At 70.5% G+C, this 57,671-nt stretch carries 49 protein-coding genes and 1 riboswitch (1 of these 50 running past the window's edge); of the genes, 33 read left to right on the top strand and 16 right to left on the bottom strand.

Annotation, left to right across the window (positions count from 1 at the left end; translation table 11 throughout):
* The 5 genes from ACWGDB_RS37615 to ACWGDB_RS37595 form a co-directional block, all read right to left on the bottom strand.
* A protein-coding gene (locus tag ACWGDB_RS37615) for a response regulator (protein ID WP_383604728.1) crosses the window boundary here: on the bottom strand, positions 1-560 show its 5' portion. It extends 121 nt beyond the left edge of the window; only the first 560 of its 681 coding nucleotides appear in the window; its start codon is at positions 558-560; the stop codon falls past the left edge of the window.
* The gene (locus tag ACWGDB_RS37610) at positions 557-2,233 is read right to left on the bottom strand and encodes an ATP-binding protein (protein WP_453826568.1); all 1,677 of its coding nucleotides are present in this window, start codon (positions 2,231-2,233) and stop codon (positions 557-559) included. Before ACWGDB_RS37610 ends, ACWGDB_RS37615 begins: the two co-directional genes overlap by 4 nt.
* Before the next feature lie 107 nt (positions 2,234-2,340).
* Positions 2,341-3,282 carry a sucrase ferredoxin gene (locus ACWGDB_RS37605; protein WP_453826567.1) on the bottom strand — a complete coding sequence of 314 codons (942 nt, stop codon included), beginning with the start codon at positions 3,280-3,282 and terminating at the stop codon, positions 2,341-2,343.
* Positions 3,283-3,502: 220 nt separating this feature from the next.
* Complete coding sequence (locus tag ACWGDB_RS37600; RefSeq protein ID WP_128430880.1) at positions 3,503-3,739, bottom strand: hypothetical protein; 237 nt, start codon at positions 3,737-3,739, stop codon at positions 3,503-3,505.
* 122 nt (positions 3,740-3,861) lie between these two features.
* Entirely contained in the window at positions 3,862-4,413 is a 552-nt protein-coding gene (locus ACWGDB_RS37595; RefSeq protein WP_453826566.1) for a DUF6082 family protein, read from the bottom strand.
* 323 nt (positions 4,414-4,736) lie between these two features.
* On the opposite strand from ACWGDB_RS37595, the gene ACWGDB_RS37590 reads away from it, so the two are divergent.
* Positions 4,737-5,810, top strand: a complete 1,074-nt coding sequence (locus ACWGDB_RS37590) for a CobW family GTP-binding protein (protein WP_453826565.1) — start codon at positions 4,737-4,739, stop codon at positions 5,808-5,810.
* Here ACWGDB_RS37590 and ACWGDB_RS37585 read toward each other — a convergent pair.
* Positions 5,807-8,263 carry a DNA gyrase/topoisomerase IV subunit A gene (locus ACWGDB_RS37585; protein ID WP_453826564.1) on the bottom strand — a complete coding sequence of 819 codons (2,457 nt, stop codon included), beginning with the start codon at positions 8,261-8,263 and terminating at the stop codon, positions 5,807-5,809. The two genes, ACWGDB_RS37590 and ACWGDB_RS37585, sit on opposite strands and share 4 nt — an antisense overlap.
* Before the next feature lie 546 nt (positions 8,264-8,809).
* Here ACWGDB_RS37585 and ACWGDB_RS37580 point away from each other — a divergent pair.
* The 4 genes from ACWGDB_RS37580 (at position 8,810) to ACWGDB_RS37565 (ending at position 13,639) form a co-directional block, all read left to right on the top strand.
* Complete coding sequence (locus ACWGDB_RS37580) at positions 8,810-10,189, top strand: M16 family metallopeptidase (protein WP_383604710.1); 1,380 nt, start codon at positions 8,810-8,812, stop codon at positions 10,187-10,189.
* Positions 10,186-11,574 carry a M16 family metallopeptidase gene (locus ACWGDB_RS37575; RefSeq protein ID WP_453826563.1) on the top strand — a complete coding sequence of 463 codons (1,389 nt, stop codon included), beginning with the start codon at positions 10,186-10,188 and terminating at the stop codon, positions 11,572-11,574. The genes ACWGDB_RS37580 and ACWGDB_RS37575 overlap by 4 nt, the downstream gene beginning before the upstream one ends.
* A 213-nt stretch (positions 11,575-11,787) precedes the next feature.
* A riboswitch (cyclic di-AMP (ydaO/yuaA leader) is annotated at positions 11,788-11,950 on the top strand.
* Between the two features lie 13 nt (positions 11,951-11,963).
* Complete coding sequence (locus ACWGDB_RS37570; RefSeq protein WP_453826562.1) at positions 11,964-12,746, top strand: M23 family metallopeptidase; 783 nt, start codon at positions 11,964-11,966, stop codon at positions 12,744-12,746.
* A 197-nt stretch (positions 12,747-12,943) separates the two neighbouring features.
* The gene (locus ACWGDB_RS37565; protein ID WP_453826561.1) at positions 12,944-13,639 is read left to right on the top strand and encodes a GntR family transcriptional regulator; all 696 of its coding nucleotides are present in this window, start codon (positions 12,944-12,946) and stop codon (positions 13,637-13,639) included.
* A gap of 232 nt (positions 13,640-13,871) precedes the next feature.
* Here the strand turns inward: ACWGDB_RS37565 and ACWGDB_RS37560 are convergent, their stop codons facing one another.
* Positions 13,872-14,153, bottom strand: coding sequence for an HPr family phosphocarrier protein (locus tag ACWGDB_RS37560; RefSeq protein ID WP_351186778.1), 282 nt, complete (start codon positions 14,151-14,153; stop codon positions 13,872-13,874).
* A 190-nt stretch (positions 14,154-14,343) separates the two neighbouring features.
* Between ACWGDB_RS37560 and ACWGDB_RS37555 the strand changes: the two genes are divergently transcribed.
* The 4 genes from ACWGDB_RS37555 to ACWGDB_RS37540 are packed head-to-tail and all read left to right on the top strand — an operon-like array spanning position 14,344 to position 19,722.
* Entirely contained in the window at positions 14,344-17,190 is a 2,847-nt protein-coding gene (locus ACWGDB_RS37555; RefSeq protein WP_453826560.1) for a bifunctional acetate--CoA ligase family protein/GNAT family N-acetyltransferase, read from the top strand.
* Positions 17,191-17,242: 52 nt separating this feature from the next.
* Positions 17,243-17,830: a DUF5998 family protein gene (locus tag ACWGDB_RS37550; RefSeq protein ID WP_383631317.1), complete on the top strand. Its 588-nt coding sequence runs from the start codon at positions 17,243-17,245 to the stop codon at positions 17,828-17,830.
* A 1-nt stretch (position 17,831) separates the two neighbouring features.
* Positions 17,832-19,025 (top strand): alkaline phosphatase family protein, encoded by a 1,194-nt coding sequence (locus tag ACWGDB_RS37545; protein ID WP_453826559.1) that lies wholly within the window; start codon positions 17,832-17,834, stop codon positions 19,023-19,025.
* Positions 19,026-19,080: 55 nt separating this feature from the next.
* Positions 19,081-19,722, top strand: coding sequence for a thymidine kinase (locus ACWGDB_RS37540; RefSeq protein WP_427839557.1), 642 nt, complete (start codon positions 19,081-19,083; stop codon positions 19,720-19,722).
* Between the two features lie 43 nt (positions 19,723-19,765).
* Here ACWGDB_RS37540 and ACWGDB_RS37535 read toward each other — a convergent pair whose 3' ends face one another.
* On the bottom strand, positions 19,766-20,569 hold the full coding sequence (locus ACWGDB_RS37535) for a VOC family protein (protein WP_453826558.1): 804 nt from the start codon (positions 20,567-20,569) through the stop codon (positions 19,766-19,768).
* Between the two features lie 295 nt (positions 20,570-20,864).
* Here ACWGDB_RS37535 and ACWGDB_RS37530 point away from each other — a divergent pair, with 295 nt between their 5' ends.
* Complete coding sequence (locus ACWGDB_RS37530) at positions 20,865-21,716, top strand: sulfurtransferase (protein WP_453826557.1); 852 nt, start codon at positions 20,865-20,867, stop codon at positions 21,714-21,716.
* Between the two features lie 130 nt (positions 21,717-21,846).
* On the opposite strand, the gene sepH is transcribed toward ACWGDB_RS37530, so the two are convergent.
* From sepH to ACWGDB_RS37515, 3 genes are all read right to left on the bottom strand, one after another.
* On the bottom strand, positions 21,847-22,887 hold the full coding sequence (gene sepH / locus ACWGDB_RS37525; RefSeq protein ID WP_453826556.1) for a septation protein SepH: 1,041 nt from the start codon (positions 22,885-22,887) through the stop codon (positions 21,847-21,849).
* 463 nt (positions 22,888-23,350) lie between these two features.
* Positions 23,351-24,670: a D-arabinono-1,4-lactone oxidase gene (locus ACWGDB_RS37520; protein WP_453826555.1), complete on the bottom strand. Its 1,320-nt coding sequence runs from the start codon at positions 24,668-24,670 to the stop codon at positions 23,351-23,353.
* Positions 24,630-25,868 (bottom strand): MFS transporter, encoded by a 1,239-nt coding sequence (locus ACWGDB_RS37515; protein ID WP_453826554.1) that lies wholly within the window; start codon positions 25,866-25,868, stop codon positions 24,630-24,632. Before ACWGDB_RS37515 ends, ACWGDB_RS37520 begins: the two co-directional genes overlap by 41 nt.
* A 223-nt stretch (positions 25,869-26,091) precedes the next feature.
* Between ACWGDB_RS37515 and ACWGDB_RS37510 the strand changes: the two genes are divergently transcribed.
* Both ACWGDB_RS37510 and ACWGDB_RS37505 read left to right on the top strand, forming a co-directional pair.
* A complete protein-coding gene (locus tag ACWGDB_RS37510; RefSeq protein ID WP_453826553.1) occupies positions 26,092-27,219 on the top strand; it encodes a ferrochelatase in 1,128 nt (375 codons plus the stop codon).
* Positions 27,220-27,227: 8 nt separating this feature from the next.
* On the top strand, positions 27,228-28,043 hold the full coding sequence (locus ACWGDB_RS37505; RefSeq protein ID WP_427839551.1) for an inositol monophosphatase family protein: 816 nt from the start codon (positions 27,228-27,230) through the stop codon (positions 28,041-28,043).
* 73 nt (positions 28,044-28,116) lie between these two features.
* Here ACWGDB_RS37505 and ACWGDB_RS37500 read toward each other — a convergent pair whose 3' ends face one another.
* Positions 28,117-28,290, bottom strand: coding sequence for a hypothetical protein (locus ACWGDB_RS37500; RefSeq protein WP_328878653.1), 174 nt, complete (start codon positions 28,288-28,290; stop codon positions 28,117-28,119).
* A gap of 421 nt (positions 28,291-28,711) precedes the next feature.
* On the opposite strand from ACWGDB_RS37500, the gene ACWGDB_RS37495 reads away from it, so the two are divergent.
* The 4 genes from ACWGDB_RS37495 to ACWGDB_RS37480 all read left to right on the top strand — a co-directional run bounded on the left by ACWGDB_RS37495 (position 28,712) and on the right by ACWGDB_RS37480 (position 32,267).
* Positions 28,712-29,365: a response regulator transcription factor gene (locus tag ACWGDB_RS37495; protein WP_007385219.1), complete on the top strand. Its 654-nt coding sequence runs from the start codon at positions 28,712-28,714 to the stop codon at positions 29,363-29,365.
* A gap of 6 nt (positions 29,366-29,371) precedes the next feature.
* The gene (locus ACWGDB_RS37490; protein WP_453826552.1) at positions 29,372-30,628 is read left to right on the top strand and encodes a sensor histidine kinase; all 1,257 of its coding nucleotides are present in this window, start codon (positions 29,372-29,374) and stop codon (positions 30,626-30,628) included.
* 405 nt (positions 30,629-31,033) lie between these two features.
* Positions 31,034-31,330, top strand: coding sequence for a DUF4193 domain-containing protein (locus tag ACWGDB_RS37485; protein WP_005481602.1), 297 nt, complete (start codon positions 31,034-31,036; stop codon positions 31,328-31,330).
* 13 nt (positions 31,331-31,343) lie between these two features.
* Positions 31,344-32,267 (top strand): hypothetical protein, encoded by a 924-nt coding sequence (locus ACWGDB_RS37480; RefSeq protein ID WP_453826551.1) that lies wholly within the window; start codon positions 31,344-31,346, stop codon positions 32,265-32,267.
* A gap of 110 nt (positions 32,268-32,377) precedes the next feature.
* Here the strand turns inward: ACWGDB_RS37480 and ACWGDB_RS37475 are convergent, their stop codons facing one another.
* Positions 32,378-32,839: a DUF3093 domain-containing protein gene (locus ACWGDB_RS37475; RefSeq protein WP_427839549.1), complete on the bottom strand. Its 462-nt coding sequence runs from the start codon at positions 32,837-32,839 to the stop codon at positions 32,378-32,380.
* Positions 32,840-32,897: 58 nt separating this feature from the next.
* Here ACWGDB_RS37475 and ACWGDB_RS37470 point away from each other — a divergent pair, with 58 nt between their 5' ends.
* From ACWGDB_RS37470 to ACWGDB_RS37435, 8 genes are all read left to right on the top strand, one after another.
* Entirely contained in the window at positions 32,898-33,482 is a 585-nt protein-coding gene (locus tag ACWGDB_RS37470) for a PaaI family thioesterase (RefSeq protein ID WP_453826550.1), read from the top strand.
* Positions 33,479-34,030, top strand: a complete 552-nt coding sequence (dut, locus tag ACWGDB_RS37465; protein WP_383604654.1) for a dUTP diphosphatase — start codon at positions 33,479-33,481, stop codon at positions 34,028-34,030. The genes ACWGDB_RS37470 and dut overlap by 4 nt, the downstream gene beginning before the upstream one ends.
* Before the next feature lies 1 nt (position 34,031).
* Positions 34,032-34,790, top strand: a complete 759-nt coding sequence (locus ACWGDB_RS37460; RefSeq protein WP_328422478.1) for a DUF3710 domain-containing protein — start codon at positions 34,032-34,034, stop codon at positions 34,788-34,790.
* Positions 34,791-34,949: 159 nt separating this feature from the next.
* On the top strand, positions 34,950-36,116 hold the full coding sequence (locus ACWGDB_RS37455) for an alginate lyase family protein (RefSeq protein WP_453826549.1): 1,167 nt from the start codon (positions 34,950-34,952) through the stop codon (positions 36,114-36,116).
* Between the two features lie 139 nt (positions 36,117-36,255).
* A complete protein-coding gene (locus ACWGDB_RS37450; RefSeq protein ID WP_453826548.1) occupies positions 36,256-38,832 on the top strand; it encodes a DUF4118 domain-containing protein in 2,577 nt (858 codons plus the stop codon).
* The gene (locus ACWGDB_RS37445) at positions 38,826-39,545 is read left to right on the top strand and encodes a response regulator (RefSeq protein ID WP_453826547.1); all 720 of its coding nucleotides are present in this window, start codon (positions 38,826-38,828) and stop codon (positions 39,543-39,545) included. Before ACWGDB_RS37450 ends, ACWGDB_RS37445 begins: the two co-directional genes overlap by 7 nt.
* An 85-nt stretch (positions 39,546-39,630) precedes the next feature.
* Positions 39,631-40,029, top strand: coding sequence for an OB-fold nucleic acid binding domain-containing protein (locus ACWGDB_RS37440; RefSeq protein ID WP_217211415.1), 399 nt, complete (start codon positions 39,631-39,633; stop codon positions 40,027-40,029).
* 3 nt (positions 40,030-40,032) lie between these two features.
* On the top strand, positions 40,033-40,767 hold the full coding sequence (locus ACWGDB_RS37435; RefSeq protein ID WP_453826546.1) for a DUF3159 domain-containing protein: 735 nt from the start codon (positions 40,033-40,035) through the stop codon (positions 40,765-40,767).
* Between the two features lie 175 nt (positions 40,768-40,942).
* On the opposite strand, the gene ACWGDB_RS37430 is transcribed toward ACWGDB_RS37435, so the two are convergent.
* On the bottom strand, positions 40,943-41,620 hold the full coding sequence (locus tag ACWGDB_RS37430; RefSeq protein WP_062670424.1) for a potassium channel family protein: 678 nt from the start codon (positions 41,618-41,620) through the stop codon (positions 40,943-40,945).
* Positions 41,620-42,291 carry a potassium channel family protein gene (locus tag ACWGDB_RS37425; RefSeq protein WP_328422468.1) on the bottom strand — a complete coding sequence of 224 codons (672 nt, stop codon included), beginning with the start codon at positions 42,289-42,291 and terminating at the stop codon, positions 41,620-41,622. The genes ACWGDB_RS37430 and ACWGDB_RS37425 overlap by 1 nt, the downstream gene beginning before the upstream one ends.
* A gap of 530 nt (positions 42,292-42,821) precedes the next feature.
* On the opposite strand from ACWGDB_RS37425, the gene ACWGDB_RS37420 reads away from it, so the two are divergent.
* The gene (locus ACWGDB_RS37420; protein WP_453826545.1) at positions 42,822-44,879 is read left to right on the top strand and encodes an APC family permease; all 2,058 of its coding nucleotides are present in this window, start codon (positions 42,822-42,824) and stop codon (positions 44,877-44,879) included.
* Between the two features lie 142 nt (positions 44,880-45,021).
* Positions 45,022-46,350, top strand: coding sequence for a class I SAM-dependent RNA methyltransferase (locus tag ACWGDB_RS37415; protein WP_453826544.1), 1,329 nt, complete (start codon positions 45,022-45,024; stop codon positions 46,348-46,350).
* 1,170 nt (positions 46,351-47,520) lie between these two features.
* On the opposite strand, the gene ACWGDB_RS37410 is transcribed toward ACWGDB_RS37415, so the two are convergent.
* Positions 47,521-49,128: a helix-turn-helix domain-containing protein gene (locus ACWGDB_RS37410; RefSeq protein WP_453826543.1), complete on the bottom strand. Its 1,608-nt coding sequence runs from the start codon at positions 49,126-49,128 to the stop codon at positions 47,521-47,523.
* 126 nt (positions 49,129-49,254) lie between these two features.
* Between ACWGDB_RS37410 and ACWGDB_RS37405 the strand changes: the two genes are divergently transcribed.
* The 7 genes from ACWGDB_RS37405 to ACWGDB_RS37375 form a co-directional block, all read left to right on the top strand.
* Entirely contained in the window at positions 49,255-51,120 is a 1,866-nt protein-coding gene (locus ACWGDB_RS37405; RefSeq protein ID WP_453826542.1) for an SIP domain-containing protein, read from the top strand.
* 44 nt (positions 51,121-51,164) lie between these two features.
* Positions 51,165-52,175 (top strand): ABC transporter substrate-binding protein, encoded by a 1,011-nt coding sequence (locus ACWGDB_RS37400; protein ID WP_453826541.1) that lies wholly within the window; start codon positions 51,165-51,167, stop codon positions 52,173-52,175.
* On the top strand, positions 52,172-53,215 hold the full coding sequence (locus ACWGDB_RS37395; protein ID WP_453826540.1) for a FecCD family ABC transporter permease: 1,044 nt from the start codon (positions 52,172-52,174) through the stop codon (positions 53,213-53,215). The genes ACWGDB_RS37400 and ACWGDB_RS37395 overlap by 4 nt, the downstream gene beginning before the upstream one ends.
* Entirely contained in the window at positions 53,212-54,270 is a 1,059-nt protein-coding gene (locus ACWGDB_RS37390; protein WP_453826539.1) for a FecCD family ABC transporter permease, read from the top strand. Before ACWGDB_RS37395 ends, ACWGDB_RS37390 begins: the two co-directional genes overlap by 4 nt.
* Positions 54,267-55,121, top strand: a complete 855-nt coding sequence (locus ACWGDB_RS37385) for an ABC transporter ATP-binding protein (protein WP_453826538.1) — start codon at positions 54,267-54,269, stop codon at positions 55,119-55,121. Before ACWGDB_RS37390 ends, ACWGDB_RS37385 begins: the two co-directional genes overlap by 4 nt.
* Positions 55,114-56,310 (top strand): alpha/beta hydrolase, encoded by a 1,197-nt coding sequence (locus ACWGDB_RS37380; RefSeq protein ID WP_453826537.1) that lies wholly within the window; start codon positions 55,114-55,116, stop codon positions 56,308-56,310. The genes ACWGDB_RS37385 and ACWGDB_RS37380 overlap by 8 nt, the downstream gene beginning before the upstream one ends.
* Positions 56,307-57,671: ABC transporter transmembrane domain-containing protein (locus ACWGDB_RS37375; RefSeq protein WP_453826536.1), on the top strand; the 1,365-nt coding region annotated here is incomplete at its 3' end. The genes ACWGDB_RS37380 and ACWGDB_RS37375, both read left to right, overlap by 4 nt.

Here is a 57,671-nt window from a genome sequence, read left to right as displayed (position 1 = left end):
CTCACTCCGGTCCGCTCGGCGATCTCCTGGGCCGACAGCGGGCCTTCGGCGTTCATCAGGGCGCGGCGTACGAGTTCCGCGGTGGTGGGGGAGTGGCCCTTGGGCAGGTCGGGCTCCGAAGACGCCGACAGGGCGCCGAAGATGCGGTCCACCTCGGCCTGCTCCGCCTCGCCGCCGCCGTCCAGGGTGCGGCGCAGTTCGCCGTACGCCTCCAGCTTGGCGCGCAGGCCCGCGAAAGCGAACGGCTTGACCAGATACTGCAGCGCCCCCTGCCGCATCGCCGCCTGCACGGTCGACACGTCCCGCGCCGCCGTCACCATGATCACGTCAGCCTGGTGGCCGCGCCGGCGCATCTCCTGGACGACCGCGAGGCCCGTCTCGTCGGGGAGATAGTGATCCATGAGGACCAGGTCCACGCGGGGCAGCTCCTCCACCTGACGAAGCGCCTCGGCCGCGCTGTGCGCCTCGCCGGCGACGTGGAATCCCGGCACCTTCTCGACGTAGGCGGCATTGACGCGCGCCACGCGCGTGTCGTCGTCCACGACCAGGACCTCGATCATCGCGACTCCTCCTCGGCGACGGTCTGCGCATCTGACGGCACTGCGAGGGCAGGCTGCAGATCCGGCTCCGCCAGTGCCTCGGGCAGGACGACGGTGAACTCCGCGCCGCCGCCGGCCGCCTCGCCTACCGTCGCGCTGCCACCCTGCCGTTCGGCGAACCTGCGCACCAGGGAGAGCCCGATACCGCGCTCACGGTGAGCCGGGGGCTTCTTGGTGGACCATCCCTCGGTGAAGATCAACTCGCGGTGCTCCTCGGGGATTCCCGGCCCCGTGTCGCGCACCCGGAGGGTCGCGGCCCGCCCCTCGGCACGCAATTCGACCTCCACGAGCGCGTGCGCGGTGCCCGCGGCGGCGTCCAGAGCATTGTCCACGAGGTTGCCGACGATCGTGACGAGCCCCCTGGGGTCGATCAGCCGGTCCGGGAGCCCGGTGCGGTCCGACAGACTCAGCGCGACGCCCCGCTCGGCCGCCACGGTCGCCTTGCCGACCAACAGTGCGGCGAGCAGCGGGTCCTGGATCTTCTCGGCGACCTGCTCGGCGGTGTCCCGGTGATCGCCGACCACCTCTCCGACGAACTCCACGGCGTCGTCGTACATCTCCAGTTCGAGCAGCCCGAGGAGCGTGTGCATCCGGTTGGCGTGCTCGTGGTCCTGGGCGCGCAGCGCGTCGATCAGACCGCGCGTGGAGTCCAGCTCCCGGCCTAGCTGCTCCAGCTCGGTGCGGTCGCGCAGGGTGGCGACGGCACCGCCGTCGTCGGTGGGCATGCGGTTGGCGACCAGGACGCGCTGACCACGGACCGTGAGCAGATCGGTGCCCGTCACCCGGCCGGCCAGCACGTCGGTCGTACGACCCTCCCCCAGCGCCTCGTCGAGGGAGCGGCCGACGGCCTCGTCACCGATGCCGAGCAGACGCCGTGCCTCGTCGTTGAGGAGCCGGATGCGGCCGGTGCGGTCCAGGGCGACGACGCCCTCCCGGATGCCGTGCAGCATCGCCTCGCGCTCCGCGAGCAGCGCCGAGATGTCGGAGAAGGCCAGGTCCCGGGTCTGCCGCTGGACCCGGCGGGAGATGAGCCAGGCGGCCAGCGCGCCGACCGCCAGGGCGCCGCCCGCGTATGCGAGCAGCCCCGGGATCGCGTGCAGCAGCCGCGCGCGCACGCTGTCGTAGGCGATCCCGACCGAGACCGCCCCGATGATCCTGCCCTCGTCGTCGCGCAGCGGTACCTTGCCGCGGGCGGTGCGGCCCAGGGTGCCGTCGTCGATCTGCATGACCTCGTGACCGGCGAGGGCCTGGCCCGGGTCCGTCGAGACGATCCTGCCGACCTCGCCCGGGGTGGGGTGGGACCAGCGCACCCCGCGCCGGTCCATCACGACGACGTACTCGGCCTTGGTGGCCTCGCGGATCCGCTCCGCCTCCTGCTGGACCGGGCCGCCGGTCGTCGCGGGGGTGCTCGCCAGATCCTCGGCGATGCGCGGTTGCGCCGCGGTGGTCTGCGCGATCGACAGGGCGCGGCGCATCGCCTGGTCGTCCAGCTGGTCGCTGAGCGGGGCGAGGAACAGGCCGGTCGCGAGCACCGCGACTCCCGCGGCGATCGCCACCTGCATCAGCAGCACCTGCGCGAACATCCGCCGGGGCAGAGCGAGGCGCAGGCGACGTGCGGGGGGAGTGCGGCTCATACCCATGACGGTACGTGGGCCTGTCGGCGCTCCTGGAGGGGTGTGGCGTGGATCTCTTGATCAATGTCGGGCAGCCGGTCCACCTGACGGTGAGGCGACGCAGCTGATCAGCCGGCGAGTGCCGTTGTCACCCTGAGCTCACGCACCGCCACGACGTCCATCCGCGCGGGTGTGCCGAGCACCGAACCGCAGCTCTCGGGGCGCGGCGGCACGGAGGCCCCCTGCGCGACGACGACCCGCCAGTGGCGCCCGTCCATGTGAGCGACGGTCACCTCCCACCGCGGGGCCGCGCCGTCCGTCCGTACGACACTCAGGGCTTCGGCGGCGTACTCGCCCGCAGCCGAGCGCACGGCCAGCTCGGCCGCCTGGCCCGGTCGCTCCCAGGCCGAGTTCCCGCGGCACCCCTCGACGACGATCCGGCCCTCCTGGACGCTGTGCAGGACATCCTTGACGGCGTGGGCCTGCGCCCGGCCGTAGGCGTAGCCGTACGGCAGCACGAGCAGCGTCGGTGAGAACCGGTGTCCGCCCAGATGGGTGACCTCCCAGACGCCGACCACGCCGGAGGCGGCGAGCTCGGCCGCGAGCGGGCGGCCGAGGAGTGCGCAGCAGCGGTCCCGCTTGCCGTTGGTGCAGACGAGCGCGAGCGGGTCGCCGGTGTGGGGCCGCCCCTGGAGCACCGAGCCGAAGGACCGGTGGTCACCCTTGCCGAGCGCGGCGAAGTCCAGGTCGAGCAGCTGCCGGGGGTCGCGGGTGGTGGCGGAGTGCAGCCATACGTTGCCGGGGGTGGTGTGAGCCACGTAGACCCGGCGCTCGGCCGGAATCCCGCAGTCGGCGTGCCGGCCGGGGCGGCGGATCAGCGCGACGCGCACGCCCGTGCCCTGCGCGGCCGCCTCCAGGGCGCGGCCCAGGGCGGGATCCAGGTGGCTCTGCGTGAGCGCCTTGGCACCCCACGGGCCGGGCTGCTCGAGCAACAGCCAGGTCGTCGCGGTCGCCGCGGTCCCCGCGATGGGCTCGTCGAGGTCCTGCGAGACGGTTGAGCACGTACTCACAGAGGTGAGCCTAACCTGACTTGTGTGGCGGTGGCGGCTCGAGGGGCTGACACACGTGTGGCCTGGAGCCGTTCTGGCACCAGGCCTCATCGGTGGAGATCGAGCAGTGACGGGGTGCCGGCTGCTCGCCGGGTGGGTGGCCCGGCCCGCTCAACGGTTGCGTGCGGCCGGGGAGCGTGACGGTACGGGTCTGGGGTGGACGCGTGCTCGTGCGGTGGGCTCAGGCGTCGGGGATGTCTGCCTTGGCGCGGATGAGAGTCTCCCGGCTGACGATGACGATGCGCTCGTAGTCGGCGCGGGCGGCATCGGCGGGCAGTTCCGGGTCAAGCGCCTCGGTGGCCTCGGTGCCGATGACGGCGAAATTCCCGTCGCTGAGTTCGAACACGTCCGGGCAGGTAGCTCCTGAACTACTGCCACGGGCGCTTGGAGGCACACCGATGCGGCGCACGATCTTCAAAGGTTCCGGTCCTTACGAACAAAAGGGCTGGGCATGCTGAGTCGGGCATGCCGACTTGGGCATGCCGAGTGGGGAGCAGGCTATGTCGTTTCAGAGCCCCCTGTGGCAGGACCGCAAGAAAATCAGTCGGTCGGCGGATCACCGACCACCCACCATGCGTCCGTGTCGGATTCGTCGAGGTCCCTGACGAGGCCGTCCACCATGTGCCCCAGCTGGGCTTCCACCGATGAATCGTCCAGGCTGGCGCGCATGTGACGCGATGCCTCCCAGTACTCGCGGAAGACCGGACTCTGGAAGAACTCCCGCAGACGGGTGTACAGCTCCTCCCGATCCAGCAGTTCCGCCTGGTACAGGTAGTACAGGTGGACATACCAGGCATTGGCGTAGAAGAACTGACGACGCCTCTCCGCCGGGATGCTCTGGTCGTAGGTGTCGATCACCGCGGCGAGGGACGGATCATCGATCGCCCTTGCCAGCAACTCCCAATGCATGAGCTGCTCATGGGCCAGAGCCGATCGCCGGATCGCCAGCTCCTCGAGTTCCAGTTGCCGCTCGTGCTGACGTGCCTTCTCCGACCGCCACTGACGCGCTGCCAGCGTGACGGTTGCGGTGGCGGCCAGTACGGCGAGCGTGGTGGAACCCAGCCTCCCTGCAGAACATTTCAGTGTGGCCATGTCAATTACCCCCGATCAAACGGCCGTCCGCCGGTCGTCGGGGTGCGGGTCGACTGGAGGGGACCGGCGAGCCGTGGGCGGCGCTTGCCGTCTCCCAGAGTGCCGAGCGGCTCTGATCGGCGGGGAGGCGGAGAGGCGGCGCACGGAGGGAAGCGAGGGTCGCACGCTCCAGCGCCATGCCCAACGTCTGCCCGGCAAGTGCTGCTAACAATCGTTCACTTCGCAGTGATTCTTCCGGCTCGTATCCTGGGTCGGCATTCAATCTTCGTACGCGCGCCGCCTCCGCGAGCCGGTGCACCCGTCGGCGTGAGAAAGGTCGCACGTTGAGTCAGCCGAGCCCCGGTCCGCAGCAGATTCCGGTCGTCGTTCTCGCCGGATTCCTCGGTTCCGGCAAGACGACTCTGCTCAACCACCTCCTCCACCGCAGCGGCGGCACCCGCATCGGCGCCATCGTCAACGACTTCGGGGCCATCGAGATCGACGCCATGGCCGTCGCCGGCGCGCTAGGCGACTCCACCGTCTCCCTTGGGAACGGCTGCCTGTGCTGTGCCGTCGACTCCAGCGAGCTGGACGTCTACCTGGAGCGGCTCGCCCGGCCCTCCACCGGCATCGACGTCATCGTCATCGAGGCCAGCGGGCTCGCCGAACCCCAGGAACTCGTGCGCATGGTGCTCGCCAGCGAGCATCCGGGTATCGTGTACGGCGGACTCGTCGAGGTCGTCGACGCCGCCGAGTTCGAGGACACGCGCGCCAAGCACCCCGAGATCGACCGGCATCTCGCCCTCGCCGACCTCGTTGTCGTCACCAAGCTGGACCGTGCGCAGGACGGGGAGCGCGTGCTCGGGCTGGTCCACGAGCTCACCGACGGCGCCGCCGTGGTCCCCGCCACCTATGCTCGTATCGACCCCGAGTTCCTCTTCGACTGCCGGCCCGGCGAGGAGCGCATCGGGCAGCTGTCCTTCGACGACCTGCACCAGCACGACGGCCTGCATGAGCACGGCGAGGATCACCCCGGTCACCTGCACACCGGCTACGACAGCCTGCCCTTCACCTCCGAAGTCCCCCTCGACCCACGTCGGTTGATGGACTTCCTGGACAGCAGGCCGGAGGGGCTCTACCGCATCAAGGGGTACGTCGACTTCGGCCCGTACGACGTCCGCAACCGCTACGCCGTCCACGTAGTCGGCCGCTTCCTCCGCTTCTACCCGGAGCCCTGGCCGGCCGCCGACGCCCGCCTCACCCAGCTCGTGCTCATCGGCTCCGGCATCGATTCCGCTGCCCTGGCCAAGGACCTGGAGGCGTGCAAGAGCGACGCCCCACACGCCGACGAGCATGGCATGTGGGGCGTTCTGCGCTATGTGCAGGACCCGGAGGACGGGGCCTTCGAGGAGGCCTAGACGGGGCCGGCCACCACCGACACAGTCTTCGGCAGCGACACCCCCGAGCCGTCGCGGCGCGGGTCCATCTCCGGGAGGTCGGCCGGGGTGCCGTTCTTCTGCGCGGCCCGTGCCGGGACGGCGCCCGCCCAGGCCAGGGCCAGGCAGTCCTCGCCCTTCAGGAACCGCTGGCAGCGCACGCCACCGGTGGCGCGGCCCTTGCGAGGGTACTGGTCGAACGGGGTCAGCTTGGCCGTCGTCTGGACCGAGTCGTCCAGCGTGCCGCGCGAGCCGGCGACCGTGAACACCACCGCGTCGACCGCAGGGTCCACGGCCGTGAAGGAGATCACCTTCGCGCCCTCGGTGAGCTTGATGCCCGCCATACCGCCGGCGGCGCGGCCCTGCGGGCGGACCTGCGAGGCCTGGTAACGCAGCAGCTGTGCGTCGTCCGTGATGAAGACCAGGTCCTCCTCACCCGTGCGCAGCTCGATCGCACCGACGATCCGGTCGCCTTCCTTCAGAGTGATGACCTCCAACTCGTCCTTGTTGGTCGGGTAGTCGGGCACCACGCGCTTGACGACACCCTGTTCCGTGCCGATCGCCAGGCCGGGTGAGGACTCGTCGAGCGTGGTCAGGCAGACCAGGGTCTCGGCGCCCTCCAGGGAGACGAACTCCGACAGAGGGGCGCCGCCCGAGAGGTTCGGCCGCGCCGCGGTCTCCGGCAGCTGCGGCAGATCGACGACGTTGATCCGCAGCAGACGGCCCGTGGACGTCACCGCGCCCACCTCGCCGCGAGCCGTGGCCGGCACCGCCGAGAGGATCACGTCGTGCTTGGAGCGCTTCGCCTCGCCGTCCTCCCCGAACGGATCGCCGTTCGCCGTACGTGCCAGCAGACCCGTCGAGGACAGCAGCACCCGGCACGGGTCGTCCGCAACCTGGAGCGACACGGTGGCCACCGGCGCGCCCGCCGACTCCAGCAGGACCGTACGGCGCTCGGTGCCGAACTTCTTGGCCACCGTGGCCAGTTCGGCGGAGACCAGCTTGCGCAGCTCCGCGTCCGAGTCGAGGATCCGCGTCAGCTCGGCGATCTCCTCGTTCAGCCGCTCCTTCTCCGCCTCCAGCTCGATGCGGTCGTACTTGGTGAGACGGCGCAGCGGCGTGTCGAGGATGTACTGGGTCTGGATCTCGCTCAGCGAGAAGTGCTCCATCAGGCGTTCCTTCGCCTGCGCGGAGTTCTCGCTGGAGCGGATCAGGCGGATGACCTCGTCGATGTCCAGCAGCGCCGTGAGCAGGCCTTCGACCAGGTGCAGGCGGTCGCGCCGCTTGCTGCGGCGGAACTCGCTGCGGCGCCGGACGACCTCGAAGCGGTGGTCGAGGTAGACCTCCAGCAGCTCCTTGAGGCCCAGGGTGAGGGGCTGGCCGTCGACCAGCGCGACGTTGTTGATGCCGAAGGACTCCTCCATCGGCGTCAGCTTGTACAGCTGCTCCAGGACCGCCTCCGGCACGAAGCCGTTCTTGATCTCGATGACCAGGCGCAGTCCGTGCTCACGGTCGGTGAGGTCCTTGACGTCGGCGATGCCCTGCAGCTTCTTTGAGCCGACCAGGTCCTTGATCTTGGCGATCACCTTCTCCGGGCCGACCGTGAAGGGCAGTTCGGTGACGACGAGACCCTTACGGCGGGCGGTCACGGTCTCGATCTCGACCGTGGCGCGGATCTTGAAGGTGCCGCGGCCCGTCTCGTACGCGTCCCGGATTCCGGCCAGGCCGACGATCCGGCCGCCGGTGGGCAGGTCGGGGCCCGGGACGTGCTTCATCAGCGTTTCCAGATCCGCGTTCGGGTGGCGGATCAGGTGGCGGGCGGCCGCGATGACCTCGGAGAGGTTGTGCGGCGGCATGTTCGTGGCCATGCCGACGGCGATGCCGGACGCGCCGTTGACGAGGAGGTTCGGGAAGGCGGCGGGCAGCGCCACCGGCTCCCGCTCCTGGCCGTCGTAGTTGGGCGTGAAGTTGACCGTGTCCTCGTCGATCGACTCGGTCATCAGGCTGGTCGCAGCGGCCTGCCGGCACTCGGTGTACCGCATGGCGGCCGGCGGGTCGTCGTTGCCCAGCGATCCGAAGTTGCCGTGGCCGTCGACCAGCGGGACGCGCATCGAGAAGGGCTGTGCCATGCGCACCAGGGCGTCGTAGATCGACGCGTCGCCGTGCGGGTGCAACTTACCCATGACCTCGCCGATGACGCGGGCGCACTTCACATAGCCGCGGTCGGGGCGCAGGCCCATCTCGTTCATCTGGTAGACGATGCGACGGTGCACCGGCTTGAGACCGTCGCGGGCGTCCGGCAGGGCGCGGGAGTAGATGACCGAGTACGCGTACTCGAGGAAGGAGCCCTGCATCTCGTCGACGACGTCGATGTCGAGGATCTTCTCCTCGTACGAGTCCTCGGGCGGCGGGTTCTTCGTGCTGCGGCGGGCCATCGCTGCCGGCTCCTCTGTTTCTGGTCGCTCGAGCGTTTGCGGATCTGACGCGGACCATTGTGGACCGCGGCACTGACAACCACCGACCAGGACCCGATGTTGGGCTCCGACCCGGCATCGCAGAAGTGTCGCCGACGCCGGGCCTCCCCCGCGACGGAGGGGAGGGGTGGGACACGAACATCATTGTCCGGGAGCGCGCTTGCGGCCGGCGGAGTCCAAGGCAAGCGCGCGCCGCGCGACCGTTCACTCGCCGGAGTGATCGGCGGGCGCCGTGCCAGGTCGCGGGGTGTACGAGCCCGCTCACGGCGTGTGGGAACGGCCGGCGTGTGCCGGGCCGGCCCCGTTCGACACGGTCGCGGGAGGGGACGGCGAGCCGTGCCTGAGGGCCGTCCCGCGCGTCGACGCGGGCCCGCGCTCACCCGCGTACCGGCACGGCGTTCTGACCGGGAACTTCGCCGACCCTTCGGACGCTGCATACAGTGGCAGGAACTGAGCACGAACCGCTCGACACAACGCAGTGCACGCGACCGGAAGGACACCTTGCCCATGGGTCACACGGCCACACCGGAGGCACAATCCGGCGGCCTCACCGCCACGGAGCACCGCCTGGCCAACGGCCTGCGCGTGGTGCTCTCCGAGGATCACCTCACGCCGGTCGCCGCGGTCTGCCTCTGGTACGACGTCGGCTCCCGCCACGAGGTCAAGGGCCGTACCGGACTCGCCCACCTCTTCGAGCACCTGATGTTCCAGGGCTCGAGCAGCGTGAAGGGCACGGGCCACTTCGAGCTCGTCCAGGGCGCGGGCGGCTCGCCGAACGGCACCACGAGCTTCGAGCGCACCAATTACTTCGAGACCATGCCCGCCCACCAGCTGGAGCTCGCGCTGTGGCTGGAGGCCGACCGCATGGGCAGCCTCCTGGTCGCGCTCGACGAGGAGGGCCTGGAAAACCAGCGCGACGTCGTCAAGAACGAGCGCCGCCAGCGCTACGACAACGTCCCGTACGGCACGGCGTTCGAGAAGCTGACCGCCCTGTCGTACCCCGACGGGCACCCCTACCACCACACGCCGATCGGTTCGATGGCCGACCTGGACGCGGCCGGCCTGGAGGACGCCCGCGCGTTCTTCCGCACCTACTACGCGCCCAACAATGCCGTGCTGTCGATCGTCGGCGACATCGACCCGGCGCAGACGCTCGCCTGGGTGGAGAAGTACTTCGGCTCCATCAAGTCCCACGACGGCAAGCCCGCGCCCCGCGACGGCTCGCTGCCCGACACCATCGGTGAGCAGCTGCGCGAGGTCGTCGAGGAGAACGTCCCCGCGCGCGCCATGATGGCCGCCTACCGGCTCCCGACGGACGGCACGCGCGAGTGCGACGCGGCCGACCTGGCGCTGACCGTCCTCGGCGGCGGCGAGTCCTCCCGCCTCTACAACCGGCTGGTACGCCGCGACCGTACGGCCGTGGCGGCCGGATTCGGACTGCTGCGCCTGGCCGGGGCGCCCTCCCTGGGCTGGCTGGACGTGAAGACGTCCGGTGACGTCGAGGTGCCCGTCATCGAGGCGGCCGTCGACGAGGAGCTCGCCCGATTCGCGCAGGAAGGCCCCACCGCCGAGGAGATGGAGCGCGCGCAGGCCCAGCTGGAGCGCGAGTGGCTGGACCGGCTCGGTACGGTCGCGGGCCGCGCCGACGAACTGTGCCGGTACGCCGTCCTGTTCGGCGACCCGCAGCTCGCCTTCACCGCCGTGCAGCGCGTCCTCGACGTCACCGCCGAGGAGGTCCAGGCGGTCGCCCAGGCCCGTCTGCGCCCCGACAACCGCGCGGTGCTGGTGTACGAGCCGGTCGCCGACGAGGCCGAGGACCTGGAAGCCGCCGCCGACGGGGCCGCACCCGCCGGGACCACCGACGAGAACGAGGAGTCGGCGCAGTGACCGAGCTCGCCAGCATGGAGTTCCATCCGCAGCCCCAGGCCGGCCAGGCCCGGCCCTGGGCGTTCCCGGCACCGGAGCGCGGCAAGCTGGACAACGGCCTGACGGTCCTGCGCTGCCACCGCCCCGGACAGAAGGTCGTCGCCGTCGAGGTCCTCCTGGACACGCCCCTGGAGGCCGAGCCGAAGGGCCTGGACGGCATCGCCACGATCATGGCGCGTGCCTTCTCGGAGGGCACCGACAAGCACACCGCGGAGGAGTTCGCCGCCGAGCTGGAGCGCTGTGGCGCCACGCTCGACGCGTACGCCGACCACCCCGGCGTGCGCGTCAGCCTCGAGGTGCCCGTCTCCCGTCTCCCGAAGGCCCTCGGCCTGCTCGCCGACGCGCTCAGGGCGCCCGGGTTCGAGGACGCCGAGGTCGAGCGCCTGGTGCGCAACCGCCTCGACGAGATCCCGCACGAGCTGGCCAACCCCTCGCGCCGCGCCGCGAAGGAGCTGTCCCGGCAGCTGTTCCCGGCGACCTCGCGCATGTCCCGCCCGCGCCAGGGCACCGAGGACACGGTCGCCGGCATCGACTCCGCCGGCGTCCGTGCCTTCTACGAGCGGCATGTGCGCCCGGCGACGTCCACCGTCGTGGTCGTCGGCGACCTCACCGGCGTCGACCTCGACGCCCTCCTCGGCGACACCCTGGGCGCCTGGACCGGTTCCCCGGCCCAGCCCCGGCCGGTCCCGCCGGTGACCGCGGACGACACCGGGCGCGTCGTCATCGTGGACCGCCCCGGCGCCGTCCAGACGCAGCTGCTGATCGGCCGTGTGGGCCCCGACCGGCACGACCGTGTCTGGCCCGCGCAGGTGCTCGGCACGTACTGCCTCGGCGGCACCCTCACCTCCCGCCTGGACAAGGTCCTGCGCGAGGAGAAGGGCTACACCTACGGTGTCCGCGCGTTCGGGCAGGTCCTGCGCTCCGCCCCGGACGGCTCGGGTGCGGCGATGCTCGCCATCAGCGGCTCCGTGGACACCCCGAACACCGGTCCCGCCCTGGACGACCTCTGGAAGGTCCTGCGCGGTGTCGCCGACGGGGGACTCACCGACGCCGAGCGGGACTTCGCCGTGCAGAACCTGGTCGGGGTGGCGCCGCTGAAGTACGAGACGGCCGCGGCCGTGGCGAGCACTCTGGCCGACCAGGTCGAGCAGCACCTGCCCGACGACTTCCAGGCGACGCTGTACCAGCAGCTCGCCGCGACCGGCACCGTCGAGGCCACCGCGGCGGCCGTGAGCGCCTTCCCGGTCGACCGTCTGGTGACGATCCTCGTCGGCGACGCGGCCGAGATCCGGGAGCCCGTCGAGGCCCTCGGCATCGGCGAAGTCAGCGTCGTGGCGGCCGAGTAGGGGACAGACGCGGCGCCGGAGTCGGCACGCGTGCGTAGGGGCCCTGGTGACGGAAGAGTCACCAGGGCCCCTTTATGCCCGAATTGAGGGAGAGGTTGCCTGTCTGACCTGTGGGATGCACTACAAAAGGCAGGATCCGTTTGGGGATTGAAAGATGCCCCGTTTAGCGTCTTCCGGGCTGTCCGTCAGGCACTGCGCCGCGCCCGCGGCACCGGACAGCCATCGCCGAGTCCCCGTAAGGCGCGAGCCAGGGGAGCCGGGGACCCATCGAAGTCCCTGGGGTGAATCGGACGCCCGCGCAGCCGCGAGGGGGTCCGTAGGAGACCTTCCTGCTCCGAACCCGTCAGCTAACCCGGTAGGCGAGAAGGAAGGAAAGGACCAGCCACTTCATGGCGTTCACCTGCGCCACCGGGAAGCGTCCCGCGGGGAAGCACCGTCGCCCCAGCCGCTTCGAGCGCACCACCGCCCGCGCCGCGGGCGTCGCCGCACTCACCGCCACCGGCGTCATCGGCACCCTGGCCGCCCCGGCGCTCGCCGCGGAACCGGCCGTCGAGCAGACCGGCCTGATCCCCGTCGTCGCCGTCGAGAACTCGATCGCCGACCAGATCGACGCCCAGGCCGCCGCCCAGGAGCAGGCCGCCAAGGAGGCCGCGGCCCGCAAGAAGGCCGCCGAGGAGGCCGCACGCAAGAAGGCGGCCGCGAAGGCGAAGAAGGAGCGCGAAGCCAAGGAGCGCGCCGCCCGCGAGGCCGAGCGCAAGCGCCTGCTGTCCTACGTCGCCCCGATCTCCGGCTCGTACGTCTCCACCGGCTACAAGGCCGGCGGCGCCGTCTGGTCCTCCGGCAGCCACACCGGCGTCGACTTCCACGCCGCGAGCGGCACCTCGGTCCACTCGGTGGCCTCCGGCACCGTCGTGGAGGCCGGCTGGGGCGGGTCGTACGGCAATCAGGTCGTGATCAAGATGAACGACGGTACGTACACCCAGTACGGCCACATGTCGTCCATATCCGTCTCGGTGGGACAGACGGTCACCCCCGGTCAGCAGATCGGCCTGTCCGGCGCCACCGGCAACGTCACCGGGGCGCACCTGCACTTCGAGGCCCGCACGACGCAGGAGTACGGCTCGGACATCGACCCCGTCGCCTACCTGCGCTCGCACGGTGTGAACATCTGACGCCCCACCGCTGACGCCCCGCGTCTTCCGAAAGCCCCGGCTCCCCGAGCCGGGGCTTTCGGCGTTTCGAACGACCCACTGTCCAAAAAATATCCATGGATTCCGGCCTCCCGTCGGAAATTCCCGCCGGTTGCAATAGAGTCACTCAACACACGTCATTCGTCGACGTTTCACGGGGATTAAGGCGGAGGTCGGTCATGCGTATTCCGGCGCACTCGGTATGCACCGCGATCCGGGACGACATCGTCGCCGGGGTCCACGCGCGCGGCGGCAGGCTCACCGAGGAACTCCTCGCCCGTCGCTACGGCGTCTCCCGCGTCCCCGTGCGCGAGGCCCTGCGCACCCTGGAGGCGGAGGGCTTCGTGGTGACCCGGCGGCACGCGGGCGCATGCGTCGCCGAACCGAGCGAACAGGAGGCCTCCGACCTGCTGGAGATGCGTGCCCTCCTGGAGCCGCTCGGCGCCTCCCGGGCCGCCCAGCGGCGCACCGAGGCCCATCTGAAGGTCCTGCGCGGTCTGGTCAGGCTGGGTCAGGAGCGGGCCAGGCGGGGAAACAGCGAGGATCTGCGCTCGCTGGGCGGCTGGTTCCACGAGACGCTGGCCCAGGCCTCCGGCAGTCCCGCCCTGACCTCGATGCTGACCCAGCTGCGCCACAAGATCGCCTGGATGTACGCAGTCGAGGCGCCGGTCGACCCCGTGGAGTCCTGGACCGAGCACGGCGCGATCGTGGACGCGGTGGCGCGCGGCGACGGCGAGCGCGCCCGCGCGATCACGGCGCTGCACGCCGAGCGCTCGATCTCCGCGCATCGGCTGCGCTTCGGCTCCCGCGGTGATCGCACGGAGCGTGTGAGGAATTCGCAACATCCCGTAAACATGCCGAGCCTGCGGCATTAACACGGGCGCCGTATACAAAGAGGGCATATTTGGAGGCGCGTAATTTCCGCTGCCCTTTTTCAGGCGTGCGGTAATTCTCGGGACGTCGGCCTCGAATAGCGGAACCGCTGCCCTCGAATCAGGACGCCGCCTGTCTGAAATCAGGACGCCGTCCGCCGAAAACAGCGAAGCCGCGCCCGCCGGAAAGGCGGACGCGGCTTCACCGCTTGGTGTGGAGTCCCGCTCAGGTCCTTCAGACCGTCTCGGGCAGCTCCTCGAGGCCCTCGGAGACCAGCTTCGCCAGACGGTCGAGGGCGGCGTCCGCACCCTCGGCGTCGGAGGCGAGGACGATCTCCTCGCCGCCCTGGGCGCCCAGGCCCAGAACGGCCAGCATGGAGGCCGCGTTGACGGGGTTGCCGTCGGCCTTGGCGATCGTCATCGGGACGCCTGTGGCCGTGGCGGCTCGGACGAAGATGGAGGCGGGGCGGGCGTGGAGACCCTCGGCCCAGCCGACGTTGACGCGGCGCTCAGCCATGTGATGCTGCCCTTCGGTGTTCAGGGTTGTCTAGACCAGTTTCCCACACCCGTGAAGCACGACGAAACTGGACGAACGTCTGACGAACGTCCCCTCCTGAGGTGACCGTCGGGTCGCGGCCTCGACCCCACGTACGTCCTGAACAGACTGCCTCGCGCCGTTGTCGTACGCGAGCCGTACTCTGGGCCCCATGCAGAGCGCCTCGGACAGGCACGCGTACCCCGCCCACTGGGAAGCCGACGTGGTGCTGCGCGACGGCGGCACCGCGCGCATCCGCCCCATCACCGTTGATGACGCCGAGCGCCTGGTCAGCTTCTACGAGCAGGTGTCGGACGAGTCGAAGTACTACCGCTTCTTCGCGCCCTACCCGCGACTGTCCGCAAAGGACGTCCACCGCTTCACGCACCACGACTTTGTGGACCGGGTGGGACTCGCGGCCACGGTGGGCGGCGAGTTCATCGCCACCGTACGCTACGACCGGATCGGCGCCGACGGAATGCCCGCGTCCGCGCCCGCCGACGAGGCCGAGGTCGCCTTCCTCGTCCAGGACGCCCACCAGGGCCGTGGCGTCGCCTCCGCCCTGCTCGAACACATCGGCGCCGTCGCCCGCGAGCGCGACATCCGCCGCTTCGCCGCCGAGGTGCTGCCGGCCAACAACAAGATGATCAAGGTGTTCACGGACGCCGGGTACACCCAGAAGCGCAGCTTCGAGGACGGCGTCGTCCGCCTGGAGTTCGACCTGGAGCCGACGGACCGCTCGCTCGCCGTGCAGTACGCGCGCGAGCAGCGCGCCGAGGGCCGGTCCGTGCAGCGGCTCCTGGTGCCCGGCTCCGTCGCCGTCATCGGCACGGGCCGCACCCCCGGCGGGGTGGGCCGAAGCGTCCTGGGCAACATCAGGGACGCCGGGTTTACGGGACGCCTGTACGCGGTGAACAGGGCGTTCCCGGAGGACCTCAAGGAACTCGACGGCGTGCCCGCGCACCGCTCCATGCGGGACATCGAGGAACAGGTCGACCTCGCGGTGGTCGCCGTGCCGGCCGCCTACGTCCCCGACGTGGTCGCCGAATGCGGAGAGCACGGCGTGCAGGGGCTGGTCGTGCTCTCCGCCGGGTACGCCGAGAGCGGGCCCGACGGCCGCGAGCGGCAGCGCGAACTCGTACGGCAGGCACGCGCGTACGGCATGCGCATCATCGGGCCGAACGCCTTCGGGATCATCAACACCTCCGCCGACGTACGGCTGAACGCCTCCCTGGCCCCGGAGATGCCCCGCCCGGGCCGGATCGGGCTGTTCGCGCAGTCCGGCGCGATCGGCATCGCACTGCTGTCCCGGCTCCACCGGCGAGGTGGCGGTGTGACCGGCGTCACCGGTGTGTCGACCTTCGTCTCGTCCGGCAACCGCGCCGACGTGTCCGGCAACGACGTCCTTCAGTACTGGTACGACGACCCGGACACCGACGTCGCCCTGATGTATCTGGAGTCCATCGGCAACCCGCGCAAGTTCAACCGCCTCGCCCGGCGTACGGCGGCGGCCAAGCCGCTGGTCGTGGTGCAGGGCGCGCGACACGGCGGCGCGGCGCCGCAGGGCCACGCGGTGCGCGCCACACGGTTGCCGCACGCCACGGTGTCCGCGCTGCTGCGGCAGGCCGGCGTGATCCGGGTCGACACCATCACCGAGCTGGTGGACGCGGGCCTGCTGCTCGCGCGCCAGCCGCTGCCGACCGGGCCGCGGGTGGCGATCCTCGGCAACTCCGAGTCGCTGGGGCTGCTGACGTACGACGCGTGTCTGTCCCAGGGGCTGCGGCCGCTGCCGCCGCTGGACCTGACGACGGGGGCGTCCGCGGCGGACTTCCACGAGGCGCTCTCGCACGCGCTCGCCGACGAGACGTGCGACGCGGTCGTCGTCACCGCCATCCCGGCGATCGGCGACGCGTCGACCGGTGACGCCGAGCTGGCACAGGCCCTGCGGTCGGCGGCCGAGCGGGTGCCGGGGAAGCCGGTGCTGGTGGTGCACGTCGAGCTCGGCGGCCTCGCCGAAGCCCTGTCCGCCGCGGCGAGCACCGCACCGCAGGCGGACCGGAGGGCGCCCGGCGCCATGATCCGTCCCCATCCGTTCCGCCCCCTGGACTTCCAGGCCGGGAACCCGGCCGGGCAGTCGGACACCACGCAGAGCCCGACGACCCTCATCCCCGCCTACCCAGCCGCCGAGCGCGCCGTCCGCGCCCTCGCCGAAGCCGTCAACTACGCGCAGTGGCGGCGCGACGCGGCCGACCCCGGCAAGGTCCCCGAGTACGAGGACATCGACGAGAAGGGCGCCGCCCAGCTGATCGGCGGACTGCTCGCGCGCGGGCAGGGCCTCACGCTCGGCACGGACGAGACGTGTGACCTGCTCGGGAAGTACGGCATCGACGTGCACCGCGCCCTGCACGCGCCCACCCCCGACGCCGCCGCCGACGCCGCCCGCACCCTCGGCTACCCCGTCGCCCTCAAGGCCACCGCCCCGCACCTGCGGCACCGCGCCGACCTCGGCGGCGTACGGCTCGACCTCGCCGACGAGGAGCAACTACGGCGGGCGTACGCCGAGTTGACCGAACTGTTCGGCAGGCCGGAGGAGCTGCGGCCGGTCGTGCAGAGCATGGCACCGCGCGGCGTCGACACCGTCGTACGGGCCGTGATCGACCCGGCGGCCGGCGCCGTGCTGTCCTTCGGGCTCGCCGGAGCCGCCTCCCAGCTGCTCGGGGACATGGCGCACCGGCTGATCCCGGTCACCGACCGCGAGGCGACCTCGATCGTCCGCTCCATCCGGACGGCGCCTCTCCTCTTCGGCTGGCGCGGTTCCGCTCCCGTCGACACCCCTGCGCTGGAGGAGCTGCTGCTGCGGGTGTCGCGGCTGGTCGACGACCACCCGGAGGTCGTCGCGGTCACCCTGGAACCGGTCGTCGTCGCCACCCACGGCCTGAGCGTGCTCGGCGCCTCGGTACGCCTCGCGCCGCCGCCCGCCCGGGACGACCTCGGGCCGAGGACCCTGCCGACGTACTGAGAGCGCCCTCAGCGGTGCCTCGCAGTCAGTGCGCCCCCGTAGGATGGGCGTCATGGCCAAGACCAGTACGACGACCCAGGGGCTGCGTGCGGCGATCGAGCGCAGCGGCTACTACCCGGCCCTCGTGGCCGAGGCGGTGGAGGCCGCTGTGGGCGGCGAGCCCATCCGGTCGTACCTGGTCCACCAGGAGACGACGTTCGACCAGAACGAGGTGCGGCGGCACGTGACCGTGCTCGTCCTCACCCACAACCGCTTCATCGTCAGCCACACCGACGAGCAGGCCGCCGACAGCACCTCTCCGACGCCCTACGCCACGACGTCCACCGAGTCCGTGAAGCTCGGCCGGATCTCCTCGGTCGTCGTCAGCCGCGTCGTCGCCAACCCGGAGTCGTACACGCCGGGCACGCTGCCCCGCGAGATCGTGCTCACCATCGGGTGGGGCGCGGTCTCCCGGCTCGACCTGGAGCCCGCCGCCTGCGGTGACCCCAACTGCGAGGCCGACCACGGCTACACGGGCAGCTCCACGGCGGACGACCTCAGCCTGCGTGTCAGCGAGGCGGGCGACGGACCGGAGACCGTGCGCCAGGCGCTCACCTTCGCGCAGTCGCTCTCCGAGGCGACCGCGGACATCGCCCGCTGAGATGATCCAGCCCACCGCCTGGGACTCCCACCCGGAACCCCTCGCCGTCGACTCCGCGCCCGCCCCCGAGTACGGCAGCGGCTCGCTCGCCGATCTGCTGCCCACGCTGGCCGCCGGCATGGCCGTACCGGAGATGACCGCCGCGATCCCCGAGCTGACCGCCGCCGACCGCGCCTGCGTCTTCCTGATCGACGGCCTCGGCTGGGAGCAGCTCAAGGCGCACCCCGAGGAAGCGCCGTTCATGACGTCGCTCCTGAGCAGCTCGCGCGGCGGCACCGGGCGCCCGATCACCGCCGGCTACCCCGCGACCACCGCGACCTCCCTCGCCTCCGTCGGCACCGGCCTGCCGCCGGGCGCGCACGGCCTGCCCGGGTACACCGTGCGCAACCCGGAGACCGGCGAGCTGATGAACCAGCTGCGCTGGCAGCCGTGGACGTCGCCGCGCGTCTGGCAGCCGTACCCCACGGTCTTCCAGCTGGCACAGCAGGCCGGCGTGCACGCGGCGCAGGTGTCGTCGCCGACCTTCCAGAACACCCCGCTGACCAAGGTCGCACTCAGTGGCGGAACGTTCCTGGGGCGGCTGACCGGCGAGGACCGTATGGACCTCGCGGCCGAGCAACTGGCCGCGGGCGACCGCTCCCTGGTCTACACGTACTACGCCGAACTCGACGGCGCCGGCCACCGCTACGGCGTCGACTCGGACACCTGGCGCGGCCAGCTCATGTACGTCGACCGGCTCGTCCAGCGCCTCGCCGAGCAACTGCCCCCGCGCACCGCGCTCTACGTCACCGCCGACCACGGCATGATCGACGTGCCCTTCGACGAGCAGCACCGCATCGACTTCGACGAGGACTGGGAGCTGCGCGCCGGCGTCGCCCTGCTCGGCGGCGAGGGCCGCGCGCGGCACGTGTACGCGGTGCCCGGCGCCGCGAACGACGTCCTGACGTGCTGGCGCGAGGTGCTCGGCGAACAGTTCTGGGTGGCTTCCCGGGACGAGGCGATCGCGGCGGGCTGGTTCGGCCCACGGATCGACGAGCGGGTGCACGGACGGATCGGCGACGTGATCGCGGCCGCACGGGACGACGTCCTGATCATCGCCTCCGAGCGGGAGCCGAAGGAGTCGGCGATGGTCGGCAACCACGGTTCGATGACCCCCGCCGAGCAGTTGATCCCCCTGCTCGAAGTACGCTCCTGAAACTCCCGTAGCCCGCCGTGGCCGACGCTCTCCGCCGAAAGGTGCTCAACTCAACATGCCCGAGCTGGTGTTCTTCTCCGGAACGATGGACTGCGGGAAGTCGACGCTGGCTCTCCAGATAGAGCACAACCGTTCGGCGCGTGGGCTCGCGGGCATGATCTTCACGCGTGACGACCGCGCGGGCGAGGGCAAGCTGTCCTCGCGGCTCGGCCTGGTCACGGACGCGGTGGAGGTCGAGGACGGCGTCGACCTGTACGCGTACGTCGTCGACCACCTCTCCAGGGGCGGCCGCGCGGACTACGTCATCGCCGACGAGGCGCAGTTCCTCGCGCCCGACCAGATCGACCAACTCGCCCGTGTGGTCGACGACCTGGGCCTGGACGTCTACGCCTTCGGCATCACGACCGACTTCCGCAGCAAGCTGTTCCCCGGCTCGCAGCGCCTGGTGGAACTGGCCGACCGGGTCGAGGTGCTCCAGGTGGAGGCCCTGTGCTGGTGCGGCGCCCGCGCCACGCACAACGCCCGCACGATAGGCGGCGAGATGGTCGTCGAGGGAGCCCAGGTGGTCGTCGGCGACGTCAACCAGGCGGACGCCGTCGGCTACGAGGTCCTGTGCCGCCGCCACCACCGACGCCGTATGACGGCGGCGAGCGCACGGGCGGCGGCGCTGTCCCCGGACGTCCTGCCGGTGCAGTAGGTCCGAGCCGAGATTCCGTTCGGCGGCACTGCTCCCGAACCCGTCAGCGCGGGTCCTGGATCAGGGCGAACCGGGCGCCCTCGGGGTCCGCCACCGTAGCGACACGGCCGTGGGCGCTGTCGTGGGCCGGCCTGAGGGTATGGCCGCCGAGCTCGACGACTCGGGCCAGCGTCTCGTCCGTGTCGGCGACCTCGAAGTACGTCACCCAGTGCGGGCCCCGGTCGCGCGGCAGGGAGGTGCCGACGCCGTGGATTCCGGCGACCGAGCGGCCGTCGATGAGCAGGGTGACGTAGTCGAAGTCGGCGGAGACCACCGGCTCCTCCTCGTAGGCGAACACGGTCTCGTAGAACTTGGCCACGTTCACGGACTCGAAGGTCAGCAGCTCGTTCCAGGCCGGGGTGCCGGGCACGCCCGAGATGGCCGTGCCGCGGTGTTCGGCCCCCTGCCAGATGCCGAAGACGGCGCCGGACGGGTCGGAGCAGATCGCCAGCCGGCCGGCCTCGGCGGCGTCCAGCGGGCCCACGCCGACCGTGCCGCCGCACAGTCGTACCGTGTCGGCGGTCAGGTCGACGTTGTTCGAGGCGAGGTAGGGCGTCCAGGCGATGGGGAGGTGGCGGTCGGGCGGCAGCTGGCCGATGCCGGCGACCTCACGGCCGTTCAGCAGGGCCCGCACATAGGGGCCGAGTTGCTGGGGGCCGGGCTGGAACTCCCAGCCGAACAACGCTCCGTAGAAGTCCTGGGTCGCGGCCAGTCCGTGCACCATCAGACTCACCCAGCAGGGCGTGCCGGGCGCGTGCCGAGCGTGCGTCTCGCCGTTCGGGCCGGCCGACCCCCGTGCCTCGGTCATCGTCACTCTCTCCTCGGCCCCTCGCGGTGGCCGTGTCGCTTCCGCTCTCCGGACCCCCGTGCCGATGCTCGCACCACCCGTGGTCACGTGCGCTGCGGGCGCGCCGCGCATGGCGGCCGGTGCCCGGAGGATGCCCGGTGTGCGATTTACCGCCCGTTTCCGTGCGATTGCCGCTGGATGTCGATCGGCTGTACAGCATGTGCCTGATCCCGTACGCTTCGTGATCGGGCCTGTCCGGCGGGCAGAGTAACCGGACCGCGACGATGGGGCCACCCCGTGCGCAAGGATGGTGGCCATGAACGCCATCATCTCCGCATCAGAACTCGCCGGCGAACTGACGGGCGACGATCGCCCGGTGCTGCTCGACGTCCGCTGGCAGTTGTCCCTGGCCAAGGCGTCCGGCGAGCCGCCGTTCGACGGCCGGGCCGAGTACGGGGCCGGGCACATCCCCGGCGCGGTCTATGTCGATCTGGACCGGGAACTGGCCTCCGCGCCCGGCTCGCGCGGGCGTCATCCGCTGCCGGACTTGGCCGAATTCGGTAGGGCGATGCGGCGGGCGGGCGTGACGTCCGGGACGCCGGTGGTCGTGTACGACGGCGGGCAGGGCTGGGCGGCGGCCCGGGCGTGGTGGCTGCTGCGCTGGACGGGGCACCCCGACGTGCGCGTCCTCGACGGCGGGTTGCCCACCTGGGAGGGACCGCTGGAGACGTCCGTGCCGACTCCGGCCGAGGGCGACTTCGAGCCGGTTCCGGGGGCGACGGGACTGCTCGACGCCGACGCTGCCGCGGCGCTCGCCCGGTCCGGGGTGCTGCTGGACGCGCGGGCGGGGGAGCGGTACCGCGGCGAGGTCGAGCCGATCGACCCGGTCGGCGGTCATGTCCCGGGCGCCGTGTCCGCCCCCACGAACGAGAACGTGACCGCGGACGGCCGTTTCCGCCCCGCCGAGGAACTCACGGCACGCTTCAAGGCCCTGGGGGCGGCCGAGGGCACGGAGGTCGGTGTCTACTGCGGCTCGGGAGTCTCCGCCGCGCACCAGGTACTGGCGCTGGAGGTCGCCGGCATTCCGGCGGCGCTGTACGTCGGTTCGTGGTCGGAGTGGTCGTCGGACCCGTCGCGGCCGGTGGCCGTGGGGGCGGATCCGCAGTAGGGCGTGACGGGCGGGGGAGCGGGACGGCACGACTGCGGCAGCCCCGCGCCACCCCGCACAGCACGAGGGCCGCGCTGCTGCCGGCGCGGCCCTCGTCCTCGTACGACCGCACCCGCAGCCGTACGACCGACTACTCCTGCTTCTTCCTCCGCGTCCCGAACACGATCTCGTCCCAGCTCGGTACGGCGGCGCGGCGGCCCGGGCGGACGCCGTCCGCTTCGGCCTGGCGGTCCGTGGCGCCGATGAGACGGTCGCGGTGGCTGCCGACGGAACGTGGCATCAGGACGTCCGCGTAGGCGGAACCTGCCGAGGCGGCGGGAGCGGGAGGCTCCTCCGCGGCCGGCTCGGTGGGGGGTTCCTCCACCTCGGGCTCCGGCGGGCGCTCCGGCACCACCATGTCGCCGCGGAAGCTGGGCACCGCCTCCAGCAGGCTGGTGAGCGAGTCCCGTTCCTCCGTCGTCTCCTCGACCGGCTCGGAGGCCTGAGCCGGCAGGCTCGGGCGCTCGGTGCGTTCGAGGGCACGGTCCATCGAACGCTCGCGCGGAAGCCGGGCGATACGCGGCACGAACGGGAAACTGGGCTCCGGCGCGGCGAGGTCGTCGGACTCGCCGATCAGCGAGCGCGCCTCCTCGTCGACGGCCTGGACGAGCCGCCGCGGCGGGTCGTACGTCCAGCTCGCCGAGTGCGGTTCGCCCGCCACCATGTAGACCAGCAGCACTTCCCAGGTGCCGTCGTCGCGGCGCCACGAGTCCCACTGCACGGTGTCCTTGTCGGCACCGCGCAGCAGCAGTCGCTCCTGGACTGCCTCGCCGAGCTGCGGACCGGCGGCGTTCTCGCCGGGCCGACGGACGGGAGTCTTGCGGGCCCGTTCGGCCATGAAGGCACGCTCGGCGAGGACGGGGCCCTCGAAGCGCCGTACGCGGTCGACGGGGATGCCCGCGAGCTGGGCGACCTCTTCCGCGGTGGCACCAGCGCGTATACGCGCCTGGATGTCGCGGGGGCGGAGATGGCTTTCGACCTCGATCTCGATCTGGCCGAGACGGGGACGGTCGCCGCGCACGGCGGCGCGCAGGCGTTCGTCGATCGGAAGGGTGTACTCCGTAGAGTCGGCAGCCTTCAGCACCAGCCGTGTGCCGTCATTGGAGACGGCCACGACACGCAGTTCGGGCATGGGGACCTCCCGGGTGGTGCCTGCCGACGTCACGTGCGTCGCTGCTTCCGCTAGTCGAGTGTGGCCTGCCCGGGTGCAGCCTGCCACAACCTTGCCGAGTTGCCCGGCGTGTCGGGCACGGGCCCTGGATCACCGTTATGGCACGGTTACCTATTCGCAACGCTAAGTGACCAACTCCGTCACCCTGTGCAACTAGCCCCCTCCCGGCGGTCCTTGAAGGCCACGGACGCCCAGGCGGGAGACCGGACCCAGGGCTCGCAACAGTACTCCATTTGGGCCACGTGCGTGGATTGGCACGCCGCCCAACTTCTGACAAGAAGTGTGACTCGGCCGTCCGTTGGGCGGTTTGCGGATCTTGAAAGTGGCGTACTTCACGCAAACATCGGAAGCGGAACTATTGCTTTCGTCCGTACGCCGCCCAGCAGCGACGTCGGTTGACCGTGCGGGGCGAGCCGGTCGGACGCTAGGCCCCCAACACCCGCCGCAGGTAGTCGTTCTGGAACCGGCGGTCGGGGTCCAGCCGGTCCCGCAGGGCCGTGAACTCGCCGAAGCGCGGGTATACCCGAGCGAAGTAATCGGCGTCCCGCGTGTGCACCTTGCCCCAGTGCGGGCGACCGTCGTGCGCGGTGAAGATCTGCTCCGCGGCGGTGAAGTACCGCTGGTACGGCGTGCCCTTGACCATGTGGACGGCGATGTACGCACTGTCACGGCCCGAGGCGGTGGACAGGGTGATGTCGTCGGCCGGCGCGGTGCGCACCTCGACCGGGAAGCTCACCCTGAGACCGGAGCGCTCGACCATGGCCTTCAGTTCGCGCAGCGTCTCGACGACGGCCTCGCGCGGGACGGCGTACTCCATCTCCACGAAACGCACCCGGCGCGGCGATGTGAAGACCTTGTAGGGGATGTCGGTGTAGGTCCGCGAGGACAGCGCCTTGCTGGAGACCCGGGCGATCGTGGGGATGCTGGCGGGCGCCGCGCGGCCGACCCACTGGGCCACCTGGAAGACGCCGTTGGAGAGGATCTCGTCCTCGAGCAGGCCCCGCAGCTGGGGTACCGGCTTCTCCGGGCCCGCACTGCGGTTGTTGCGCTTGGTGTTGGTGCTGCCGGTGTGCGGGAACCAGTAGAACTCGAAGTGCTCGTTCTCGGCCCACAGTTCGTCGAAGTCCGACAGGACCTTGTCGAGCGGCATCGGCTCCTCGCGCGCGGAGAGCAGGAAGATGGGCTCGACGGCGAAGGTGATCGCGGTGACCACGCCCAGGGCGCCGAGGCCGATCCGGGCGGCCGCGAAGACGTCGGGGTTCTCCTTCTCGGAGCAGGTGAGCACCGAACCGTCCGCCGTGACCAGTTCCAGGGCCTTGATCTGGGCGGCGATCGAACCCGACTCGCGGCCCGTGCCGTGGGTGCCGGTGCTGGTGGCGCCGGAGACCGTCTGCTCCATGATGTCGCCCATGTTGGTGAGCGAGAGCCCCTCGCGCGCGAGTGCCGCGTTGAGCCTCCTGAGCGGGGTGCCCGCCTCGACCGTGACCGTCATGGCCTCCCGGTCGATGTCGCGGATGCCGGTCAACAGCTGAGGGTGGATCAGCACGCCGTCGGTGGCGGCAATGGACGTGAAGGAGTGTCCGCTGCCGACCGCCTTCACCTTCAGGCCGTCCTCGCCGGCCCGGCGTATCGCCGCCGCCAACTCCTCGACGGAGGCGGGGGACACCTCCCGCGCGGGGCGGGCGGCAACCGTGCCGCCCCAGTTACGCCACGTGCCGTTCCTGCCGCTCGCTGTGCTGCTCAACGGTGCCTCCCCGACGCGGAGCCGGCTTGCTGAGCCGGCGGTACCCCAGGAAACCGACCACGACCGCGACAGCCCCGGACACCGCCGGAACCCCGTACCCGGCGCCCGCACCGGCGGCGTCGATCACCCAGCCGGCCGCGGAGGAGCCGAGCGCGACCCCGACCGCGAGCCCGGTGCTCACCCAGGTCATGCCCTCGGTCAGTTGCGCGCGTGGTACGTGCTCTTCGATCAGGGACATGGTCGTGATCATCGTGGGAGCGACGGCCATGCCCGAGACGAACAGCGCCACGGCCAGAAACGGCAAGTTTCCGACCAGTAGGAGGGGGATCATACTCACGGCCATCGCGCATATGCCCAGCAGCCAACGACGTTCGGGCGCCCCCTTGAAGTGCAGCAGCCCGAACACGGCGCCCGCCGCGCAGGAGCCGGCCGCGTACAGGGCGAGGACGATGCTGGCGGCGCCCTTGTGCCCCTGCTCCTCGGCGAAGGCCACGGTGACCACGTCGACGGCACCGAAGATCGCTCCGGTCGCCACGAAGGTGGCCACCAGGACCTGGAGACCGAGCGAGCGCAGCGCCGAGCCGTCGTCGTGGTGCTCGCGCGGGTGCGGCGCGGGCTCGGTGGCCCGCTGCGCGGTCAGCCAGAAGACGCCGACCGCCAGGAAGCAGCCCGCGAGCAGCGGCCCGGCCTCCGGGAACCATGCCGTGGACAGGCCGATGGAGATGATCGGCCCGAAGATGAAGCAGACCTCGTCGATCACGGACTCGAAGGAGTACGCCGTGTGCAGCTGAGGCGTCCCGCGGTACAGGGCGGCCCAACGGGCACGGGTCATCGCCCCGATGCTCGGCACACAGCCGATGCCGACGCACGCCACGAACAGCACCCAGTCCGGCCACTCGTAGTGGGCGGCGAACAGCAGCAGGGCCGCCGCCACTAGCGCGATCAGAGTCGCGGGACGCAGCACCCGCCGCTGCCCGTACCGGTCGACCAGCCGAGAGACCTGCGGACCCGCCACCGCTGCGGCGAGCGCGATGGTGGCGGACAGCGCGCCGGCGAGTCCGTAGCGCCCGGTCAGCTGGGACACCATGGTCACGACGCCGATGCCCATCATGGACAGCGGCATCCGGCCGAGGAACCCCGCGGCGGAGAAGCCCTTGGAGCCGGGGGCGGCGAACAGGGCGCGGTAGGGGCTCGGCACGGGGGTCTCCGTCAGGCAGGAGCAGCGGGGCTGCGGTGGCTCGGGGTGGTGCAGGCAGGCGTGCGGGCGCCCGGCTGGGCGTGAAGGCGCCCCGTAAGGCGTGTGGATGGCCGATACGGCTTACGAGTTAGGTGACCCTAACGCACCCGCTCGGACGCAGGGGGAACCCGGGTGGTCACCCCGCCGTTTCCAGGCTGTCAGTACCGGATGACAGGATCGATCCATGCCAGACGTGCGCGATGCCACCCCCTACGACGCCCTGCTCCTGCTCTCGTTCGGCGGCCCCGAGGGCCCGGACGACGTGATCCCGTTCCTGGAGAACGTCACCCGCGGGCGGGGCATCCCCACCGAACGTCTCAAGGAAGTCGGCGAGCACTACTTCCAGTTCGGCGGCGTCAGCCCCATCAACGATCAGAACCGCGCCCTGCTGGACGCCCTGCGCAAGGACTTCGCCGAGCACGGTCTGGATCTGCCGATTCACTGGGGCAACCGCAACTGGGCGCCGTACCTGACGGACACGCTGCGCGAGATGGTCGCTGACGGCCGCCGTCGCATCCTCGTCCTCGCCACCAGCGCCTACGCGTCCTACTCGGGCTGCCGGCAGTACCGCGAGAACCTCGCGGACTCGCTCGCCGCCCTTGAGGCCGAGGGCCTGGAGCTGCCGAGGATCGACAAGCTGCGGCACTACTTCAACCACCCCGGCTTCCTGGAGCCGATGATCGACGGCGTGCTCGACTCCCTCGCCGACCTCCCCGAGGACGTCCGGGACGGGGCCCACATCGCGTTCTCCACCCACTCCATCCCGACCGCGGCCGCCGACAGCTCCGGCCCCGTCGAGGACCACGGCGAGGGCGGGGCGTACGTCGAGCAGCACCTGGACGTCGCGCAGCTGATCGTCGACGCGGTACGTGAGCGCACCGGCGTCGACCATCCCTGGCGGCTCGTCTACCAGTCCCGCTCCGGCGCCCCGCACATCCCGTGGCTGGAGCCCGACATCTGCGACCACCTCGAGGAGCGGCACGCGTCCGGCGCCCCGGCGGTCGTGATCGCCCCCATCGGCTTCGTCTCCGACCACATGGAGGTCCTCTACGACCTCGACACGGAGGCCAGGGCCAAGGCCGAGGAGCTCGGCCTGCCGATGCGCCGCTCGGCCACCGTCGGCGACGACCCGCGGTTCGCCGCCGCGATCCGCGACCTCGTCCTGGAGCGTGCCGCCGTGGAGCGCGCGCAGGAGGTCACGCCCTGCGCCCTCGGGGCACTCGGGGCCAGCCACAACCTCTGCCCGGTGGGCTGCTGCCCGTCCCGCGCACCCAGGCCCGCCGCGGCGGGCGCCGACAGCCCCTACGCATGAGGAGCCCCGTGACCGACGCCCTGCACACGGAACTGCTCGGCCTCGCCCAGGAGGCCGCCCGCCGCGCGGGAGAACTGCTGCGCGACGGCCGGCCGGCCGACCTCGCGGTCGCGGCGACCAAGTCGAGCCCGATCGACGTGGTCACCGAGATGGACATCGCGGCCGAGAAGCTGATCACGGGCCTGATCTCCGAGCACCGCCCGGACGACGGTTTCCTCGGCGAGGAGGGTGCCTCCACCGAGGGCACGAGCGGCGTCCGCTGGGTGATCGATCCCCTGGACGGCACCGTCAACTACCTCTACGGACTGCCGACTTGGTCGGTCTCCATCGCCGCCGAGCAGGACGGGGAGACGGTCGCCGGTGTCGTGGCTGCCCCGATGCGGGGCGAGACCTTCCACGCGGTCCGCGGCGGCGGCGCGTGGGCCACGGGCGCCTGGGACGGTGAGCGCAGGCTCGCCTGCCGTCCCACGGCCCCGCTCGCCCAGTCCCTGGTCTCGACAGGCTTCAACTACGTCACCGAGGTGCGCACCCACCAGGCCGACGTCGCCCAGCGGCTGATCCCCCTCCTGCGCGACATCCGCCGCGGTGGCTCGGCCGCGATCGACCTGTGCGACCTCGCCGCCGGCCGGCTGGACGGCTACTACGAGCGGGGCCTCAACGCCTGGGACCTCGCGGCCGGGGACCTCATCGCCCGTGAGGCGGGCGCCCTGACGGGTGGGCGCCCCGGAGAGCGTCCGTCACGCGACCTGGCGGTGGCTGCGACGCCGGGGGTCTTCGAGCCCCTGCAGCAGCTCCTGGAGGACCTGGGCGCCTGGCACGACTGACGGCACCGCACCGGCGAAGAGGAGAGCCCCCGGCGCTGGATTCGCCGGGGGCCCTCTGGTGCTCAGTAGCCAGTCAGACGCTCGTCGCGCCGACTTCCACGCCATGCTCGGCGGCGAGGCGGCGCAGGTCGTCGAGCTCGCCCTGCTCCACCTCGACGAGGAAGTCGTCGCCCTCGTCGAGAGCCCGCGTCAGGTCGGACTCGGTCGCCCTTATGCGCTGCAGAAGTCCTGCGGTGAATGCGTCCATGCTGCGCCCCCTCGTCCTGGGTCGGGTGGGTCGGTGGCACGGGGGTGTGCCGGTTCGGAAGGGACGATCACGTCTCCGGTGGATGCCCAGCGCTGCCCTTGCCGGGCGGCGACGGTGCCGGACACCCACATCCACTCTGCGGAAAGCGGATCCCCTCGTACCGCATGGTGGTGCGGTACAAGCAGAGCGTGATCGCGGGGTGTAAAGCCGTCCTCCCCCCGCTCTCTTCCGCGGAAACCTCAACCGGAAGAGAAAATCTCGCGTTCCCGGGCTTCACACCCGTCCTTCAAGGCCCACTCACCCGTCTTACCGCCGACTTATGGCCGAAAAGGGCAGGATGGAGGCCAAGACACCCGACAAAGACCCCTGCCCGCGCGCGATCACACGCGCTACGCGGGTGGACACAGGAAGGACAAGCGACGTGCGCGTACTCGTCGTCGAGGACGAGCAACTGCTCGCCGATGCGGTGGCCACCGGACTGCGCCGGGAGGCCATGGCCGTCGACGTCGTGTACGACGGTGCGGCCGCCCTGGAGCGCATCGGCGTCAACGACTACGACGTGGTCGTCCTCGACCGCGACCTCCCCCTAGTGCACGGCGACGACGTCTGCCGCAAGATCGTCGAACTCGGCATGCCCACGCGCGTGCTGATGCTCACGGCGTCGGGCGACGTCAGCGACCGTGTCGAGGGGCTGGAGATCGGCGCCGACGACTATCTGCCCAAGCCCTTCGCGTTCAGCGAGCTGACGGCACGCGTGCGTGCCCTCGGCCGCCGCACGAGCGTGCCGCTGCCGCCCGTCCTGGAGCGCGCCGGCATAAAGCTCGACCCCAACCGCCGCGAGGTCTTCCGCGACGGCAAGGAGGTGCAGCTGGCGCCGAAGGAATTCGCCGTCCTGGAGGTGCTGATGCGCAGCGAGGGCGCGGTCGTCTCGGCCGAGCAGCTGCTGGAGAAGGCCTGGGACGAGAACACCGACCCGTTCACCAACGTGGTCCGGGTGACCGTCATGACGCTGCGCCGCAAATTGGGGGAGCCGCCGGTGATCGTCACCGTCCCCGGTTCCGGCTACCGGATCTGATTCACCATGGCCACGACACCCGCGCCGCCTCCGCAGGCGCCCCCGAAACCCACCTGGGCCCCCCGCAGGGCGGAAACCGCCTTCCCGTGGCTGCGCCCCACCATCCGCATACGGCTCACGCTGCTGTACGGCGGCATGTTCCTGATCGCCGGCATCCTGCTGCTGTCGATCATCTATCTGCTGGCCGCGCAGGCCATCAGCACGGGCAACCAGCCGCCGTTCAAGATCGTGAGCGCCAGTAACGAGATCAGGGTCGCGAGCGCCGACTGCCCCGCGGTCAACAACGCCAACGGCCTGAGGCTCGACGAGTTCAACTCCGCGATCAGCGAATGCATCGACCAAAAGCGCCGGGTCGCTCTGGACGATCTCCTCAGCCGCTCCCTGCTGGCCCTCCTCGGCCTCGCGATCATCGCCTTCGCGTTCGGCTACGCCATGGCCGGCCGTGTCCTGTCGCCGCTGGGCCGGATCACCCGGACCGCGCGCGCGGTGGCGGGCTCGGACCTGTCCCGCCGTATCGAACTGGACGGCCCGGACGACGAGCTGAAGGAGCTGGCCGACACCTTCGACGAGATGCTGGAGCGATTGCAGCGGGCCTTCACCGCCCAGCAGCGCTTCGTCGGCAATGCCTCGCACGAGCTGCGCACCCCGCTCGCGATCAACCGCACGCTCCTCGAGGTGCACCTGTCGGACCCGGGCGCACCGGTGGAGCTCCAGCAGCTCGGCAAGACGCTGCTGGCCACCAACGAGCGCAGCGAGCAACTGGTCGAGGGCCTGCTGCTGCTCGCCCGCAGCGACAACCAGATCGTCGAGCGCAAACCGGTGGACCTCGCGGAGGTGGCCGAGCAGGCCGTCGACCAGGTGCACGCGGAGGCGCAGGCCAAGGGCGTGATGATCCGCGGCGAACAGAAGCCCGCGGTCGTCCAGGGAAACGGCGTGCTGCTGGAGCGGATCGCGCTGAATTTGGTGCAGAACGCCGTCCGGTACAACATCGCGGAGGGCGGCTGGGTCGAGGTCACCACCGAGATCCAGCACGGGCAGGCCGTCCTGGTCGTCTCCAACACCGGACCGGTGGTGCCGGCGTACGAGATCGACAACCTCTTCGAGCCGTTCCGGCGGCTGCGTACGGAGCGCACCGGCAGTGACAAGGGAGTGGGCCTGGGACTGTCCATCGTGCGGTCCGTGGCGCGGGCGCACGGCGGAAACATCTCGGCGCAGCCACGTGAGGGCGGAGGTCTCGTGATGCGAGTCACCCTTCCGGTCTGAGACCATGTGCGCCGACACCCGGCGGGTATTCGGGGATGTTCGCTTTGCGCGGAATTTTCTGGGCACCCGGTCGGCTGTTCCATGTGTGATCGATCACAAGGGCGGTTTTCCGGCCATCTACTCTCCGTGATCATGTGCCCAGTCGGAAAGCCGGGAAAATCCGGGTTTTCGGGGGTCTTGATCACGGGAAGTACACGGTGAGACGCCTTTGAACTGCGGCATTGGGACCGTGTACGGTCCCGTTCGCCATCCAAGCCGATCACTCTTGAGGAGTCCGGTTGGGTGTCGATTGAGTAACAGACCTTGATGTGAGGCAAAATCTCCGCCTCGGGTCGGGCACAAGTCCGGCCTCTCACGCGTTACGTGCGCTGGAGACACCGCAGACACCCAGAGGGGGAGAGCGACATGGCAACGGATTACGACACCCCACGCAAGACCGACGACGACGTCGACTCGGACAGCCTTGAAGAGCTGAAGGCCAGGCGGAACGACAAGTCGACGTCCGCAGTGGACGTCGACGAGTTCGAGGCTGCCGAAGGCCTGGAGCTGCCCGGCGCGGACCTCTCGAATGAGGAGCTGGCCGTCCGGGTGCTGCCCAAGCAGCAGGACGAGTTCACCTGCATGAGCTGCTTCCTGGTGCACCACCGCAGCCAGCTGGCCCGGGAGAAGAACGGCCAGCCGATCTGCCGCGACTGCGACTGAGGTCGGGTCGGGCATGACTGGCTCGACCCCTCCTTGGAAGCGCCGCTTCCCCGCGCGGGGAGCGGACCAGGGGCCGTCCGACGGCTCGTACGGCGCGCGTGAAGGCGAGCGGGGCTCATCCGGTAAGGGAGCCTCGCTCGAACCGATGTCCGGGGCTGACCTCCCGGCATCGGTGGAGGTTCCCGCGCCCGTCGCGAAGCGGCGGGTCGCGGTGATCCGGGAAAAGGCCAGGGAAGGGGTCCGTAAGGGCGGCAGCCGCGCCAGGACGGGCCTGGCGTACCTGGCCGACCGGATCATCGAGAACGCCCCGCGGATCCCCGTACGGGACCTCGCGACCCTGCGTCGGCACTTCCCGGGCCTCGGGCCCGAGCAACTCGCGGACAAACTCGTGGCGGGCGCCGCGAACGCGAGCTCCACGGTCGGTGCGGGAGTGGGTGCGGCGGCGATGCTGCCGGTGCCGCCCGCGATGCCGACGGAACTGGCCGCCGAGATCACCGGTGTGGCCGCCATCGAGCTGAAGATGATCGCCGAGCTGCACGAGGTGTACGGCGTACGCCCGCCCGGCAATCTCAGAGAACGCAGCACCGCGTATCTGTCCTCGTGGTCCGAGGAGCGCGGCATCGACCCGATGAAGCCTGCGACGATCAACGCCGCCCTCGGCGGGCAGATGAAGCGCGAGCTGCGTCAGCAGATCATGAAGCGCATGGTCCGGAACCTGCCGAACCTGATGCCCTTCATGGTGGGCGCCGCCGTCGGCGCGGTCATGAACCGCCGGGACACCAAGAAACTCGCGGCACGCATTCGGGCGGACCTCCGGAAGGTCCAGGTCCCGTGGGACGAGCTGCCGGAACTGCCGGCTCTGGAACGCCCGGCGCACCCGCTCGAGATGGGCGACATCATGCGTGAAGCCCGGCACAAGAAGCGCGGCGACGGCTGAGAACCGGCAGTCGGGACGCCCGAGAGGAGCCGTTCGGAGTGCCGCGGCGAAACCTTTACGACGTGCAGAGCAAGCCTTGACCAGGGCCGGTGACGGCCCGCTCTGGTGTGCTAGGCCGAGACCTTCGCCGCCTTGATCGCCTCCGCCAGCCGCTCCGGCTCACGGGTCGACAGATAGAGGTACGGGGTCGGGTCGTCGGGGTCGGTGACCTCGACCCGCAGGGCCGTGGGGATGTACGCGCGCAGCAGCAGGAAGGCCCGTGTGTCGGCCTTGTGGGTGCGCCAGGCGCGGGCCTCCTCGGGGTCCAGCACGTGTGCCTCGCCCAGCGCCCGCACCGGAACCTTCGCCTCACCGGCGATCAGCGCGTCGCCCACCACGCGGATGCGGACCGAGCCGTACGAGCTGGCCATGACGGCCGCCACGGCGGTGCCGCCGGCCAGGCCGGCGAGCATGGGCAGCGTGCCGAAGGGCAGCAGGATCAGGGCCAGGGAGAGTCCGACCAGGAACGAGACCAGCCACCAGGAGCGGGGGGCGGTGAGGCGTTCTTCGTACGGGGCGGCGGAGAGCTGCATGGAGCCAAGCTTGGCACGGTGTCCGGATACAGCCGACGCGCGGGTAAGGTCTGCGGCTGTGAGTGGCAATTCCCCGTCTCTTGAGCCTCCGGCCGACGCCGTGAAACCGGTGCGGCATCCCGCGGCCCCCGCGCCCGGTGAGCTTCTCGGCGCGCACTACGGCGAGTGTTTCGGCTGCGGCGGCGAGCAGCCCCACGGACTGCACCTGGAGGCACGGGCGGGTGACGGCGTCGGCATCACGGCCGAGTTCACCGTGCAGCCCGCCCATCAGGGCGCGCCCGGGCTGGCGCACGGCGGTGTCCTCGCGACCGCCCTCGACGAGACCCTCGGCTCGCTGAACTGGCTGCTGCGGACGATCGCCGTGACCGGACGGCTGGAGACCGACTTCGTACGGCCGGTTCCGGTGGGCACGGTCCTGTACCTGGAGGCCGAGGTGACGGCCGTGGCGGGCCGCAAGATCTACTCCACCGCCACCGGCCGGATCGGAGGCCCCGACGGACCCGTCGCCGTCCGTGCCGACGCCCTCTTCATCGAGGTGAAGGTCGACCACTTCATCGACAACGGCCGCCCGGAGGAGATCCGGGCCGCCATGAACGACCCGGACCAGGTCCGGCGTGCCCGTGCCTTCGAGGTGAACCCGTGAGCCGTGAACCCCTGAACGTGCTGATCCGCCGGGTCGACCCGGACGTACCGCTTCCGACGTACGCGCTTCCCGGCGACGCGGGAGCCGATCTGCGCACCACCGAGAGCCGCGAACTCAAGCCGGGGGAACGGGCCGTGCTGCCCACCGGGGTGTCTGTCGCCCTCCCGGAGGGGTACGCGGCCTTCGTGCACCCGCGCTCCGGTCTCGCCGCCCGCTGCGGTGTCGCCCTCGTGAATGCCCCGGGGACGGTTGATGCCGGGTACCGTGGGGAGATCAAGGTGATCGTGGTGAATCTCGACCCGCACGAGCCCGTGCGGTTCGAGCGCTTCGACCGGATTGCCCAACTGGTTGTCCAGCAGGTCGAGAGGGTTCGCTTCCAGGAGGTCGCGGAGCTTCCCGATTCGGCACGGGCCGAGGGGGGCTTCGGGTCCACCGGCGGGCATGCCGCGGTGGGCGAAACAAGCGATACAAGCGGTCAGGCCGCCGATGGCGGCACTACGGGTGGGAATCGATACGCTTCGGTCGTATCCGACCGGGAAGGACAGTGACGTGTTCGGACGTCGCAACAAGAAGGGTGCCGCCGAGGACGCGGCGGGCGAGCCCGAGCAGGTCGTCGACATCGACACTGAGGCGGACGACGACGGTACGCGCGAGCGCGTACGGCTGGAGCCGGAACCGCGGCCCGACGGGCCCTGGGACAGCTCCGAGGTCCGCGAGCCCGGCGAGGGCCGGGTGGACCTGGGCGGCCTGTTGGTGCCGGGCGTCGACGGCATGGAACTGCGCGTGGAGGTCGCGGGTGACGCGATCGTCGCGGCCACGGTCGTGCTGCGCGACAGCGCCATTCAGCTGCAGGCCTTCGCCGCGCCCAAGCGCGAGGGCATCTGGGGCGAGGTGCGCGAGGAGATCGGCTCGGGCATCACTCAGCAGGGTGGCATCATCGACGAGGTCGAGGGGCCGCTCGGCTGGGAACTGCGGGCCCAGGTACCGGTTCAGCTGCCGGACGGCACGGGCGGTTTCCAGGTCGTGCGGTTCGTCGGCGTGGACGGCCCCCGCTGGTTCCTGCGCGGTGTGATCTCGGGTCAGGGTGCCGTGCAGCCGCAGGCGGCCGGTCTGCTCGAGCAGATCTTCCGGGACACGGTCGTGGTCCGCGGCGAAGGCCCGATGGCCCCCCGTGACCCGATCGTCCTGCAGCTTCCGACCGACGCCCAGATGGTCCCCGAGGGCGTCCAGCAGGAGGAGGCCGGTTCGCGCTTCTCCGGCGGCATGGGTCAGCTCCAGCGCGGGCCGGAGATCACCGAGGTTCGCTGAATCTCGTAGCGACATCAGGGCCGTACCCCTCAGGGGTACGGCCCTTTCTCGTGCGTGAACTCTTGACGGTGCATTGGTCTGTACCTACCGTCTCGGCCCAACGCGCCTGTTCATAAAGGCGCTTCACGTTCACATACGAGAACGGAAGGCCCCCCACGCATGCGCAGAACCGCACTCCTCACGGCCGCGGCCGCCCTCGTCGCCGGTGTTCTCGCCTGGCCCGCCGGCGCCGCTCCCACCACCTTCGTCCACCCCGGAGTCACCGTCTCCAAGAGCCAGTTGGACTTCACCCGCTCCAAGGTCAACGCAGGCGCCCAGCCCTGGAAGGGCGCCTTCGACCGGATGATGGCGAGCAAGTACGCCGATCTGAACCGCACCCCCAAGCCCCGCGCGGTCGTCGAATGCGGGTCGTACTCGAACCCCAACTACGGCTGCACGGACGAGCGTGAGGACGCGATAGCCGCCTACACCCAGGCTCTGGCCTGGTACATCACCCGCGACGAGCGGCACGCGAAGAAGGCCATCGAGCTGATGGACGCCTGGTCGGCCACCATCAGGGACCACACCAACAGCAACGCGCCCCTGCAGACGGGCTGGGCCGGCTCGTCCTGGCCCAAGGCCGCCGAGATCATCAAGCACACGTACACCGGGAACTGGGCGAACTCCGGCCGGTTCGCCACCATGCTCCGCACCGTCTACCTGCCCGAGATCATCAACGGCTCGAACTCCAACGGCAACTGGGAGCTGTCGATGATGGAGGCCGCCGTCGGCATCTCCGTCTTCCTCGAGGACAAGGCGTCGTACGACAAGGCCATGGGGAAGTTCCGTACCCGTACCGCCGCCTATGTGTACCTGTCCTCGGACGGCGATCTGCCGAAGACCGTGCCGAGCCAGAACCTCAACACCCGCGAGAAGATCGTCAACTACTGGCAGGGGCAGTCCACCTTCGTCACCGGCCTCACCCAGGAGACCTGCCGCGACTTCACGCACACCGGCTACGGCATCTCCGCGATCTCGCATGTCGCGGAGACCAGCCGGATCCAGGGGCAGGACCTGTACGGCACCGACGTCGGTGAGCGGCTGCGGCACGCGCTCGGGTTCCAGGCCAAGTACGAGCTCGGTGAGGGCGTGCCCAGCTGGCTGTGCCGCGGCTCGCTGAAGCTCGGGCTCGGACCGGTCACCGAGGTCGGGCACAACGCCCTGGCCAACCGGCTCGGCCATGCCATGACCAACACCGAGACGCTGAACACACGCAATCGCCCGTCCGGCAGCAACAACCTCTTCGTGGCCTGGGAGACCCTCACACACGCCGACAACCCCAGCTGAGTTCCCGCGACGTACCTGGCGGGAGCGTCAGAGTTGCGTCAAAGACGCTCCCGCCGCCGCACCCGGCCCCATTTGTCGCGAATATTGGCCGTAAGGTCGACGCTGCGTAGGCAGCAGTGGCCGGAACACAATGAGGAACATGGGACGCGGCAAGCTTCGGATCTACCTCGGTGCGGCACCGGGCGTCGGCAAGACGTACGCCATGCTGTCCGAGGCGCACCGGCGGGTGGAGCGGGGCACCGACTGCGTGGTCGCGTTCGTGGAGCACCACGGCCGGCCGCGCACCGAGGTGATGCTGCACGGGCTGGAGCAGATACGGCGCAAGGACCTGATCTACCGGGAGAGCGCCTTCACCGAGATGGACGTCGACGCCGTCCTGGCCCGGCATCCGCAGGTCGCGCTCGTCGACGAACTCGCCCACACCAACATCCCCGGCTCACGCAACGCCAAGCGCTGGCAGGACGTGGAGGAACTCCTCGCCGCCGGCATCGACGTGATATCGACCGTCAACATCCAGCACCTGGAGTCGCTGGGGGACGTCGTCGAGTCGATCACGGGCGTACGGCAGCAGGAGACCGTGCCGGACGAGGTGGTGCGCCGGGCCGACCAGATCGAGCTCGTCGACATGTCGCCCCAGGCGCTGCGGCGGCGGATGGCGCACGGCAACGTCTACCAGCCGGACAAGGTCGACGCGGCCCTGTCGAACTACTTCCGCCCCGGGAACCTGACCGCCCTTCGCGAGCTGGCGCTGCTCTGGGTGGCCGACCGGGTCGACGAGTATCTGAAGCAGTACCGCAGTGATCACCGGGTGTCGAAGATCTGGGGTTCACGGGAGCGGATCGTCGTGGGTCTGACCGGCGGCCCGGAAGGCCGGACGCTGATCCGCCGGGCCGCCCGGCTGGCGGAGAAGGGCGCGGGCGGCGAGGTGCTGGCCGTCTACATCGCCCGCAGCGACGGCCTGACCTCCGCCTCGCCCAAGGAGCTGGCCGTCCAGCGCACCCTCGTCGAGGACCTCGGCGGCACCTTCCACCATGTCGTCGGGGACGACATCCCGGCGGCCCTGCTGGCCTTCGCGCGCGGTGTGAACGCCACCCAGATCGTCCTCGGCTCCTCGCGCCGCAGGAGCTGGCAGTACGTGTTCGGACCGGGGGTGGGCGTGACGGTGGCCCGGGAGTCGGGCCCCGACCTCGACGTGCACATCGTCACGCACGAGGAGGTCGCCAAGGGGCGCGGACTTCCCGTGGCCCGGGGAGCGCGCCTCGGCCGGGCACGGATCATCTGGGGCTGGTTCACCGGCGTCGTCGGCCCCGTGCTGCTCACGCTGCTGCTGACCCATGTCGACGCCGACCTCGGTCTCGCCAACGACATGCTGCTGTTCCTGACCCTGACAGTGGGCGCCGCCCTGCTCGGCGGGCTCTTCCCGGCACTCGCCTCGGCGGCGGTCGGCTCGCTGCTGCTGAACTGGTTCTTCACGCCGCCCGCCCACACGCTGACCATCGCCGACCCGAAGAACCTGCTCGCGCTCGTGATCTTCGTTTTCGTGGCGGTGTCGGTCGCCTCCGTGGTCGACCTCGCCGCCCGCCGCACACACCAGGCGGCACGCCTGCGCGCCGAGTCGGAGATCCTCTCCTTCCTCGCGGGCAACGTGCTGCGCGGCGAGACCGGCCTGGAGGAGCTGCTGGAGCGCGTCCGCGAGACCTTCGGCATGGAGTCCGCGGCCCTGCTGGAGCGCGCCAGTGACGTCGACCCGTGGACGTGCGCGGGCCGGGTGGGCCTGGAACGGGCACCGCAGCGGCCCGAGGACGCGGACGTCGACGTACCGGTCGGCGACCACATGGCGCTCGCGCTGACCGGCCGGGTGCTGCCCGCCGAGGACCGCCGGGTGCTCGCCGCCTTCGCGGCACAGGCCGCGGTCGTCCTGGACCGCCGCAGGCTCCAGGAGGAGGCCGACCAGGCCAAGGAGCTGGCCGAGGGCAACCGGATCCGTACGGCGCTGCTCGCGGCCGTCAGCCATGACCTCCGTACGCCGCTCGCCGGCATCAAGGCGGCGGTCTCGTCGCTGCGGTCCGACGACGTGGCGTGGTCGGAGGAGGACGAGGCCGAACTGCTGGAGGGCATCGAGGAGGGCGCCGACCGGCTCGACCACCTCGTGGGGAACCTCCTGGACATGTCCCGGCTGCAGACCGGCACGGTGACGCCGCTCATCCGCGAGATCGACCTCGACGAAGTGGTGCCGATGGCGCTCGGCGGGGTGCCGGAGGACAGCGTGGAGCTGGACATCCCGGAGACGCTGCCCATGGTCGCCGTGGACCCCGGGCTGCTGGAGCGGTCGGTGGCCAACCTGGTCGAGAACGCCGTCAAATACAGCCCGGAGGGCAGCAAGGTCCTCGTCGCCGCCAGCGCCATCGCCGAACGGGTCGAGGTCCGGGTGGTCGACCGTGGCCCCGGCGTGCCCGACGAGGCGAAGGAACGCATCTTCGCGCCCTTCCAGCGCTACGGCGACGCCCCGCGCGGAGCCGGAGTGGGGCTCGGGCTCGCGGTCGCGCGCGGCTTCGCCGAGGCGATGGGCGGCACACTCAACGCCGAGGACACGCCGGGCGGCGGCCTCACCATGGTGCTCACGCTGCGGGCGGCGGGAACGCGCGCGGCGCTTCACGAAGAGGGGGGCGTACCACTGGAACCCCCCGTGGAACCCGAAAGGCAGGCCACATGCTGAGCCCGACCGGGGGGACCCCCCAGGCCCCCACGAGGGTGCTGGTGATCGACGACGAGCCGCAGATCGTGCGCGCCCTCGTGATCAACCTCAAGGCCCGCAAGTACGAGGTCGACGCGGCCCACGACGGAGCCACCGCCCTCGAACTCGCGGCCACCCGCCACCCCGACGTGGTCGTCCTCGACCTCGGTCTGCCCGACATGGACGGCGTCGAGGTGATCCGCGGGCTGCGCGGCTGGACCCGGGTGCCGATCCTGGTGCTGTCCGCCCGGCACTCCTCGGACGAGAAGGTCGAGGCGCTGGACGCGGGCGCCGACGACTACGTCACCAAGCCCTTCGGCATGGACGAGCTGCTCGCCCGGCTCCGCGCCGCCGTCCGCCGCGCCGAGCCGGTCGGGCCCGGCGAGGGCGACGTCACGACGGTGGAGACCGAGGCGTTCACCGTCGACCTGGCCGCGAAGAAGGTCAACCGGGGCGGGAAGGACGTACGGCTGACCCCCACGGAGTGGCATCTGCTGGAGGTGCTGGTCCGCAACACCGGGAAGCTCGTCAGCCAGAAGCAGCTGCTCCAGGAGGTGTGGGGGCCGTCGTACGGGACGGAGACGAACTACCTGCGGGTGTACATGGCACAGCTGCGCAGGAAGCTGGAGGGGGACCCGTCGCACCCCAAGCACTTCATCACCGAGCCGGGGATGGGGTACCGGTTCGAGAAGTGAGCCGCCGGGCGGGTCGGCAGCGGCTGGTTCGGGCGTCGGCACCGGGGGTACGAGAGTGTCGGTGCACCCCGGTAGGCTTCAAGACATGAGTGCTGTTCCTCGTTCGGAAAAGTCGGTGGGCCGGTTCCGGCGCATGCTCGACCGGCTCTCCTCGTCGCAGGAGGACCTGGAGTCCGAGGAGCTGCGTGAGGACGCCGAGACGGCCGGCTGTATCAAGATCGGTGACTGCCGTGACCGACAGATAGTGACGGTTACTGGTACCTTGCGCACGGTCACCCTGCGGCCGCGTGCGGGAGTCCCCGCCCTGGAGGCCGAGCTGTTCGACGGCTCCGCCGCCCTGGACGTGGTGTGGCTCGGCAGGCGCTCCATAGTCGGGATAGAGCCGGGGCGCCGGCTGATCGCATCGGGCCGGGTCTCCATGAGCCGGGGCCGCCGGGTGCTGTTCAACCCGAAATACGAACTGAGACCCCTCGGACGGGAGTAGCCGGTGACGTCGCTCGACAAGCCGACTGAAGACACCACCGACACCACCGCAGACGCCGAGCAGAATGCCCGGGCGGTGACCGAGGCTGCGCTCTTCGAGGCCTTCGGCGGCATGCGCGGCATGATCGAGACGGTGCTGCCCGGTCTGCTCTTCGTCACCATCTACACGATCAACAAGGACCTGCACCTGTCGGCCATCGCCGCGCTCGCGGTTTCCTTGGTGCTGGTGGTGGTGCGCCTCGTCATGCGAGACACCATCAAGCACGCGTTCAGCGGCGTCTTCGGCGTCGCCTTCGGTGTCGTGTTCGCGATGATGACCGGCAACGCGAAGGACTTCTACCTGCCCGGCATGCTCTACACGCTGGGACTGGCGCTCGCGTACATCATCACGACCCTGTGCGGTGTGCCGTTGATCGGGCTGATCCTGGGCCCGGTGTTCAAGGAGAACCTCTCCTGGCGCACGCGCAATCCCGGGCGCAAGAAGGCGTATGCGAAGGCCAGTTGGGCGTGGGGCCTGATCCTGCTCGCCAAGTGCGCGATCCTCTTCCCGCTGTACTGGTGGGCGGACACCACGCAGTTCGGCTGGGTCCTGATCGCCCTGAAGATTCCGCCGTTCCTGCTGGCCGTGTGGCTGACCTGGGTGTTCCTGGCGAAGGCGCCCGCGCCGATCGACGTGTTCGCGGAGATGGAGGCGGCCGAGAAGGCCGAGCGGAAGGCTGCCGCCGGCTCGGGCGAGTAGGTACCCGGCGTTGGTGTGGCCCGTGCTGGGGGCGGCAGCCCCCAGACCCCCGCTATCGGCCTGAACGGCCTCGTCCTCAAACGCCGGACGGGCTGGTTGTGACCGGTCTGAACCCAAAGGTGAAGGGCGCCCTGCGATCTGCAGGGCGCCCTCCGTCGTCGTAAGCCCGCAGGGGCTAGCCCGCCGCGTCCTCGCGCCGGACCGACAGCAGGTCCTCCAACTGTTCCTCCCGGGCCTGGGCGGCCACGAAGAGGAGCTCGTCCCCTGCTTCCAGGGAGTCCTCGCGGGAGGGGGTGAGGACCCGGGTGCCGCGGATGATGGTCACCAGGGAGGTGTCCTGGGGCCATTCCACGTCGCCGACCTGGGTGCCGGCGAGGGCCGACTCCTCCGGCAGGGTCAGTTCGACGAGGTTGGCGTCGCCGTGGCTGAAGCGCAGGAGGCGGACCAGGTCGCCGACCGAGACCGCTTCCTCGACCAGGGCCGACATAAGGCGGGGGGTGGAGACGGCCACGTCGACGCCCCAGGCCTCGTTGAACAGCCACTCGTTCTTGGGGTTGTTCACGCGGGCCACGACGCGCGGCACGCCGTACTCCGTCTTCGCCAGCAGGGAGACGACCAGGTTGACCTTGTCGTCGCCCGTCGCGGCGATCACCACGTTGCAGCGCTGGAGGGCTGCCTCGTCCAGCGACGTGATCTCGCAGGCGTCGGCCAGCAGCCACTCCGCCTGCGGGACGCGTTCGACCGAGATGGCGGTCGGCGCCTTGTCGATCAGAAGGACCTCGTGGCCGTTCTCCAGCAGTTCGCCCGCGATCGAGCGGCCCACCGCACCGGCACCGGCAATGGCGACCCTCATCAGTGACCGCCCTCCTCTTCGGGACCCTTGGCGAACGCCGCCTCGACCTTGTCGACCTCGTCGGTGCGCATCATGACGTGCACCAGATCGCCCTCCTGCAGCACCGTCTGCGAGGTGGGCAGGATCGCCTCACCGAGCCGGGTCAGGAAGGCGACGCGGACGCCCGTCTCCTCCTGCAGCCTGCTGATCTTGTGGCCCACCCAGTCCGTGGACGCGTGCACCTCGGCGAGCTGAACGCCGCCGGTGGGGTCCCGCCACAGCGGCTCGGCGCCCGAGGGCAGCAGGCGGCGCAGCATCTGGTCGGCCGTCCAGCGGACCGTGGCCACGGTGGGGATGCCGAGGCGCTGGTAGACCTCGGCGCGGCGGGGGTCGTAGATCCGGGCCGCGACGTTCTCCACGCCGAACATCTCGCGGGCCACGCGCGCGGAGATGATGTTGGAGTTGTCACCGCTGGAGACGGCGGCGAACGCGCCCGCCTCCTCGATGCCCGCCTCGCGCAGGGTGTCCTGGTCGAAGCCGACGCCGGTCACCCGGCGGCCTCCGAACCCGGGGCCCAGCCGGCGGAACGCGGTGGGGTCCTGGTCGATCACGGCGACCGTGTGCCCTTGTTGCTCCAGGGTCTGGGCAAGAGCGGAGCCCACCCTTCCGCAACCCATGATGACGATGTGCACGGCGCTTACCCCGCACTCCTCGTGAGGCGTCTGACTTGCGTGAACGTGGTGCTCATATCCTTCTCTCGGTTCGCCGGGCAACAGGCGCGGGCCGGTCGGGGACCGCTGGGCATCATCATGCCGGGGAATCCCGTCGATGATCCCCCGCGGTTCGGATCGTGGGCTCGCGTGTGCCTTCGTCCACCGTAACCTCCGGGTCCGACAGGCCGACCGGGGCGTCCCGCCGCTGCGCACCCGACCTTGAGCGCCCGCCCCTCAGCGGCGGTTGAAGCTGCGCAGACTGGCCAGTGTCAGGACGCCGAGGCCGGCGAGCGAGACGAGGGCTCCGACGAGCTGAGCGGTCATCTGCGACATGAGGTCTCCCGGTGGTTTCAAGCAGGTGATGAGCGTTCAGGCGCAGGTCATGGAGGCATGGGGGCGCCGGACGGATCGGCGCAAGGCACGAGCGCGGCACGGAATTCACCCCGGCGCCGCGCGTGATTTCACCCGGATGTGCTCCGGCCCAGGCAGGGGGCCTACGATTCTCTGTTGTGTCCAAACTGACCGACGTGCCCAAACGGATTCTGATCGGGCGCGCGCTGCGCAGTGACCGGCTGGCGGAAACGCTCCTGCCGAAGCGCATCGCACTGCCCGTCTTTGCCTCCGACCCGCTGTCCTCCGTGGCATACGCGCCCGGAGAAGTACTGCTGGTCCTCTCCATCGCGGGCGTGTCGGCGTACCACTTCAGCCCCTGGATCGCGGTCGCGGTCGTCGTGCTGATGTTCACCGTGGTCGCCTCCTACCGGCAGAACGTGCACGCCTACCCCAGCGGTGGCGGCGACTACGAGGTGGCGACCACCAACCTCGGCCCCAAGGCCGGCCTGACGGTCGCGAGCGCCCTGCTCGTCGACTACGTCCTGACCGTCGCCGTCTCCATCTCGTCCGGCATCGAGAACCTCGGCTCCGCGATCCCGTTCGTGGTCGAGCACAAGGTCGAGTGCGCCGCCGCGGTGATCCTGCTGCTGACGGTGATGAACCTGCGTGGCGTACGGGAGTCCGGCGGCCTCTTCGCCATCCCGACGTACGTCTTCGTCGTGGGCGTCTTCATCATGATCACGTGGGGCGCGTTCCGCGGGCTGGTCCTCGACGACACCATGCGGGCACCCACGGCGTCGTACGAGATCAAACCCGAGCACGAGGGCCTGGCGGGCTTCGCGCTGGTCTTCCTCCTGCTGCGCGCCTTCTCCTCCGGCTGCGCCGCGCTGACCGGTGTCGAGGCGATCTCCAACGGCGTCCCGGCCTTCCGCAAGCCCAAGTCGAAGAACGCGGCGACCACGCTCGCGATGATGGGCCTGCTGGCCGTCACCATGTTCTGCGGCATCATCGGGCTCGCCATGGCGACCAAGGTCCGTATGGCCGAGAACCCGGCCGTCGACCTGATCAAGGACGGTGTCGCGGTCGGCTCCGGCTATGTCCAGAACCCCGTGATCACCCAGGTCGCCGAGGCCGTCTTCGGCAAGGGCAGCTTCTTCTTCATCGTGCTCGCCGCGGCCACCGCTCTGGTGCTGTTCCTCGCGGCCAACACCGCCTACAACGGCTTCCCGGTGCTCGGCTCGATCCTCGCCCAGGACCGCTATCTGCCGCGCCAGCTGCACACCCGCGGCGACCGGCTCGCCTTCTCCAACGGCATCGTGCTGCTGGCGGGCGCGGCCATGCTGCTGGTGTGGGTCTACGGCGCCGACTCCACGCGCCTGATCCAGCTGTACATCGTCGGCGTGTTCGTGTCCTTCACGCTCAGCCAGACCGGCATGGTCCGCCACTGGAACCGCCTGCTGAGGACGGAGAAGGACCAGGCCAAGCGCCGCCACATGATCCGCTCCCGCGCGATCAACACCTTCGGCGCCTTCTTCACCGGCCTGGTCCTGATCGTCGTCCTCGTCACCAAGTTCACGCACGGCGCCTGGGTGGCCCTGCTCGGCATGGTGATCTTCTACGGCGTGATGACGGCGATCCGCCGCCACTACGACCACGTCTCCGAGGAGCTCGCCGCCCCCGAGGGCCCGAGCGACGACAGCGTACGGCCGTCCCGCGTGCACTCGGTCGTCCTGGTCTCCAAGATCCACCGCCCCGCCCTGCGCGCCCTGGCCTACGCCAAGTTGATGCGCTCGGACACCCTGGAGGCGCTCAGCGTCAACGTCGATCCGGCGGAGACCAAGGCGCTGCGCGAGGAGTGGGAGCGGCGCGGGATCGACGTACCGCTGAAGGTGCTCGACTCGCCCTACCGCGAGATCACGCGGCCGATCATCGAGTACGTGAAGGGGCTGCGCAAGGAGTCCCCGCGCGACGCGGTGTCCGTGATCATCCCCGAGTACGTCGTCGGCCACTGGTACGAGCATCTGCTGCACAACCAGAGCGCGCTCCGGCTGAAGGGCCGGCTGCTGTTCACGCCGGGCATCATGGTGACCTCGGTGCCCTACCAGCTCCAGTCGTCCGAGGCGGCGAAGGTCAGGGCCCGCAAGCGGCAGGACTGGAACGCGCCGGGAGCGGTGCGGCGGGGGCCGGCCACGGATCGGGCGAAGGAGCCCGCCGAGCCGGACGCCAAGCGCTGACGGGGCCCGGCGCCCAGCGCTGACGGGGGCCGGGCGCGCGGCCTGGAGGACGTAGACTGGTGGGCTGTTGCCGGGCCCGGGCCGCTGAAGCGCGCCGTCGAGGGCCGCGCCGTCCCGCCTCTCGATCTGGAGTCACCCCACCATGCAGGCAGAACAGAAGAAGTCGCTGGTGGGGGAGGAGTACGAGGTCGAGATCGGCCCCGTCGCCCACGGCGGGCACTGCATCGCCCGCACGGACGCCGGCCAGGTCCTGTTCGTCCGGCACACCCTGCCCGGCGAGCGGGTCGTAGCCCGGGTGACCGAGGGCGATGAGGGCGACCGCTTCCTGCGGGCCGACGCGGTCGAGGTGCTGTCGGCGTCCAAGGACCGCATCGAGGCCCCGTGCCCCTTCGCCGGGCCCGGCCGCTGCGGCGGCTGCGACTGGCAGCACGCCAAGCCGGGGGCGCAGCGCCGGATGAAGGGCGAGGTCATCGCCGAGCAGCTGCAGCGGCTCGCGGGACTCACGCCCGAGGACATCGGCTGGGACGGCACCGTCATGCCCGCCGAGGGCGACAAGCTGCCCGCGGGGCAGGTGCCGCAGTGGCGGACGCGCGTGCAGTACGCCGTCGACGCCGACGGCCACGCCGGACTGCGCCGGCACCGCTCGCACGACGTCGAGCCGATCGACCACTGCATGATCGCCGCCGAGGGCGTCAGCGAACTAGGCATCGAGAAGCGCGACTGGACCGGTATGGCCGGGGTGGAGGCGATCGCGGCGACCGGTTCGCAGGACCGCCAGGTGATCCTGACGCCGAGGCCGGGCGGGCGCCTGCCGATCGTCGAACTGGACCGGCCGGTCTCGGTGATGCGGGTCGGCGAGAAGGACGGCGGCGTCCACCGCGTCCACGGCCGCCCCTTCGTCCGCGAACGCGCGGACGGCCGTACGCACCGGGTCGGCAGCGGCGGCTTCTGGCAGGTCCACCCGAAGGCCGCGGACACCCTGGTGACGGCCGTCATGCAGGGCCTGCTGCCCCGCAAGGGCGAGATGGCCCTCGACCTCTACTGCGGCGTCGGCCTCTTCGCCGGCGCCCTCGCCGACCGCCTCGGCGACAAGGGCGCGGTCCTCGGCATCGAGTCCGGCAAGCGCGCGGTGGAGGACGCCCGGCACAACCTGGCCGACTTCGAACGGGTCCGCATCGAACAGGGCAAGGTCGAGTCGGTACTGCCGCGTACGGGGATCACCGAGGTGGACCTGATCGTCCTGGACCCGCCTCGCGCGGGCGCCGGGCGTGGGACGGTGGCGCATCTGGCGTCGCTGGGGGCGCGGCGGATCGCGTATGTGGCTTGTGATCCGGCGGCGTTGGCGCGGGATTTGGGGTACTTCCGGGATGGGGGGTATCGGGTGCGGATGCTTCGGGCGTTTGATCTGTTTCCGATGACTCATCATGTGGAGTGTGTGGCGATCCTTGAGCCTGCCGAAAAAGGCCGCTGACCTGCCGTTTTAGCGGGTGCGTTGTGTGCGCTACGGGCGATATCTTGACGCATGTTCGACGCATTTTTGACCCACGTGACGCACTTTTGACGCATGCTCTGATGAGGCGTCAGGGGCTTGCTTGCGCAGTTGACTTACCGTCAGATCTTGCCTGAGGGGACTCCGGCGTTGTCGTCCTCAAGGCAGGAGGAGCGGGGCGCGCTGCGGCTCCGGGGCTGGCGAGGTAGGGCTGGAGGTCTGCAGCGCTGGGCTTGGGTGGCGTAGGTCGCTTCGGTGCCGAGGTGGTCTCGGTGAGGCGCTGGAGGTGTGTGTCGGCGAAGGTGAGCCATACTTCGGTCTCTCCCTTTTCCTGACTGGGCGGTGGGATTCGGCGTGCTTGCGTACGGCGGTTACGTATTCGCTCAGATGCTTGGCCTGGTGTCGTGTAGTGCGTTTCCCCGTTCTGCCGTTCGGTTTCCTGGGCTTGCTGACCTGCGCGCCGTTTGCGTTCCGCGACTTCGCCGCGAAGATCGACTTCTTGCACAATTTCTGCGAGCCGGTCTTCCAGCGGGCGGGTGGGGAGGTCGGCCCATTCGCTCCGTTGAGCTCCTGTGCGTGAGGGACCTTGCCGGACTTGCGTGCGGCGCTGATCCGCGATGCCCAGTTCACAGCGTGCGGGCCGGTCTCGACCGCCTTGACGAGATAGTTTTTGCCGGCTGCCAGCTCTTCGATACGCCCGACCTTTGTCGGTGAGCTGGGCGCTCCGCTCCAATGCCCACGGTGTTAGGTGACTTTGACCAGTCCACTGGTTTCGGGGAGCCTGGGCGCTCACCTTGGGCCAACTGCCGCTCGTTGAGGCCCCGTGCATGCGGTCCTACCGTGGTTTCCGGGTGTGCTGCCCCAGGCGCAACGCCCGCCGGGGGCGCGGCCATTCCCAGGGCTACGGGAGGACGTCTATCCCGAGGGGGCGAGCCGTGGCCGGATTCCGGGCTTTCCAGGACGGCGATGCGCTGGTGGGGCCGTGTGCGCGCGGCGATGCGTCCTTCTAATGGCGTGATGCCACGAAAAGGCACCAAGGGGGCAAGGTGCATCGTAGGGGTGTTGGCCGATGTGCACCGGCAGGACCGCTACTTCAAGTAGAACGTCCGCTAATCGCAGCGGATAGTGCCGCTCTACAGGACCGCAGCGGTGCTATTGGTTCCGCTCGGACTCGCGCTGCTGGTAGTCGCGCGGAGACAGTCCATGGAAGCGGGAGAAGGCGGCGCTGAACGTGGGTAGGTGGGCGTACCCGGTCCGGCGTGCGACGGCGCTGGGCGGCGCGCCCCCGGCGAGCAGGTCGCGGGCGATGCGCATGCGGGCGGCATAGCGCCAGCGCCCCAGTGTCATACCTGTCTCGTCACGGAAGGCGCGGTGGATCTCATCGCCGACATCAACATTCTGCGTCCCGCCAGGCTCGCCGATACGACGCAAGCACTCCATTGCGACAGCACGCGCACGCGGATTCGCGGGCATCGGCACCGACAGCGCTCGCTGCGCGGCAACCTGTTCCGCGAACAGGTCGAGAATGTGGTGGGGGTTGTAGTCGTCAGGACGCAGTCCGGACCGGGCGCTGATCGAGCAGAACATCAAGTAGTCGTCCCACGCAGGCGAGAACCGCACCTGCAGCGGCTCTGTCAGTTGGAGGTCGCCGGTGTTCGCGTTGCCCAGCGGCAGGGAGACGGAGTTCTCGCGGAGCCCGGTGACGTGCTCGATTTCTGCGGGGATCCAGGTCGCCACCCCGCGCTCCCGCTCGTAGCGTTGGTTGCCTATGTCCAGGTAGCCGCTGCCTCGGTACATCCAGCTGAGGACGTGGATGTCGTTGGTGTGCGACGGCGTGCTGGCCGCGGGCAGCATCTCGGGCGCAGCGGGAGTGTCCGTCTTGCGCATCATCCGGATCAGGTCGTCGGTCTGCCGTGCCGCCGCTGCCCGTTGCGTCATCCCGCCGGCGCCGGGTCGAGCGGAGAGCTCCCGTCCGAACTCGTGGGGGGTCAGTCCGAACCGTCCCTTGAAGGCGCGCGTGAGGCCGTTGCGGCTGGCGAAGCCCACTCGGGCGGCCACCTGGTCCACGTCGTAGCCGGCAGCGAGGAACTCCACGGCGGCGCCGAGTCGGCAGAGCAGCCGCCACTGTTCGAACGTGAGCCCGGTGTCGGCGAGGAAGTCACGGCGAAGGGTGCGCGCGCTGGAGAGCACCCGCGCAGCCCATTGCTCGACCGTGAGGTCGAGCGCGGGGTCGCGAGTCAGTTCCTCGGCGACTGCTCTGGCGCCGAGGGCTCGCGGCATCGCAGGCGAGGCGAACCCCTCTGGGCTCGGATTTCGCCCGGCCTCGGCGGGTGCCGGCGAGCGCGAGCCAGGACGCCGTAGGAGTTCCTCGATCGCCTCGGGGGAGTACCCGTGGCCGCTGAACGGAGTGACCTGCAGGTTGAAGAGCTGGATCAACCAGTCCTGCCAGCCGCTGGGAACGTCGAACCGCGTCAGTTCCGATAGCCCCCAGGCGCCGACGCCGGTGTGGGGCCACAGCGGGAAGGCGACCGTGCCTGGATCAGTGATGATCTTCCGCTCTGTCCAGCCGTCTGCGGGAATCCAGGCGCCTTCGCCGGCCCTGAGGCGGAGCGCCGGCCCGTCGTCGAGGCGTATGTGCGCCGCGCCGTTGCGCACCCAGAGCAGCAGTGGTCGGACGGGTGCATCTGCACGACCCAACCGTGCGGTCGGGATCGGCGGCGGGTCGCCGGGGCCTGCGGCGAACGAGGAGAGAACCGCCATGTCCTAACCCTACGGCAGTCTGCGCACACCATGCTAGGTAAGGTTCACCTAACTTTAGCAGTGCGCGCCCCCCGATGCCGGTGCGCGACTCCTGCCCTCGCAGTGACCGGAAAGGTCAGTTCCCGTATGCCCAAGACCTCGCGCCGACTCACCGTGCGCCCGCCGACCCTGCGTGAGGTCGAGGTGATCCGGACCGTCGACATCACCTCGGGGATGCGCCGGGTCACGCTGAGCGGCGAACAGCTGCGTACGTTCACCACTGCGGACGGAGTCGTGCGGCCGCCCTTCGAATCCCCGGGCTTCGACGACGACCTCGCGTTCTACTTCCCGTACCCGGGTCAGCGCGAACCGGTGCTCCCGGTCCAGGGCGAGGCCAAGTTGCTCCTGCCCAAGGATCCTCGACCGCTGTCGAGGGCCTACACGGTCCGCCGGTGGGACCCCGAGGCCGGCGAGCTGGACGTGGACTTCGTCAAGCACGGCGTGGGCGCGGGAACGACATGGGCCTATCGCGCCCAGCCGGGTGACCGGATCCACCTCAGCGGCCCGAGCACGTCCAAGGCGTTCCCGACCGGCGCCGACTGGCTGTTCGTGGCGGGCGACGACACCGCACTCCCCGCGATCGGCCGCTTGCTCGACGAGCTCCCGCCCGACGCCCGGGCGCAGGTGTTCATCGAGATCGCCGAGGACGCCCACCTCCAGGAGTTGCGCGAGCTGCCCGGGGTCGTAGTGACGTGGCTGGTCCGCCCCAGCCAAGGGGCCGGGACTGTGTCGCTGCTCACCGAGACCGTCCGCAGTGCCAAGTGGTGGCCGGGCCAGGCGTTCGCGTGGCTGGCCGGCGAGCACAGGGCCGTCCGGGACATTCGCCGGCACCTGGTCGAGGACCGTGGCGTGGCCAAGGAGGACATCGACTTCTCCGGCTACTGGCGTCGCTCCGAGGTCGTCGCACTGGACACCGACGCGGCGGTACCGGACCCGGAGCGGACGGTCACCCCGTTCCAGAAGCTCCACGACCTGACCGAGCTTGTCGCGCCGATCGCGATCCGCACCGCCGTCGAGCTGGGCGTTCCCGATCTGCTCTCCCGCGGCGTGACCGGCGTGAGCGAGCTGGCTGCCAAGGTCGGCGCCGACGTGCGCGCCCTGGGCAAGCTCCTGCGTTACCTGCACACCCTGGACGTAGTGACCGAGACGGAACCGTCTCACTACGCCCTGACGCCGGTCGGGGACGTCCTCACACTCGAGTTCATCGCCGACCGGCTCCACTCCGCCGGAGTGATCGGTCGCGAGATGCTCGGGATCCACGGCCTCACGGAGTCGGTCCGCACCGGTCGGCACGCCTACGCCTCGGTCACCGGCCAGACCTTCGCCGACGTGCGGGCCGAGCAGGATTACGAGGACCGTCACCTGGAACGCCTGGCGAAGTTCCAGCCCGCACTGGCCGAACCGATCGCCACGTCCGACCTGCTCACCGGAGTTCAGCATCTGGTGATCCACTCGGGTGGTGCCGGCGCTCACGCCCGTGAGTACGTCGCGGCCCACGCAAGCCTGCGCGTGACGATCTGCGCCCTGCCCGCGCAGGCCGACTGGCTGCGCCGCGACCTGCCCGCCACGATTCCCGACGAGCGGCAACGCGCGCGGGTCAGCGTGCTGGAGCAGTCCGTCTTCGAGCCCGGACCGGCAGCCGACGCCGTGCTCATCAGCCGCGCCTTCAAGACCCTGCCCGACGCCGACGCCGCTCACGCACTGCGCCGGGCAGCCGAGAACCTCGACCCCGGCGGACGGGTGCTGCTGATCGAGGAGGTCTTCGGCACCGACGAGCTCGACGAGCACGACGGCGAGGAGGACCTTCTCGGCCTGGTCTGCCACGGCTCCGGCCTGCGCACCGCAGCGGAGCTGGACGCCGTCATCGCCCGTGCCGGCCTCACGCGCAGGGCGGCGCACACCGTCGGCCTGGGCGCCACCGTCCATGAGCTCCTCCGCTCCACAGCCGACTGAACCCCTCCTCCACCCCAAGAACGAGAGAAAAGAAGAGAACACTCATGAGCAAGACCTCCCTGATGAGACGGGGCGCAGCCCTTGCCGCCGCACTGATGAGCGCGTCGCTCGTCCTCACCGCCTGCGGCAGTGACGGCGACGACACCGGCGACAAGGCCGCCGGGACCCGCAGCGACCAGGCCGCCGGGACCCACAGCGTCAAGGCCGAGAACGGCACCGTCGAGATTCCCGCCGACCCCCAGCGCATCGTCACGATCGGCAACACGAGCCTCCCCTTCCTCGATCTGGGGGGTAAGCCGGTGGGTGTCACCGAGGTGTCCGAGTCCGACCTCGACGTGCTGCCGGAGGACCAGAGGACGGCGTACGAGGCAGCCGAGATCGTCGGCAGTGACGGTGGTGAGGTGGACCTCGAGAAGCTCGCCGCCCTGAAGCCGGACGTCATCCTGGTCCAGTTCCACTCGACCGACTGGGACAAGGTCGGCAAGCAGCTGGAGGCGATCGCCCCGACCGTGTACTGGGGGCTCGACACCGAGTGGAAGGCCTTCGCCGACGCGATCGCGGAGGCCGGCAACACGGCGGACGCGCTCAAGCAGCAGAAGGCGGACTTCAAGGAAAAGGTCGCCAAGATCCAGGAGACCTACGGCAAGATCATCAAGGACACCTCGTTCGTCGACGTCTCCCGCGGCGACTGGAGCGATCCCGGAACGTTCTACATCGCGGACATCGGCTGCTCCGAGATCGCCCGGGACGACATCGGCCTGGACCTCCCCGAGGCGGCCGCGGGCAAGGACCCCCTGGCCTACGAGTCCCTGCCGTTCGAGCAGATCGGTGAGCTGTCCGAGTACGACGTGATCACCTACCCCGTCGACGCCGACGGCAAGCCGACCGAGCCCTTCGCGCCGGTGATCAAGACCAACACCTGGAAGTCCCTGCCCGCCGTGCGCTCCGACCGTGCGCTGGGAGTCTTCTGCCCCGGCAACAACTCCTACGGGCCCGTCAACCGGTACCTGGACTCGCTCGACAGCGCACTGGCGACCCTCCCCGGCAAGCAGTGACAGCCCTCGCCCTGCGGCAGGACGGTCCGGGCACCAAGACTGTGCCCGGACCGCCCCGTCGTCTGCTCGGCCTGGTCGTCGCGCTGCTGGTCCTGGTGGTCCTGCTGATGCTGAGCGTCATGATCGGTTCGACGGCGATCGCGCCGTCGGTGGTGTGGGACGCGCTGTTCCACTCCTCGGCCGGCATCGACCAGTTCGCGATCCGCGACTTCCGGCTGCCGCGCACGATCGTGGGGCTGGTCGCCGGCGTCGCCCTCGGTCTGTCGGGCGCGCTGATCCAGGCGCTCACCCGCAATCCCCTGGCCGATCCGGGCGTCCTCGGCGTCCATGCCGGTGCATCCTTCGCGGTGACGGTCGCCGTGGGCCTGCTCGGCGTCCGCGACGTCCAGGGCTACATGTGGTTCGCGTTCGCCGGGGCACTGATCGTCACGCTCCTGGTGCTCGTGTTCGGGTCGACACGGCAGGGCTCCTCGCCGGTGGTCATGGTGCTCGCCGGGGTCTGCGTCAGCGCTGTGCTCGGCGGCGCCAGGGAGGCGCTCCAGCTGACCGATCCGGACGCCTTCGACGCCATGCGGAACTGGAACGCCGGGTCGATCGCAGGCCGCCCGCTCGAAGTCGTGTGGCCGGTCCTGCCGTTCTTCGCGGTGGCACTCGTCCTGGTCTTCGCGGTGGCGGGCCCGCTCAACGCACTGGCCCTGGGTGACGAGCTGGCGGTCGCCCAAGGCGTCCGGCTGGTACGCACCCGCGTGCTCGCGGTGATCGCACTCACCCTCCTCGCCGGTGGCGCCACCGCCATCGCCGGACCCATCGGATTCGTCGGACTCATGGTGCCGCACGTGGCCCGCTGGATCGTCGGCCCGCACCAACGCTGGATCTTCGCCTACAGCATCCTCCTGGCTCCGAGCCTGCTGCTGGTCTCCGACATCCTCGGCCGCGTCGTGATGAGACCCGGCGAGATCCCCGTGGGTATTGTCACCGCCTTCGTCGGCGCCCCCGTTCTCGTCGCGCTGGTGCGGCGGAAGAAATCGAGCGGACTATGAACACGCACTTTCCGCCGGTGGACTTCGGCCGGCGGGCGCTGGTGCTGAGGCGCCGGCGGATCGCGGTACGGCTCCAGTGGCGCTCGGTCGTCGTCTGCGCGGTGCTCGCGGCCGCGATCGCCGGTACGGCTGTGCTCGCGCTGATGACCGGCTCGTACGCGCTGAGCCCCGGGCAGGTGCTGTCTGCACTGACCGGCCGGGAGACCGGCATCGTCCACGACATCGTGGTCGAGTGGCGGCTGCCCCGGGTGGCCGCGGCGGTGGTGTTCGGCGCGGCCCTGGGGGTGAGCGGTGCGGTCTTCCAGTCACTGCTGCGCAACCCTCTCGCGGACCCCGGCATCGTCGGGTTCTCCCAAGGCTCCTACACCGGCGCCCTGATCGTGATCCTGGTCGTCAACGGCACCTACGTGCAGCTGGTCGGCGGGGCGCTGCTGGGCGGGATGGCCACCGCCGTGGCCGTGTACCTGCTCGCCCACAGCCGAGGGGTGCACGGGTTCCGGCTGATCGTCGTCGGCATCGGCGTCTCGGCGATGCTCGGGTCGCTCAACACCTGGCTGATCCTCAAGGCCGACCTGGACCAGGCGATGTCCGCGGCCGCGTGGGGCGCCGGGTCGCTCAACGGCGTGTCCTGGGACCAGGTCGTCATCGGCGGCGCCTGCATCACCGGACTCCTGCTGCTGGCCGGGATGCTGAGCCGGCCGATGCGGCAGATGGAGCTGGGCGACGACGCGGCCGCCTCACTAGGGGTACGGGTCTCGCCCGTACGCCTCGGGCTGATCCTGGTCGGAGTGGCGCTGACGGCGACTGTCACGGCCGCGTCGGGGCCGATCGTATTCATCTCCCTGGTCGCCCCGCAGATCGGACGACGGCTCGCCCGCACCGCCGGGATCACCCTCGCCCCCGCCGCCTTCGTCGGCGCGCTGCTGTGTCTGGCGTCGGACTACCTCGCCCAGCACGTCGCCCCCACCCCGCTGCCGGTCGGCATCATCACCGTCGTGCTCGGCGGCGGCTACCTCGGACACCTGCTGTTCACCGAAGCCAGGAGACGCCTGTGAGCGCCACCCCGCCCGACACCGCGCGTCTGCGCGTGGAGTCGGCGACGATCGGCTACGACAGGCGGATCATCTCCGAGGACCTCTCGGTGGCGATCCCCGACGAGTCGTTCACGGTCATCGTGGGCCCGAACGCGTGCGGCAAGTCCACCCTGCTGCGCAGTCTGTCCCGACTGCGCAAGCCGTCGGCCGGGCAGGTCGTCCTCGACGGCGCCGACATCAACTCCTACCGGACCAAAGAGGTGGCGCGGCGGGTCGGACTGCTGCCGCAGACCTCGACCGCCCCGGACGGGATCACCGTCGCCGACCTCGTGGCCCGGGGACGCTACCCCCACCAGGGGTTCATCCGGCAGTGGACCGAGGACGACGAGCGGGCCGTGCTCAGGGCGATGCACCAGACCTCGGTCGCCGACCTGTCCGGGCGCCTGGTGGACGAGCTGTCGGGCGGGCAGCGCCAGCGCGTGTGGGTGGCGATGGCGCTTGCGCAGCACACCGACATCATGCTGCTCGACGAACCGACCACCTTCCTCGACATCACCCACCAGATCGAGCTGATGGAGCTGTTCACCGACCTGCACCACGTCGGCCACACCCTGGTCGCCGTCCTGCACGACCTGAACCACGCCGCCCGCTACGGCACCCACCTGATCGCCATGAAGGACGGCGCCGTGGTCGCCGAGGGCACCCCGGACGAGGTCGTCACGGCCGAGCTGGTCGAGGAGGTGTTCGGGCTGCGCTGTCTGGTGGTGCCCGATCCGGTGGCCGGCAGCCCTCAGGTGGTGCCGCTCGGCCGCGAACGAACCCGACGAAAATCCGCCGACAACACCGACGTGGAGTGCGCGAGAAATGGCTGATCCGTGGGTCGAGAAGCTGTCGACCGGTCAGTGGGGCCCGGAAAGGTTCAGACGACACCTCGAGGAGACGGGTGCACCGCTGGTCGAGCGGGTCTCCGCGGACGAGGTGGAGGTGACGTTCGTCGACGAGCCCGGATCCGACACGACGGTCACCCTCTCGGTGGTGATCGGCCCCAGAATCGGCTTCAACCCGATCGAGGGGGAGTTCGCCCCGGTGGCGGGGACGCCGTTCCGTGTTCGCACCCTGCGGATGCGTTCCGACCTGCGCTTCTCGTACGTGTTCGTACGACGTGGGCCGACGGGTGAGGGCGAGCGGGTTGCGGACCCGTTCAACCCGCCGCCGAGGTTCTCGGAGTGCTCCGTGGAGCGGTTCTCCGGGGCCTCGGTGGCGGTGCTGCCCGACGCGGTGCCGTTGCACTGGCTCGACCAGGCCGAAGCGGGGCCGCCCCCGGCAGTGGAAACCGCCGTCCTGGCGAGCGAGTTCCTGGGGGACGAACGCCGCATCTGGGTCTCGATGCCGCCCGGAGAGTTCTCGGACGAGAGCGCACTGCCCGTCGTGATCCATCTGGACGGGACGCCGGACCACAGCGCGCCGAGCGTGCGTGACGCCCTGGTCCGGGCGGGACTGGTCCGGCCCTGCGTGGTGGTCCTCGTCGGCCAGCCCGCACCGCAGCGCGCCAAGGAGCTGCTCTGCAACCCGGCGTTCTCCCGGATGCTGGTCCAGGAACTGCTGCCGTGGCTCCACGACCGGTATCCGCTCTCGCGGGACCCCGGTGACGTCGCGCTGGCCGGCGAGAGCTTCGGCGGTCTGTGCGCCGGCTGGACAGCGCTCCACCACCCGACGACGTTCGGCAACGCCATCCTCCAGTCCCCGTCGTGCGGATACCACCCCGACCTCAGGTGGGGCACCGGGGCGGGCGAGCTGCTGCGCCGCACCCCCGTACCGACACTGATCGCCGACTTCCTGGCCGCGGACACGGCATCGGTCCGCATCTTTCACGACGTCGGTGAGCTGGAAAGCTCGAACACCCACAGCCGCTGGCTGGACCACGTGCTCACCGGAAAGGGCTACGACACCCTCTACAGAGAGTTCGCCGGCGGACACGACTACGCATGGTGGCGAGGAATCCTCGCCGATGCCCTGCTCTGGTGCTTCCCGCTCACGAGCGGGGAGGGGAGCCGGGCATGAGGAACTCCTTGCGTTCCTCGGGCGCCGACCCCGCGGGGCTGGGGCGGGGACCGCTGACCCGCCGGCTGCCCGTGCTCCTGCTCGCTCCCGCCGAGCCGCTCGATGCCCCGCCGTTCGAGTCCGGGCCGGGGACCACCCCGGGCCGGTTCCTGCTGCGCGTGATCTTCTCGGTGCGGCGGGTCAGCGTTCCCGCGATGCTGCTGGCGATCGTGTGGCAGGTGGGCGAGTCCGCGGTGCCGGTGGTGATGGGACTCGCGATCGACCGGGCCGTGGCGACCGGGGACGAGGGACAGCTGGTTCTGTGGCTCGGCGTGCTGGTGGCCCTCTACGTCGCGCTGACGTCGGCGGCGAGGCTCTCGCTGCGGCTGACCGCCCACGCGGTGCAGGTACTTCAGCACCGACTCCGCGGCGCCCTCTCCACTGGCGTGCTGCACCCCGTCGGCGGCGCCGGCCGTCCGCCGGGCGGCAACGTGGTCTCGGTGATGACCAGCGACGTCGCGCGCCTTGCCAACGCGGTGATCCTGACGATCATCCCGGTCTCCAGGATCACGGCCATCGCATTCATCGCGGTGTCGCTGCTGGCGACGCACTGGCTCCTCGGACTCGTGGTGCTGGTCGGGGCGCCGGTCGCGGTCTGGTCGATGGGCTTGCTCAGCGAGCGGCTCTCCCGGGACACCCGCGCGTACCAGGAGCTGCTGGCCTCCACGGTCGGACAGGCCACGGACCTGGTCGCCGGCTACCGGGTGATCAAGGGGATGCGTGCCGAGGCCGAGGCGACCAGCCGGTACCGGCAGGCGAGCCAGGAGACGCTTGTCGGCGCCAGGCGCAACGCGGGCCTGCTGGGGAGGTTCCTCGTGGGCTCGGGCGTGGTCAGCGGCACGTTCGTCGCCGCGGTGGTGGGACTGGCGGGCTGGTTCGCCGTCGACGGACAGCTCACCATCGGCGGGCTGATCACCGCCGTCGGCCTCGCCCAGGCACTGCTGCCGCAGATCCAGGCGATCGCGCGCACGTCCGTCCCCAACCTCGCCGGCGCCCGCGCCGCGTCCGTGCGTGTCCTCGGCGTGCTGCGGGACAACGCCACATCGACGGCCGGGCCCGATGACGCGGCCCGGCGCGAGGTCACCGTGCTGCCGAAGCTGGACGTGGTCGTGCCGATCGCCGAGGGCATCAACAGCAAGAAGGTGCTCGACCGGGGCATGGTCGGCCACTACGCCGAGGGTGCGCTGAAGACGGCCATGCCCGAGGACAAGACCGGCAACTTCGGGCTCGCCGGCCACCGCAACACCCACGGGGAGCCGTTCCGCTACATCAACCGGCTGGAGCCGGGCGACCCCATCGTCGTGGAGACGCAGGACACGTAC

It is taken from the genome of Streptomyces sp. NPDC055013 (assembly GCF_053608645.1).
This window is presented reverse-complemented; position numbering and strand designations above follow the sequence as displayed.

Coding starts and splice junctions, on each gene's coding strand:
- ACWGDB_RS37610 (WP_453826568.1), bottom strand. CDS start 2,233: ATGAGCCGCACTCCCCCCGCACGTCGCCTGCGCCTCGCTCTGCCCCGG.
- ACWGDB_RS37595 (WP_453826566.1), bottom strand. CDS start 4,413: ATGGCCACACTGAAATGTTCTGCAGGGAGGCTGGGTTCCACCACGCTC.
- ACWGDB_RS37585 (WP_453826564.1), bottom strand. CDS start 8,263: ATGGCCCGCCGCAGCACGAAGAACCCGCCGCCCGAGGACTCGTACGAG.
- ACWGDB_RS37580 (WP_383604710.1), top strand. CDS start 8,810: ATGGGTCACACGGCCACACCGGAGGCACAATCCGGCGGCCTCACCGCC.
- ACWGDB_RS37570 (WP_453826562.1), top strand. CDS start 11,964: ATGGCGTTCACCTGCGCCACCGGGAAGCGTCCCGCGGGGAAGCACCGT.
- ACWGDB_RS37565 (WP_453826561.1), top strand. CDS start 12,944: ATGCGTATTCCGGCGCACTCGGTATGCACCGCGATCCGGGACGACATC.
- ACWGDB_RS37560 (WP_351186778.1), bottom strand. CDS start 14,153: ATGGCTGAGCGCCGCGTCAACGTCGGCTGGGCCGAGGGTCTCCACGCC.
- ACWGDB_RS37555 (WP_453826560.1), top strand. CDS start 14,344: ATGCAGAGCGCCTCGGACAGGCACGCGTACCCCGCCCACTGGGAAGCC.
- ACWGDB_RS37550 (WP_383631317.1), top strand. CDS start 17,243: ATGGCCAAGACCAGTACGACGACCCAGGGGCTGCGTGCGGCGATCGAG.
- ACWGDB_RS37545 (WP_453826559.1), top strand. CDS start 17,832: ATGATCCAGCCCACCGCCTGGGACTCCCACCCGGAACCCCTCGCCGTC.
- ACWGDB_RS37540 (WP_427839557.1), top strand. CDS start 19,081: ATGCCCGAGCTGGTGTTCTTCTCCGGAACGATGGACTGCGGGAAGTCG.
- ACWGDB_RS37535 (WP_453826558.1), bottom strand. CDS start 20,569: ATGACCGAGGCACGGGGGTCGGCCGGCCCGAACGGCGAGACGCACGCT.
- ACWGDB_RS37530 (WP_453826557.1), top strand. CDS start 20,865: ATGAACGCCATCATCTCCGCATCAGAACTCGCCGGCGAACTGACGGGC.
- sepH (WP_453826556.1), bottom strand. CDS start 22,887: ATGCCCGAACTGCGTGTCGTGGCCGTCTCCAATGACGGCACACGGCTG.
- ACWGDB_RS37510 (WP_453826553.1), top strand. CDS start 26,092: ATGCCAGACGTGCGCGATGCCACCCCCTACGACGCCCTGCTCCTGCTC.
- ACWGDB_RS37500 (WP_328878653.1), bottom strand. CDS start 28,290: ATGGACGCATTCACCGCAGGACTTCTGCAGCGCATAAGGGCGACCGAG.
- ACWGDB_RS37490 (WP_453826552.1), top strand. CDS start 29,372: ATGGCCACGACACCCGCGCCGCCTCCGCAGGCGCCCCCGAAACCCACC.
- ACWGDB_RS37485 (WP_005481602.1), top strand. CDS start 31,034: ATGGCAACGGATTACGACACCCCACGCAAGACCGACGACGACGTCGAC.
- ACWGDB_RS37480 (WP_453826551.1), top strand. CDS start 31,344: ATGACTGGCTCGACCCCTCCTTGGAAGCGCCGCTTCCCCGCGCGGGGA.
- ACWGDB_RS37475 (WP_427839549.1), bottom strand. CDS start 32,839: ATGCAGCTCTCCGCCGCCCCGTACGAAGAACGCCTCACCGCCCCCCGC.
- ACWGDB_RS37455 (WP_453826549.1), top strand. CDS start 34,950: ATGCGCAGAACCGCACTCCTCACGGCCGCGGCCGCCCTCGTCGCCGGT.
- ACWGDB_RS37450 (WP_453826548.1), top strand. CDS start 36,256: ATGGGACGCGGCAAGCTTCGGATCTACCTCGGTGCGGCACCGGGCGTC.
- ACWGDB_RS37445 (WP_453826547.1), top strand. CDS start 38,826: ATGCTGAGCCCGACCGGGGGGACCCCCCAGGCCCCCACGAGGGTGCTG.
- ACWGDB_RS37440 (WP_217211415.1), top strand. CDS start 39,631: ATGAGTGCTGTTCCTCGTTCGGAAAAGTCGGTGGGCCGGTTCCGGCGC.
- ACWGDB_RS37430 (WP_062670424.1), bottom strand. CDS start 41,620: ATGAGGGTCGCCATTGCCGGTGCCGGTGCGGTGGGCCGCTCGATCGCG.
- ACWGDB_RS37415 (WP_453826544.1), top strand. CDS start 45,022: ATGCAGGCAGAACAGAAGAAGTCGCTGGTGGGGGAGGAGTACGAGGTC.
- ACWGDB_RS37410 (WP_453826543.1), bottom strand. CDS start 49,128: ATGGCGGTTCTCTCCTCGTTCGCCGCAGGCCCCGGCGACCCGCCGCCG.
- ACWGDB_RS37405 (WP_453826542.1), top strand. CDS start 49,255: ATGCCCAAGACCTCGCGCCGACTCACCGTGCGCCCGCCGACCCTGCGT.
- ACWGDB_RS37400 (WP_453826541.1), top strand. CDS start 51,165: ATGAGCAAGACCTCCCTGATGAGACGGGGCGCAGCCCTTGCCGCCGCA.
- ACWGDB_RS37390 (WP_453826539.1), top strand. CDS start 53,212: ATGAACACGCACTTTCCGCCGGTGGACTTCGGCCGGCGGGCGCTGGTG.
- ACWGDB_RS37380 (WP_453826537.1), top strand. CDS start 55,114: ATGGCTGATCCGTGGGTCGAGAAGCTGTCGACCGGTCAGTGGGGCCCG.